Annotated in this window: 62 protein-coding genes (1 of these 62 cut by a window edge); 18 read left to right on the plus strand and 44 right to left on the minus strand. The window is 71.0% G+C overall.

Annotated features, from left to right (window positions below; all coding sequences use genetic code 11):
* Positions 1–135: 135 nt before the first annotated feature.
* On the minus strand, positions 136–1,626 hold the full coding sequence (locus FHP06_RS15135) for an adenylate/guanylate cyclase domain-containing protein (RefSeq protein ID WP_147687649.1): 1,491 nt from the start codon (positions 1,624–1,626) through the stop codon (positions 136–138).
* Between the two features lie 81 nt (positions 1,627–1,707).
* Between FHP06_RS15135 and FHP06_RS15140 the strand changes: the two genes are divergently transcribed.
* Positions 1,708–3,270, plus strand: a complete 1,563-nt coding sequence (locus tag FHP06_RS15140; protein WP_147687650.1) for a long-chain-fatty-acid--CoA ligase — start codon at positions 1,708–1,710, stop codon at positions 3,268–3,270.
* A 73-nt stretch (positions 3,271–3,343) separates the two neighbouring features.
* Here the strand turns inward: FHP06_RS15140 and FHP06_RS15145 are convergent, their stop codons facing one another.
* Entirely contained in the window at positions 3,344–4,462 is a 1,119-nt protein-coding gene (locus FHP06_RS15145) for a hypothetical protein (RefSeq protein WP_147687651.1), read from the minus strand.
* Positions 4,463–4,557: 95 nt separating this feature from the next.
* Between FHP06_RS15145 and FHP06_RS15150 the strand changes: the two genes are divergently transcribed.
* Positions 4,558–5,880: a glycoside hydrolase domain-containing protein gene (locus tag FHP06_RS15150; protein WP_187271965.1), complete on the plus strand. Its 1,323-nt coding sequence runs from the start codon at positions 4,558–4,560 to the stop codon at positions 5,878–5,880.
* Positions 5,877–6,545 (plus strand): glycerophosphodiester phosphodiesterase, encoded by a 669-nt coding sequence (locus tag FHP06_RS16065; RefSeq protein WP_187271966.1) that lies wholly within the window; start codon positions 5,877–5,879, stop codon positions 6,543–6,545. The genes FHP06_RS15150 and FHP06_RS16065 overlap by 4 nt, the downstream gene beginning before the upstream one ends.
* Here FHP06_RS16065 and FHP06_RS15160 read toward each other — a convergent pair.
* The 8 genes from FHP06_RS15160 to FHP06_RS15190 form a co-directional block, all read right to left on the minus strand.
* Entirely contained in the window at positions 6,532–6,885 is a 354-nt protein-coding gene (locus tag FHP06_RS15160; protein WP_147687654.1) for a sterol carrier family protein, read from the minus strand. The two genes, FHP06_RS16065 and FHP06_RS15160, sit on opposite strands and share 14 nt — an antisense overlap.
* Positions 6,886–6,976: 91 nt before the next feature.
* Positions 6,977–9,259, minus strand: coding sequence for a phosphoribosylformylglycinamidine synthase subunit PurL (gene purL / locus FHP06_RS15165; protein WP_147687655.1), 2,283 nt, complete (start codon positions 9,257–9,259; stop codon positions 6,977–6,979).
* Between the two features lie 9 nt (positions 9,260–9,268).
* Entirely contained in the window at positions 9,269–9,895 is a 627-nt protein-coding gene (locus FHP06_RS15170) for a hypothetical protein (protein ID WP_147687656.1), read from the minus strand.
* Positions 9,896–9,914: 19 nt separating this feature from the next.
* The gene (locus FHP06_RS15175) at positions 9,915–11,003 is read right to left on the minus strand and encodes an NADH:flavin oxidoreductase/NADH oxidase (protein WP_147687657.1); all 1,089 of its coding nucleotides are present in this window, start codon (positions 11,001–11,003) and stop codon (positions 9,915–9,917) included.
* 37 nt (positions 11,004–11,040) lie between these two features.
* Positions 11,041–11,193, minus strand: coding sequence for a hypothetical protein (locus FHP06_RS16070; RefSeq protein ID WP_187271967.1), 153 nt, complete (start codon positions 11,191–11,193; stop codon positions 11,041–11,043).
* Positions 11,186–12,379, minus strand: a complete 1,194-nt coding sequence (locus FHP06_RS15180; RefSeq protein ID WP_147687658.1) for an NAD(P)/FAD-dependent oxidoreductase — start codon at positions 12,377–12,379, stop codon at positions 11,186–11,188. Before FHP06_RS15180 ends, FHP06_RS16070 begins: the two co-directional genes overlap by 8 nt.
* A gap of 13 nt (positions 12,380–12,392) precedes the next feature.
* Complete coding sequence (folE, locus tag FHP06_RS15185; RefSeq protein WP_147687659.1) at positions 12,393–12,977, minus strand: GTP cyclohydrolase I FolE; 585 nt, start codon at positions 12,975–12,977, stop codon at positions 12,393–12,395.
* The gene (locus FHP06_RS15190; RefSeq protein WP_147687660.1) at positions 12,977–13,384 is read right to left on the minus strand and encodes a hypothetical protein; all 408 of its coding nucleotides are present in this window, start codon (positions 13,382–13,384) and stop codon (positions 12,977–12,979) included. The genes folE and FHP06_RS15190 overlap by 1 nt, the downstream gene beginning before the upstream one ends.
* An 80-nt stretch (positions 13,385–13,464) precedes the next feature.
* Here FHP06_RS15190 and FHP06_RS15195 point away from each other — a divergent pair, with 80 nt between their 5' ends.
* The 3 genes from FHP06_RS15195 to FHP06_RS15205 are packed head-to-tail and all read left to right on the plus strand — an operon-like array spanning position 13,465 to position 16,382.
* Positions 13,465–14,154 (plus strand): helix-turn-helix transcriptional regulator, encoded by a 690-nt coding sequence (locus tag FHP06_RS15195; protein ID WP_147687661.1) that lies wholly within the window; start codon positions 13,465–13,467, stop codon positions 14,152–14,154.
* A gap of 31 nt (positions 14,155–14,185) precedes the next feature.
* Positions 14,186–15,469 (plus strand): hypothetical protein, encoded by a 1,284-nt coding sequence (locus FHP06_RS15200; protein WP_230973541.1) that lies wholly within the window; start codon positions 14,186–14,188, stop codon positions 15,467–15,469.
* Complete coding sequence (locus FHP06_RS15205; RefSeq protein ID WP_222706507.1) at positions 15,462–16,382, plus strand: Abi-alpha family protein; 921 nt, start codon at positions 15,462–15,464, stop codon at positions 16,380–16,382. The genes FHP06_RS15200 and FHP06_RS15205 overlap by 8 nt, the downstream gene beginning before the upstream one ends.
* Before the next feature lie 88 nt (positions 16,383–16,470).
* Here the strand turns inward: FHP06_RS15205 and FHP06_RS15210 are convergent, their stop codons facing one another.
* On the minus strand, positions 16,471–17,109 hold the full coding sequence (locus FHP06_RS15210; protein ID WP_147687664.1) for a class I SAM-dependent methyltransferase: 639 nt from the start codon (positions 17,107–17,109) through the stop codon (positions 16,471–16,473).
* A 49-nt stretch (positions 17,110–17,158) separates the two neighbouring features.
* Between FHP06_RS15210 and FHP06_RS15215 the strand changes: the two genes are divergently transcribed.
* From FHP06_RS15215 to FHP06_RS15225, 3 genes are read left to right on the plus strand one after another with little or no spacing between them, the layout of a single operon-like run.
* Complete coding sequence (locus tag FHP06_RS15215; protein WP_147687665.1) at positions 17,159–17,875, plus strand: ABC transporter ATP-binding protein; 717 nt, start codon at positions 17,159–17,161, stop codon at positions 17,873–17,875.
* Positions 17,872–18,600 carry an ABC transporter permease gene (locus FHP06_RS15220; protein WP_147687666.1) on the plus strand — a complete coding sequence of 243 codons (729 nt, stop codon included), beginning with the start codon at positions 17,872–17,874 and terminating at the stop codon, positions 18,598–18,600. Before FHP06_RS15215 ends, FHP06_RS15220 begins: the two co-directional genes overlap by 4 nt.
* Positions 18,597–19,181 carry a TetR/AcrR family transcriptional regulator gene (locus FHP06_RS15225; protein WP_147687667.1) on the plus strand — a complete coding sequence of 195 codons (585 nt, stop codon included), beginning with the start codon at positions 18,597–18,599 and terminating at the stop codon, positions 19,179–19,181. The genes FHP06_RS15220 and FHP06_RS15225 overlap by 4 nt, the downstream gene beginning before the upstream one ends.
* On the opposite strand, the gene FHP06_RS15230 is transcribed toward FHP06_RS15225, so the two are convergent.
* Positions 19,163–19,837 carry a DUF4386 family protein gene (locus tag FHP06_RS15230; RefSeq protein ID WP_147687668.1) on the minus strand — a complete coding sequence of 225 codons (675 nt, stop codon included), beginning with the start codon at positions 19,835–19,837 and terminating at the stop codon, positions 19,163–19,165. The genes FHP06_RS15225 and FHP06_RS15230 overlap by 19 nt on opposite strands.
* Before the next feature lie 168 nt (positions 19,838–20,005).
* Between FHP06_RS15230 and FHP06_RS15235 the strand changes: the two genes are divergently transcribed.
* Positions 20,006–21,154 carry a sensor histidine kinase gene (locus tag FHP06_RS15235; protein ID WP_147687669.1) on the plus strand — a complete coding sequence of 383 codons (1,149 nt, stop codon included), beginning with the start codon at positions 20,006–20,008 and terminating at the stop codon, positions 21,152–21,154.
* Positions 21,151–21,801 (plus strand): response regulator, encoded by a 651-nt coding sequence (locus FHP06_RS15240; RefSeq protein WP_147687670.1) that lies wholly within the window; start codon positions 21,151–21,153, stop codon positions 21,799–21,801. Before FHP06_RS15235 ends, FHP06_RS15240 begins: the two co-directional genes overlap by 4 nt.
* Here the strand turns inward: FHP06_RS15240 and FHP06_RS15245 are convergent.
* A complete protein-coding gene (locus FHP06_RS15245; RefSeq protein WP_147687671.1) occupies positions 21,768–22,628 on the minus strand; it encodes a DUF72 domain-containing protein in 861 nt (286 codons plus the stop codon). The two genes, FHP06_RS15240 and FHP06_RS15245, sit on opposite strands and share 34 nt — an antisense overlap.
* Position 22,629: 1 nt before the next feature.
* Complete coding sequence (locus FHP06_RS15250; RefSeq protein ID WP_147687672.1) at positions 22,630–23,253, minus strand: hypothetical protein; 624 nt, start codon at positions 23,251–23,253, stop codon at positions 22,630–22,632.
* Positions 23,254–23,372: 119 nt separating this feature from the next.
* Here FHP06_RS15250 and FHP06_RS15255 point away from each other — a divergent pair, with 119 nt between their 5' ends.
* Entirely contained in the window at positions 23,373–24,200 is an 828-nt protein-coding gene (locus FHP06_RS15255) for an EamA family transporter (RefSeq protein WP_147687673.1), read from the plus strand.
* A gap of 40 nt (positions 24,201–24,240) precedes the next feature.
* On the plus strand, positions 24,241–24,864 hold the full coding sequence (locus tag FHP06_RS15260; RefSeq protein ID WP_230973542.1) for a DUF4396 domain-containing protein: 624 nt from the start codon (positions 24,241–24,243) through the stop codon (positions 24,862–24,864).
* A 162-nt stretch (positions 24,865–25,026) separates the two neighbouring features.
* On the opposite strand, the gene FHP06_RS15265 is transcribed toward FHP06_RS15260, so the two are convergent.
* From FHP06_RS15265 to FHP06_RS15320, 12 genes are all read right to left on the minus strand, one after another.
* The gene (locus FHP06_RS15265; RefSeq protein WP_147687674.1) at positions 25,027–25,755 is read right to left on the minus strand and encodes a dienelactone hydrolase family protein; all 729 of its coding nucleotides are present in this window, start codon (positions 25,753–25,755) and stop codon (positions 25,027–25,029) included.
* 152 nt (positions 25,756–25,907) lie between these two features.
* Positions 25,908–26,762, minus strand: coding sequence for an Fpg/Nei family DNA glycosylase (locus FHP06_RS15270; RefSeq protein ID WP_456236640.1), 855 nt, complete (start codon positions 26,760–26,762; stop codon positions 25,908–25,910).
* An 18-nt stretch (positions 26,763–26,780) separates the two neighbouring features.
* Entirely contained in the window at positions 26,781–27,881 is a 1,101-nt protein-coding gene (locus FHP06_RS15275) for an alpha/beta hydrolase (RefSeq protein WP_147687676.1), read from the minus strand.
* A gap of 18 nt (positions 27,882–27,899) precedes the next feature.
* Positions 27,900–29,120 carry an Nramp family divalent metal transporter gene (locus FHP06_RS15280; RefSeq protein WP_147687677.1) on the minus strand — a complete coding sequence of 407 codons (1,221 nt, stop codon included), beginning with the start codon at positions 29,118–29,120 and terminating at the stop codon, positions 27,900–27,902.
* 25 nt (positions 29,121–29,145) lie between these two features.
* Positions 29,146–30,384, minus strand: coding sequence for a DEAD/DEAH box helicase (locus tag FHP06_RS15285; protein WP_187271968.1), 1,239 nt, complete (start codon positions 30,382–30,384; stop codon positions 29,146–29,148).
* 176 nt (positions 30,385–30,560) lie between these two features.
* Positions 30,561–30,872 carry a GNAT family N-acetyltransferase gene (locus FHP06_RS15290; protein ID WP_147687679.1) on the minus strand — a complete coding sequence of 104 codons (312 nt, stop codon included), beginning with the start codon at positions 30,870–30,872 and terminating at the stop codon, positions 30,561–30,563.
* A 15-nt stretch (positions 30,873–30,887) separates the two neighbouring features.
* Positions 30,888–31,562: a phosphoribosylformylglycinamidine synthase subunit PurQ gene (purQ, locus tag FHP06_RS15295; RefSeq protein ID WP_147687680.1), complete on the minus strand. Its 675-nt coding sequence runs from the start codon at positions 31,560–31,562 to the stop codon at positions 30,888–30,890.
* Positions 31,559–31,801, minus strand: coding sequence for a phosphoribosylformylglycinamidine synthase subunit PurS (gene purS, locus FHP06_RS15300; RefSeq protein WP_147687681.1), 243 nt, complete (start codon positions 31,799–31,801; stop codon positions 31,559–31,561). The genes purQ and purS overlap by 4 nt, the downstream gene beginning before the upstream one ends.
* Before the next feature lie 9 nt (positions 31,802–31,810).
* Positions 31,811–32,203 carry a hypothetical protein gene (locus FHP06_RS15305; RefSeq protein ID WP_147687682.1) on the minus strand — a complete coding sequence of 131 codons (393 nt, stop codon included), beginning with the start codon at positions 32,201–32,203 and terminating at the stop codon, positions 31,811–31,813.
* The gene (locus FHP06_RS15310) at positions 32,196–32,387 is read right to left on the minus strand and encodes a helix-turn-helix transcriptional regulator (RefSeq protein ID WP_147687683.1); all 192 of its coding nucleotides are present in this window, start codon (positions 32,385–32,387) and stop codon (positions 32,196–32,198) included. Before FHP06_RS15310 ends, FHP06_RS15305 begins: the two co-directional genes overlap by 8 nt.
* A 49-nt stretch (positions 32,388–32,436) precedes the next feature.
* Positions 32,437–33,255, minus strand: coding sequence for a DUF1206 domain-containing protein (locus FHP06_RS15315; protein WP_147687685.1), 819 nt, complete (start codon positions 33,253–33,255; stop codon positions 32,437–32,439).
* A 26-nt stretch (positions 33,256–33,281) separates the two neighbouring features.
* Positions 33,282–34,070 (minus strand): metalloregulator ArsR/SmtB family transcription factor, encoded by a 789-nt coding sequence (locus FHP06_RS15320; protein ID WP_147687687.1) that lies wholly within the window; start codon positions 34,068–34,070, stop codon positions 33,282–33,284.
* Positions 34,071–34,151: 81 nt separating this feature from the next.
* Between FHP06_RS15320 and FHP06_RS15325 the strand changes: the two genes are divergently transcribed.
* A complete protein-coding gene (locus FHP06_RS15325; protein ID WP_147687689.1) occupies positions 34,152–34,622 on the plus strand; it encodes an SRPBCC family protein in 471 nt (156 codons plus the stop codon).
* A gap of 3 nt (positions 34,623–34,625) precedes the next feature.
* On the opposite strand, the gene FHP06_RS15330 is transcribed toward FHP06_RS15325, so the two are convergent.
* The 3 genes from FHP06_RS15330 to purB form a co-directional block, all read right to left on the minus strand.
* Entirely contained in the window at positions 34,626–36,182 is a 1,557-nt protein-coding gene (locus tag FHP06_RS15330) for a long-chain-fatty-acid--CoA ligase (protein ID WP_147687691.1), read from the minus strand.
* A gap of 34 nt (positions 36,183–36,216) precedes the next feature.
* Positions 36,217–37,080, minus strand: a complete 864-nt coding sequence (locus FHP06_RS15335) for a phosphoribosylaminoimidazolesuccinocarboxamide synthase (RefSeq protein WP_147687693.1) — start codon at positions 37,078–37,080, stop codon at positions 36,217–36,219.
* Positions 37,081–37,251: 171 nt separating this feature from the next.
* Positions 37,252–38,670, minus strand: coding sequence for an adenylosuccinate lyase (gene purB, locus FHP06_RS15340; RefSeq protein WP_147687695.1), 1,419 nt, complete (start codon positions 38,668–38,670; stop codon positions 37,252–37,254).
* Between the two features lie 40 nt (positions 38,671–38,710).
* On the opposite strand from purB, the gene FHP06_RS15345 reads away from it, so the two are divergent.
* Positions 38,711–39,538, plus strand: coding sequence for a class I SAM-dependent methyltransferase (locus FHP06_RS15345; protein WP_147687697.1), 828 nt, complete (start codon positions 38,711–38,713; stop codon positions 39,536–39,538).
* Here the strand turns inward: FHP06_RS15345 and purD are convergent.
* On the minus strand, positions 39,535–40,788 hold the full coding sequence (purD, locus tag FHP06_RS15350) for a phosphoribosylamine--glycine ligase (protein WP_147687699.1): 1,254 nt from the start codon (positions 40,786–40,788) through the stop codon (positions 39,535–39,537). The two genes, FHP06_RS15345 and purD, sit on opposite strands and share 4 nt — an antisense overlap.
* 20 nt (positions 40,789–40,808) lie before the next feature.
* Entirely contained in the window at positions 40,809–41,072 is a 264-nt protein-coding gene (locus tag FHP06_RS15355; RefSeq protein ID WP_147687701.1) for a hypothetical protein, read from the minus strand.
* A gap of 97 nt (positions 41,073–41,169) precedes the next feature.
* Between FHP06_RS15355 and FHP06_RS16280 the strand changes: the two genes are divergently transcribed.
* A complete protein-coding gene (locus FHP06_RS16280; RefSeq protein WP_269140146.1) occupies positions 41,170–41,295 on the plus strand; it encodes a hypothetical protein in 126 nt (41 codons plus the stop codon).
* A 55-nt stretch (positions 41,296–41,350) separates the two neighbouring features.
* Here FHP06_RS16280 and FHP06_RS15360 read toward each other — a convergent pair whose 3' ends face one another.
* Both FHP06_RS15360 and FHP06_RS15365 read right to left on the minus strand, forming a co-directional pair.
* A complete protein-coding gene (locus FHP06_RS15360) occupies positions 41,351–42,538 on the minus strand; it encodes an Ig-like domain-containing protein (protein WP_147687703.1) in 1,188 nt (395 codons plus the stop codon).
* Positions 42,539–42,661: 123 nt separating this feature from the next.
* Complete coding sequence (locus FHP06_RS15365) at positions 42,662–43,945, minus strand: adenylosuccinate synthase (protein WP_147687705.1); 1,284 nt, start codon at positions 43,943–43,945, stop codon at positions 42,662–42,664.
* 91 nt (positions 43,946–44,036) lie between these two features.
* On the opposite strand from FHP06_RS15365, the gene FHP06_RS15370 reads away from it, so the two are divergent.
* Positions 44,037–44,918 carry a diacylglycerol/lipid kinase family protein gene (locus tag FHP06_RS15370; protein WP_147687707.1) on the plus strand — a complete coding sequence of 294 codons (882 nt, stop codon included), beginning with the start codon at positions 44,037–44,039 and terminating at the stop codon, positions 44,916–44,918.
* Here the strand turns inward: FHP06_RS15370 and FHP06_RS15375 are convergent.
* From FHP06_RS15375 to FHP06_RS15425, 11 genes are all read right to left on the minus strand, one after another.
* Positions 44,915–45,673, minus strand: a complete 759-nt coding sequence (locus tag FHP06_RS15375) for an ABC transporter permease (RefSeq protein ID WP_147687709.1) — start codon at positions 45,671–45,673, stop codon at positions 44,915–44,917. The genes FHP06_RS15370 and FHP06_RS15375 overlap by 4 nt on opposite strands.
* Positions 45,670–46,677, minus strand: a complete 1,008-nt coding sequence (locus tag FHP06_RS15380; protein WP_147687711.1) for an ATP-binding cassette domain-containing protein — start codon at positions 46,675–46,677, stop codon at positions 45,670–45,672. Before FHP06_RS15380 ends, FHP06_RS15375 begins: the two co-directional genes overlap by 4 nt.
* Positions 46,678–46,714: 37 nt before the next feature.
* On the minus strand, positions 46,715–47,119 hold the full coding sequence (locus tag FHP06_RS15385) for a DUF3151 domain-containing protein (RefSeq protein WP_147687713.1): 405 nt from the start codon (positions 47,117–47,119) through the stop codon (positions 46,715–46,717).
* Positions 47,120–47,225: 106 nt separating this feature from the next.
* The gene (locus tag FHP06_RS15390; protein ID WP_147687715.1) at positions 47,226–48,221 is read right to left on the minus strand and encodes a type IV toxin-antitoxin system AbiEi family antitoxin domain-containing protein; all 996 of its coding nucleotides are present in this window, start codon (positions 48,219–48,221) and stop codon (positions 47,226–47,228) included.
* 185 nt (positions 48,222–48,406) lie between these two features.
* Positions 48,407–49,426: a class II fructose-bisphosphate aldolase gene (gene fbaA, locus FHP06_RS15395; RefSeq protein WP_147687717.1), complete on the minus strand. Its 1,020-nt coding sequence runs from the start codon at positions 49,424–49,426 to the stop codon at positions 48,407–48,409.
* Positions 49,427–49,458: 32 nt separating this feature from the next.
* A complete protein-coding gene (locus tag FHP06_RS15400) occupies positions 49,459–50,826 on the minus strand; it encodes an FAD-dependent oxidoreductase (protein WP_147687719.1) in 1,368 nt (455 codons plus the stop codon).
* A gap of 9 nt (positions 50,827–50,835) precedes the next feature.
* Positions 50,836–51,273 carry an SRPBCC family protein gene (locus FHP06_RS15405; RefSeq protein WP_147687721.1) on the minus strand — a complete coding sequence of 146 codons (438 nt, stop codon included), beginning with the start codon at positions 51,271–51,273 and terminating at the stop codon, positions 50,836–50,838.
* Entirely contained in the window at positions 51,270–52,112 is an 843-nt protein-coding gene (locus tag FHP06_RS15410) for a lysophospholipid acyltransferase family protein (RefSeq protein ID WP_222706508.1), read from the minus strand. The genes FHP06_RS15405 and FHP06_RS15410 overlap by 4 nt, the downstream gene beginning before the upstream one ends.
* Positions 52,113–52,126: 14 nt before the next feature.
* Complete coding sequence (locus FHP06_RS15415; protein WP_147687723.1) at positions 52,127–52,723, minus strand: TrmH family RNA methyltransferase; 597 nt, start codon at positions 52,721–52,723, stop codon at positions 52,127–52,129.
* Positions 52,720–53,361 (minus strand): orotate phosphoribosyltransferase, encoded by a 642-nt coding sequence (gene pyrE / locus FHP06_RS15420; protein ID WP_147687725.1) that lies wholly within the window; start codon positions 53,359–53,361, stop codon positions 52,720–52,722. The genes FHP06_RS15415 and pyrE overlap by 4 nt, the downstream gene beginning before the upstream one ends.
* Positions 53,362–53,363: 2 nt before the next feature.
* Positions 53,364–54,077: a sortase domain-containing protein gene (locus FHP06_RS15425; RefSeq protein WP_147687727.1), complete on the minus strand. Its 714-nt coding sequence runs from the start codon at positions 54,075–54,077 to the stop codon at positions 53,364–53,366.
* 235 nt (positions 54,078–54,312) lie between these two features.
* On the opposite strand from FHP06_RS15425, the gene FHP06_RS15430 reads away from it, so the two are divergent.
* Positions 54,313–54,481 carry the beginning of a pyridoxal phosphate-dependent aminotransferase gene (locus FHP06_RS15430; protein ID WP_222706509.1) on the plus strand. It continues 986 nt past the right edge of the window, so the window shows 169 of its 1,155 coding nt (coding positions 1–169); it begins with the start codon at positions 54,313–54,315; the stop codon falls past the right edge of the window.

Below are 54,481 nucleotides of genomic sequence, written 5' to 3' on the forward strand. Positions count from 1 at the left end.
CGAGCGGAGTCAAAGGGGCATTAGCGTGAGTCACGAGGACCTCCGGATCGAAGTTGGTGTCGTAACCCCTTCGATATCGGAGGTCCTCGCCTCACGTCACGCGATCACAACGTCCGGAGGAACTACAGCTAGCTGTTAGCCGTTGATGCGGGCGCGGCGGCGCTCGGCGGCGTGGACGACGCGCAGGGCGGTGCGGGCCAGGCCAGGGGCACGACGCGCCGTCGTCAGCGCGACCTTGTCGATCGGGGTCTTCATCGACTCCTCCGACGGGAGGGAGCCGGACTGGTCCCGGACATGCTTGACCGCGAAGAGCTCCCACCGGCCGGGGACGCCCTTCAGCTCGTGCAGCCCGCGGCTCTCGAACGTCATGCCCGAGCCGACGACGAGGTCGTGGACGGTCTGCGACACCATCACCCCGCCCGGGTCGGCCGCCGCGCCGACGCGGGCACCGATGTGCACCGCCATGCCGGCGACGTTCAGGCCGTCGCGCTCCAGCTCGCCGGTGTGCACCCCGCACCGGACCTCGATGCCGATCTCCCGGGCGTCCGCGAGGACGATCTCCGCGCACCGCAGGGCCTTGCTGGGTCCGTCGAACACGCTCATCGTGCCGTCGCCGGCGACGGTGGCGAGCCGTCCGCCGGTGTTCTCGACCGCGAGCCGCACGAGTCGCTCGTGGTCGGCCCGCATCTCGCGGTACTTCGTGTCGCCGACCCTGGCGAGCAGCTCCGTCGAGGAGGCGACGTCGGTGAACAGCACGGTGCCGAGGAACCGGTCGAGGTCCGCGCGGTGGTGCGAGCCGGTGGCGACCTCCTCGATGTGCTGGGCCACGCGCATCCAGGCCTGACCGATCGACGCGCCCGGCGGCGTGGGGTCGAGCTCGTAGAAGACGCCGTCGGGCATCAGCTCGGCGGCGTGCTTGCAGGCGGCCTCGGGCATGACGCCGGACGGCAGGTGGAGCACCCGGGCGGGGACCTGGACCGACTTGAGCACGTCGCGCACGTCGATCTCGAGGAGCCAGTCGAAGTACGCCTGCGCCGCGGCGGGCGTCGCCGAGCAGCGCTCGAGCAGACCCATGAGCCGGCGGTTGAACGAGGTGGCCAGCTCGGAGTCCCAGACGCCGATGATGTCGCCCGAGCCCCAGTTCGCGAACGCCTGCCGGTACCCGTTCACGAGCGTCGCGGCCTCGGCCTCGGTCCAGCCCTCCAGCTCGCTGCTGGACCGGGGACCTTGGAACATCGGGTTGTAGAAGACGAGGCCGTTCACGCGCTCGGGAGCCTTCGCGGCGAGCAGGGCCAGCGGGGCGGCGGTGCCGAGGAGGCCGACCAGGGTGGCGCGACGCATGCCGATGGCGTCCATGATCGCGAGCACGTCGTCGGCCTGCTGCTCGACGGTGGGCGCGTACGTCACCCGGTCGGACAGGCCGAAGCCGCGCCGCTGCAGGTGGACCGTGCGCGAGTACGCCGCGCTGCGCTCGAAGATGCGGTGGATGTCCGGATCCGTCCAGCAGAGATCGAGGTGCATCCCGATCTCGAGAAACACCACCACGTCGACCGGCCCATTGCCCAAGACCTGATAGGCCAGCGCCGCACCATCCCGATCGAGATAGTGCGTAGGCACCGGATCCATGGTCGGGATTCTAGGGGCGTAGAGCCCATCAGCAGAGTGATTTTCGCTACTGTGACACCTCAACTGTCATCGAGGAGCGACATGACCGAGACGCCGGACGCGACCTTCCTGACCGACTACCACGCCTATCGCGCGGAGCACGAGCCCGACGGCACCTGCTGGATCTTCGGAGACCGCACCTGGACCTGGCTCGAGGCGTGGGAGGACATCCAGCGCTTCGCCGGGGGCCTGAAGGGCGAGGGCATCGGCCGCGGCGACCACGTCGCGTTCCTCGACAAGAACAACCCGGCCATCCTGGTCGCCAACCAGGCGGTGAGCCTGCTCGGCGCGGCGAACGCCGTCGTCAACTGGCGGCTGGCCGGCGACGAGCTCGACTACGTCATCAACGACTCCGGCGCCCGCGTGCTGTTCGTCGGGCACGAGCTGATGCCGTCGATCGAGCTGGTCCGCGAGAAGCTCACCACGGTCGAGAAGATCGTCGTGGTCGGTGGCGAGGGCGACGAGCTCGAGCCCTGGCTCGCGGCGGCCGAGCCCGTCGACCGTCAGCCCGACGTCGACCCGCACGACCCGTGCCTCGTCATGTACAGCTCCGGCACCACGGGCCGCCCCAAGGGCGTGGTGCTGACGCAGCACAACATGGTCACCCACACCAAGAACGCGATGGGCGACATCGAGTACAGCGACGGCGACATGATGCTGATCGCCATGCCGATGTTCCACGTCGGCGGCTCGTCGTACGCGCTCTTCGGTCCCGCCACCGGCACGGCCGGCTACGTCATCAGCGAGGTCACGCCCGAGCTGCTCGCCGGCGCGATGATCGCGGGTGTCACGCACGCCTTCCTGGTGCCCGCCGTCGTCGCTGCCCTGCTGCAGGCCGGCCCGGACGCGATGGGGCTGTTCAGCCGGCTCAAGGCGTTCTCCTACGGCGCCGCCCCGATGCCGCTGCCGGTCCTGCGCGGCGCGCTCGAGGGCTGGCCCACCACCAAGTTCATGCAGGTCTACGGCATGACCGAGTTCGGCGGCGTCGTGACGATCCTCGACGACGACGCGCATCGCGACACCAGCCATCCCGAGCGGCTCGTCTCCGCCGGCCGCACCATCGCCGGCGTCGAGATGCGCGTCGTGGACCCGGCCACCCTGGAGGACGTCCCGACCGGCACGTCGGGCGAGCTGTGGTTCCGCACCGAGCAGTCCACCCCCGGCTACCTGGGCCGGCCCGAGGACACCGCCGAGCTGCTCACCGACGACGGGTGGGTGCGCACCGGCGACATCGGCCGCGTCGACGACGAGGGCTTCGTCTTCGTCGAGGACCGCGTGAAGGACATGATCATCACCGGCGGCGAGAACGTGTACTCCCCCGAGGTCGAGCGCGTCCTGGCCGAGCACCCCGCCGTCATGGAGCTCGCCGTCATCGGCGTGCCGGACGACCAGTGGGGCGAGTCCGTGAAGGCCGTCGTCGCGTTCCACCCCGGCCAGTCCGTCGAGCCCGACGAGCTCATCGCGTTCGCCCGGGAGCGGCTGGCCGGCTACAAGGCGCCGAAGTCGGTCGACGTCGTGGAAGCCCTGCCGCGGAACCCGTCCGGCAAGATCCTCAAGCGCGACCTGCGCAAGCCGTACTGGTCAGACCGCGACCGCCAGGTGTAGACGCGACCCCGATCCTCCAGGGGTGTGAACCGGGGTCGCGCGATGCCATCATGCCCGGAATTCCCGGGAATGCCTAGGGAGAGCAGCGCTGGTAGTAGACCGGTTCGGGTGCACCGCAGACCGTGGCCCCCTGCACGACCCACGTCGCGACGGCGTCTGCCAGGACGCTCGTGGCAGTTGCAAGGACCGGGGCGTTCCCGACGATGCACCCGAAGCCGCCGGTGAGCTCGACGTCGGCGGACTCCAGCCCACTCACCGTCGGCGGGGAGCTGACGACGGTCGGACCGTTCGGCCGGTCCGGCGCGACGGTGTCCGCGTAGGTGAGCCGCACGTCCGGATCGTTCCCCCGCGTGCTGTCTACGACGAGTCCGCACGTCCCGACCACGGGCATCGTCACCGGAATCGGGTCGTTCGTGGAGACACGGACGCGCTGCGTCACGGCGAAGGTCTTGTCGGCGGCGTTCGGGATCGCCTCCGCCCGCGGTCGATCGCCTGCATGCTCCGTCGAGTCGACGCGAAGGGTCACGTGGTCCTCGTCCGGCACGCCGGTCGTGCACTCGACGGGCGGCGAAGCGTCACAGTCCGGCAGGACAGCGACATCGGACACGGGGCGATCCGGGACCAGCAGAGTGAGGTATTGGGCCGCGACGTTGGTCAGGGGTACCGCCGTCGGCGGGTCGACGGTGGCCTCGCACCCGTCAGCATGGTCGTCGTTGGCGTCACGCCAGCCGTCGTCGCAGATGTACGTGAGGGTCCGGGTCGCCTCGTCGCAGATCACCTCCTCGTGCAGGTAGACGTCGTCGGGCGGGGTGTGCGTGGCGCACCACGTCGAGTGCGTCCCGCACGTCATCGAGATGGCGTCGTCAGCACCGACCACGACGGCCACCGTGCCGGTGCTGCCGTCGGCCCGCGTGCAGGTCGACCCGTCGAGTGCGTCGATCGACGCCGGGCCGGGCGCGCCGGTCGCACCGTCGTCGCCCTTCGGCCCCGTCGGGCCGGTCTGGTTCCAGCTGACCGGGTTCTCGGACCGACGACACGCCTTGTCCGGAGCGACGACGCGCAGAGCGCCGGAGTACTTGTTGACGCATCCGTGGAAGGTCCCGCCGGAGTCGGGACCGGTGGTGGCCGTGGCGTAGCCGACGGTTCCGAAGACCACCGCCGACAGCGCGGCAGCAACGAGACTGTTGCGCATCGCAACCTCCTGGGTCGCGCCGATCGTAGGACCACGCAACCAACGACGTCAGCGGAATGCGGAACATCGGCCCCTCTCGGCTTTACGCTTCTGGGATGCGCCTGGTGCCTTCCCCCACCGCGCGGATGACGGTCGCCGGCATGCTGGCCGCCCTCGCCGCCTCCGTCCTGCCTGCCTCCACCGCCCACGCGGCGGAGCCTCAAGCCCCCGGGAGCTTCACCGGGTACGGCTTCGACACGTGCGTCGCGCCGAGCCAGACGGTCATGGACCGCTGGAACCTGAGCTCCCAGTACTCGGCCATCGGCATCTACATCTCCGGCAACTCGCGGTATTGCGGCGACGCCTACCAGCCGAACCTCAGCCCCGCGTGGGTCGCCGACAACGCGGCCATCGGCTGGCGGTTCGTCCCGATCCACGTCGGCTACCAGGCGCCCTGCTTCAAGAACAACCCGGACAGCCGCGTGCAGAAGAAGCGCATGTCGCGCACCACGTCGACGGCACGCAGCCAGGCCACGAGCGACGCGAACGAGGCCGTCGCCGCCCTGAAGAAGTACGGGTTCCCGGCGGGGAGCTTCACGTATCTGGACATCGAGTACTACTCGCGATCCGACACCTCGTGCGACGCCGCCGTCCGCCAGTTCGTGGACGCGTTCGACGAGCGCGTCCACGCGCTCGGGTTCAGGACCGGCCTGTACTCCAGCGGCTCGGCCGCCATCGCGAGCATCAACGCGATCCGCACGGCGTCCTGGCTCGACAAGCCCGACCACATGTGGATCGCCTGGACCAACCGGATCGCCGACACCGACGGTGGGCCGTACCTGGCCGACTCGGCGTGGAACCACCACGAGCGGATCCACCAGTACCACAACGGCGTCAACGAGACGTACGGCGGAAAGACGCTCAACATCGACAAGGACTTCCTCGACGTCGGCAAGGGCTCGGTGCGTCCGGCCGAGCAACAGCCGTGCGGTCACCCGATGACCTACCAGACCTGGCCCGGCCTGACGCTCGGCTCCCGGGCGGACCAGGTGTGGGTCCTCGAGTGCCGGCTCAAGGCGGTCGGCCAGCTGCAGACCGTCGACGGCTACCTCAGCACCGGCACCATCGCCGCGATCAACCGCTTCCGCGCCTCGCTCGGCTGGTCGCAGAACAGCCGCACCAGCCGCGAGTTCTGGACCGCGCTGCTCTCGGCCGGGAGCCAGCCGCGCGTCCTGAAGTACGGGGACGTCGGCGAGGACGTCTACCGCCTGCAGCGCGCCCTGCGCGCCGCCGGCGAGGACATCACCTCGTACGGCAAGTTCAACGCCCAGACCGCCGCGGCCGTCCGCCGCTACCGCCTGGCGCGAGACCTCGCCGGGTACCGCACGGCCACCGCCGGCACCTGGGTCAACCTCCAGAAGGGCAAGCTGACCAAGTGACCGTCCTCGTCTCTGCGCACCGCGGCGGTGCCGGGGACGACGGCGTCCAGAACTCGCTGGAGGCGGTCGAGGCGGCGATCGACCTCGGCTGCGACTTCGTGGAGGTCGACCTGCGCCGGGACCGGCACGGCCGGCTGGTCGTCTCGCACGACGCCCCGGGCGACGACTCCGCCCCGTTCGACGCGGTGCTCGACCTCGTCGCCGGGCGGGCCGGCCTGCACCTCGACCTGAAGATCACCGAGGGTGCGCTCGAAGTCGTCGACGACGTGGTGGACCGGATCGGCACGGGCCACCTGGTGGTGACGTCGGCCGACGACGGGCTCGTCCGCGCGCTGAGGACGCGTGCCGAGGAGCGCGGGTCCGGGCTGCTCGTCGGGCTCTCGACCAGCCGGCGCTCGGCCCGCGGCCGGATCGATCGCTGGTGGACGCACGTGGTGTCGTGGTTCCCGCGCACGCGGATGCGGCTGAGCCACGCCAACGTCGTGGCCTCGCACCACGTGCTGGCGCGGCACTGGCTGCGCAGCTGGGCGCGGCACCGCCAGCTGCCGCTGCTGGTCTGGACCGTGGACGACCCGGTCGCCCTCGACTTCTGGATGAACGACCCGGACACCTGGGTGGTGACCACCAACCACCCTGCCCGGGCGCTGGCGGCTAGACGGTCGTGAGCGGCAGGAGCGCGGAGAGGTCGGACCGCTCTCCTGACGCCTGGACCCGGGCGTCGGCCCAGGCGAGGCGACCTCGCGCAAGGGCGATCCAGGTCTCGGCGTCCATCTCGACGACGGCCGGCGGCGTGCCACGCGTGTGGCGCTGACCCTCGATCACCTGCACCGCGGCGAACGGCGGGACGCGCACCTCGACGCTCGCGCCCGGCGCCTTCTGCTGCAGCAGCGCGAGCAGGTGCTTCGTCGCGGCCTTGAGGTCGTCGCGCGTGGCGTCGCCGGCGTCGATGCGAGAGCAGACGTCGGCGAACTCGGCGTCGTCGAGGGCTGTCAGCCGCCGTGCCATGACCGCCCCCCTTCCCGCTGAGAGTGACGTTTTCGCCCTGTTTTCGTCGAAACATGGGCGAAAACGTCACGCTCAGCGGGGACTGGGGGCATCAGCTGAGCATGGGGCCGAGGACGGCGGGGAGGGTGGCCGACCACGCGGCCCGCACCTCGCTGATCGGGACGCTGAAGGAGCCGACGACCTCGACGGCGTCGCCGCCCGTGCGTCCGATGGAGGAGAGCGCCAGGCCGTGGTCTGCCGCGAGCGTGACGAGCTCCTCGTGGTGCTCCTCCGCGACCGCGACGATCGCCCGGGCCGACGACTCGCTGAACAGGTCGACGAACGGGTCGTCGAGCTCGACGCGGACACCGACGTCGTGGCGGAGCGACGCCTCGACGAGCGCCATGGCGAGTCCACCGTCGGAGAGGTCGTGGGCGGCGGTCAGCAGCCCGCGGCGACCGGCCTCCTGCAGCACGGCGGCCAGCGCTTGCTCGGCCTCGAGGTCGACGGCCGGTGGGAGCCCGCCGAGGTGGTCGTGGACGACGTCGGCCCACGTGGAGCCGCTGAGCTCCTCGCGCGTCTCCCCGAGGAGGAGGACGTGGTCGCCCTCGCGAGCGAAGCCCTGTGTGACGCGGCGGCGGACGTCTTCGATCACGCCGAGCACGCCGACGACCGGCGTCGGGAGGATCGCGGTCTCGCCGGTCTGGTTGTAGAACGACACGTTGCCGCCGGTGACCGGGATGCCGAGCACCGCGCACGCGTCCTTGAGCCCGTGGGTGGCCTGCTCGAACTGCCACATCACGGCCGGGTCCTCCGGCGAGCCGAAGTTCAGGCAGTCGGTGACCGCGAGCGGCAGCGCTCCGGTGACGGCGACGTTGCGGAACGCCTCCGCGAGCGCGAGCTGCGCGCCGGCGTACGGGTCGAGCTGGGCGAACCGGCCGTTGCAGTCGGTGGAGACGGCGACGCCGAGGTGGCTCTCCTCGTCGACGCGCACGACGCCGGCGTCCTCGGGCTGCGCGAGCACGGTGTTGCCCTGGACGTAGCGGTCGTACTGGTCGGTGACCCAGGACTTGTCGGCGAGGTTCGGCGACCCGACCAGCCGGAGCAGGGTCTCGCGGAGCTCGTCGCCGGTGGTGGGCCGCGGGAGCCTCTCGGCACCGTCCGCCTGCAGCGCGTCCTGCGACGCGGGCCGGGCGAAGGGACGCTCGTAGACCGGGCCGTCGTGCGCGACCGACCGCGGCGGCACGTCGACGACGGTGCGGCCGTGCCAGTCGATGACCAGGCGGTCGCCGTCGGTGACCTCACCGATGGTGACGGCCTCGACGTCCCACTTCTCGCAGATCGCCATGAACGCGTCGAGGTGCTGCGGCTCGACGACCGCCATCATGCGCTCCTGGCTCTCGCTCATGAGGATCTCCTCCGGCGAGAGCGACGAGTCGCGCAGGGGAACCGTGTCGAGCTCGACGCGCATGCCGCCGTCGCCGGCGGAGGCGAGCTCGCTGGTGGCGCAGGAGAGGCCGGCACCGCCGAGGTCCTGGATGCCGTTGACGACGCCCGCCGCGAACAGCTCGAGGGTGCACTCGATCAGCAGCTTCTCCATGAACGGGTCGCCGACCTGGACGCTCGGGCGCTTGGTGGGCCCGCCCTCGGAGAACGTCTCCGACGCGAGCACGCTGACGCCGCCGATGCCGTCGCCGCCGGTGCGCGCACCGTAGAGGACGACCTTGTTGCCGACGCCGGACGCGAACGCGAGGTGGAGGTCCTCGTGGCGCAGCACGCCGACGCACAGCGCGTTGACCAGCGGGTTGCCGAGGTACGTGGGGTCGAAGACCACCTCGCCACCGATGTTGGGCAGGCCGAGGCAGTTCCCGTAGCCGCCGACGCCCGCGACGATGCCGGGCAGGACGCGGCGGGTGTCGTCGGCGGTGAGCGGTCCGAACCGGAGCGGGTCCATCACGGCGACCGGGCGGGCGCCCATGGCGAGGATGTCGCGGACGATGCCGCCGACGCCCGTGGCCGCGCCCTGGTACGGCTCGACGTAGCTGGGGTGGTTGTGCGACTCCACCTTGAACGTGACCGCATAGCCCTGGCCGATGTCGATGACGCCGGCGTTCTCGCCGATGCCGGCGAGCGTCTTGCCGAGCGGCGTCTCCTGGGGCAGCTCGCCGAACTTCTTGAGGTGCACCTTGCTCGACTTGTAGGAGCAGTGCTCGCTCCACATGACGGAGTACATGGCCAGCTCGGCGCTCGTGGGGCGGCGGCCGAGGATCTCGCGGATGCGCTCGTACTCGTCGGACTTCAGCCCGAGCTCGGCCCAGGGCTGCTCACGATCGGGCGTCTCGCTGGCGTGCTCGACGGTGTCGAGAACAGCTGAATCGGCGGGGGCGTCCGTCACGCGCACAGCCTATCCGGCGTCGGCGATGTCCTCGGCCGGGCGTCCCGGGGCCATGCCGGCCCAGGCGACGTCGATGGACACGCCCACGTCGATCACGCGGGTGGCGACGACGTGCGGCTTCTCCAGCTCGCGGGCGACGTACTTGGCGACGAAGCGGCGCAGCTCGCCGTCGATGTTGGCGACGCGCTTCAGCAACGTGGCGCGCAGGCCCTCGGCCTCGAGGTGGAGGTCCAGCTCGTCGGGGTTGGGCGGCGTGACGTCGACGATGATCCGGAGGTCGTGCGTGGCGTGCGCCGTGACCGTGAGCGGCACCTCGACGGCGGCGTGGAACCGCTCCTTCTCCACCTGCAGGTTGACGGTGAAGTCGAGGTCGACCGGGACCACCAGCTTGTACGAGATCGGGATGCCAGGGATCTCCGTGGCCCTGGCCGCGCCGATCTGGCCCTTGGCCGTGACGCTCGCGATGCGGCCTGGGCCGACGCCCATCGGACCGAAGTCGATCGGCTGGCCGGCGATGCCGTCGACGGCGCCGATGATCCGCTCCGGCGTCACGGCCGCCCGGAAGAACAGGGCGCCGAACTCCTCGTAGGAGCAGCGGATGTCCTCGGACGCGATGTCATCGACCTTCTCGACCATCCCCGAAAGATAGCGTCGGTCAGCGCCAGGCGCCCCGCCGGTACTGGGGCGGGTAGGGCGCCTGACGGGCCGGAACGCCCAGCTCGTGAGCGGCCCGGAGCGGCCACGCCGGCTCGCGCAGCCCGGCGCGGGCGACCATCACCGCGTCCGCGTCGCCGTCCGCGACGACCTCCTCGGCCTGCGCCGGGTCGGTGATCAGGCCGACGGCGGCCGTGGGCAGGTCGCTCTTCAGGCGCACCTCGCGGGCGAACGGCACCTGGTAGCCGGGACCGACGGCGATCTCCTGCTCGGCGATCAGCCCGCCGGAGGAGACGTCGATCAGGTCGACGCCGTGCCCGGCCAGGATCGCGGCGAGCTCGGCGGTCTGCGCGACGTCCCAGCCCTCGGGCCCGTCGGCGGGCGCCCAGTCGGTGGCCGAGAACCTGACGAAGACCGGCTTGCCCTCCGGCCAGACCGCGCGGACCGCGTCGACGACATCGATCACCAGCCGGGTGCGGTTCTCGAACGACCCGCCGTACCGGTCGTCGCGGTCGTTGGTCAGGGGCGAGAGGAACTGGTGGAGCAGGTAGCCGTGGGCCGCGTGGATCTCGACGATGTCGAACCCGGCCTCGTCGGCGCGCACGGCCGCGGCCGCGAAGTGGCCGGGGATCGCGGCCACCTCGTCGGTCTCGAGCCGCCGCGGCGCGGCGAAGCCGGTGTACGGCTGGTCCGTGGCGGAGACGGTGGGCCAGCCACCCTGGTCGAGCGGCACCGAGCCGTCGCCGTCCTTGAACGGCGACCACGTGGACGCCTTCCGGCCGGCGTGCGCGAGCTGGATGGCCGGGACGGCGCCCTGCTCACGGATGAAGCCGACGAACCGGGCCCAGGCAGCGGCCTGCTCGTCGTTCCAGATGCCCGCGTCCTCCGGGCTGATCCGGCCCTCGGGCGTCACGGCGGAGGCCTCGGCCATGACGACGCCGTAGCCGCCCGAGGCGTGCGAGCCGAGGTGCACGAGGTGCCAGTCGTTCGGCATCCCGTCGACGCTGGAGTACTGGCACATCGGCGACAGCCAGACGCGGTTGCGCGCGGTCACGCCGCGCAGGGTCAGGGGTTCGAAGAGAGCAGACATCGCCTGGTGCAACGTTGCACCACGCGCCGATGTTCCGTCAGAGGCCACCCAGCCCGTAGCGGATCAGGAAGTCCCGGTCGGTGTTCCGCCCGCCCTCGGGATCGGGCACCGGACGCACGTCGACCTCGGCCACCGTGTCCTCGAGCCGGACCGGCGCGGGGAGACGGGTGAACCGCTGCTCCTCAGCCATCCGCGACCTCCGTCAAGGCCACGCTCGGGTCCGCGAGCCTCGTGGCGTCCACGGTACGCCCGACCAGCGCGCGGAGGTCGTCGTTGACGTCCCACACGTTGACGTTCATGCCGGCGGTCACGCGGATCCCGTCAAGCCAGAACGCGATGAACTCGCCGGAGTCGAGGTCGCCGCGGATCACGACGTCGTCCGATGCCTTCCCGCGGCCGACGTACTCCATGCCGAGGTCGTACTGGTCGGTGAAGAAGTACGGCTGCCAGTCGTAGGCGACGTCCTGGCCCAGGAGCACCGCCGCCACGGCCTTGCCCTGACGGATCGCGTTGTCCCAGTGCTCCACCCGCAGGGGTCCGAGGTCGGTGTGTCGCGCGGCGGCGACGTCACCGATGGCAAGGATGTCCGGGAGGCTGGCGGTGAAGTGCTGGTCGACGACGACGCCGCCGTCGACCTCCAGGCCCGCGGCCTCGGCGAGCTCGGTGTTGGGGACCGCGCCGACCCCCATGACCACGAGGTCGGCGCGGATCTCCTCACCACCCGCGGTCACGCCGGTCTCGCTGATCGACTCGACGCCGGTCGAGGTCCGCAGGTCGACGCCGTGCTTGCGGTGCAGGTCCGCGAAGTACGAGCCGAGCTTCTCCCCCAGCACGGTCGCGAGGGGCACCGGTGCGACCTCGAGGACCGTGACGTCGAGCGCGGCCTCCCGGGCGGCGGCGGCGACCTCGAGGCCGATCCAGCCGGCGCCGATCACCACCAGCGACGACGCGGACGCGAACGCTCCGAGCAGGGCCTCGCTGTCCTCGACCCGGCGCAGCGTGAGGGCACGCGCCGCGCCGGGCACGTCGAGGACGCGGGGGCGGGCGCCCGTGGCGAGCACGAGCTTCCCGTAGTCGAGGACTGTGCCGTCGTCGAGCACCACCTGGTGCGCCGCGGGGTCGAGCTTCTCCGCGCGGCGGCCGGTCAGCAGGGTGACGTCGTGCTCGTCGTACCACTCGCGCGGATGCACCAGAGCGTCGTCGCGGCTGCCCTTGCCGAGCAGGATGTCCTTCGACAGCGGCGGTCGCTCGTACGGGGGATGCGGCTCCTCGCCGACGATCGTGACAGCTCCGTCGTAGCCGCCGTCGCGCAGGGCGGTGGCGGCCTTCGCGGCGGCCAGTCCGGCTCCGACGATGACGACATCAGGCTGACTCATGGTGCCTCCACTCTCACTGAAGGGCGTCGAGGAACTCGGCGCGAGTGTGCGGACGGTCGCGCACGAGGCCGCGCACCGCGGAGGTCCGCGTCGTGGTGCCGGCGGCCTGGACGCCGCGCAGCGTCATGCACAGGTGCTCGGCCTCGATCACGACGCCGACGCCGCGCGGTGCGAGACCGGCCACCAGCCAGTCCGCGACCTGCACGGTCAGCCGCTCCTGCACCTGCGGCCGTCGCGCGAACATCTCGACGACGCGGGCGAACTTGGACAGTCCCAGGATCCGGTCGCCCGGCAGGTAGCCGACGTGCGCGACGCCGGTGAAAGGCAGGAAGTGGTGCTCGCACACGGACTGCACGGGGATGTCCTTGACCACGACGAGCTCGTCGTAGCCCTCGTCGTTCGGGAACGACGTCATGTCGAACTCGCGGGCCGACAGCAGCGCCGCGTAGGCCTTCGCCATGCGGCGCGGTGTGTCGATGGTGCCGGGCAGGTCGCTCGGGACGCCCAGCGCCTCCAGGAGTCCGCGTGCGTGAAGGGTCGCGGCATCGAGGTCGACCTCCGGCATCTCGTCAGGGACAGCGACCAGCCCGGCGGTCATCAGGCGGTCACCCGGCGAGCGTGCTGGGCCTGCGCCAGGAGCCCGAGGACGACGGCGGCGACGAACAGGCCGAAGTCGCGCAGCGCGACGTCGTAGTAGTCCTGCAGGGTGAGCAGGTCGATGATGATCCCGGCCAGCCAGGCGGCGACGACGAACGCGCCGATGCGCGGCGCCACGGCGACCAGGAGGCCGGCGACGATCTCGATGACGCCGACGACGTACATCGCCTGGTCGGCGTTGCCGGGGACGATGTCGTTGATCCACGGGGCGAGGTAGTCCGACCAGTCGGTCATGACGTCGGCGAACTTGTCGAGCCCGAACGCGATGGGCGCGATGACGAACACGGTGTGCAGCAGCTGGAACGCCCGGGTCTCGAGGTCCGTGCTGGATGATGTGGTGACGGCCATGATGGCCCTCCTGTCTAAAGTACGATATTTTGGACTCTAGAACTTCCGGTACTGTTACGTCAAGATGATTGGTTTTTAGAGTGAGCAGCTTTCCCGAGCGCGTCGCGGGCATCGGTGCGCTCGCGGACCCGCTGCGGCGCGACCTCTACCTCTTCATCTGCGCCCAGGACCACGCCGTGTCCCGCGACGAGGCCGCCGACGCGGTCGATGTCCCGTTGCACAAGGCGAAGTTCCACCTCGACCGCCTGGCCGCCGACGGTCTGCTCGACGTGGAGTACGCCCGCCTCTCCGGCCGCTCCGGGCCGGGCGCCGGGCGACCGTCGAAGCTCTACCGCCGATCGGCCACGGAGATCTCCGTGTCGCTGCCCGAGCGCGAGTACGAGCTCGCCGGCCGGCTGATGGCCGAGGCGATCGCGGCCTCGTCGCGCGACGGCTCTCCCGTGCTCGACGCCCTGGTCACCGTGGCGTCGGAGCACGGCCGGGTCCTCGGCCGCGCGGCGCGCGAGGACGCCACCGCGGGCGACGCGCTCGGCATCGCCTGCGCCGCCCTCGCCGCGAACGGGTACGAGCCGCGTGCCGAGTCCGGGTCGGTGACCCTCGCGAACTGTCCGTTCCACTCCCTCGCCGAGTCGCACACCGACCTCGTCTGCCGGATGAACCTCGCGCTCGTCGAGGGCGTCGTCGACGGCGTCGGGGCCGACGACGTGGACGCCCAGCTCGACCCGGCGGACGGCCGATGCTGCGTGGTTCTCGCGGAAAGAACCCGCTGATCACGCTGTAACACTGGGATACGCTGCGGCGGTGGACGACATCGACTGGGTGGCCTTCGCGTCGATCCCTGTGTTCACGGGCGTGGTCGGCTGGCTGATCAACTGGACCGGCCTGATCATGCTGTTCAACCCGATCCGCTTCTACGGGTTCCGCATCCCTGGCCTGCGCGAGCTCGCGACGCTGCTGCCGCGCAAGCTCCAGGAGATCCCCGGGATCATGGAGGGCCGCGTCGGCTGGCAGGGCATCGTCCCCGCCCGTGCGGCGAAGATGGGCTCCATCGCGTCGGACAAGGCGATCTCCAAGCTGGGCACGCCCGCGGAGTTCTACCAGCAGCTCGAGCCCGACCAGATCGCCGGCCACATCGTCGCGATGTTCGAGCCGCAGATCCCCGAGGTCGTCGACGGCGTCATGCAGCGCGAGCAGCCCGAGCTGTGGAACAACCTGCCGCCCCGCGTGAAGGTCGCGGTCTACGAGCGGGTCACGCAGCAGCTGCCCAGCATCGTCAAGGGCATCACCGACCAGATCGGCGTCCACATCGACCAGCTGCTCGACCCGAAGCTCATGGTCATCGACCACTTCGAGCGCAACCCGGACCTCGTGGTCCGCATCTTCCGCGACATCGGGAAGAAGGAGCTGCGCCTGATGGTGAACGTGGGGTTCATCTTCGGGTTCCTGCTCGGCATCCCGGTCGCGTTCATCGACCACACGCTGCACCAGTGGTACCTGCTGCCGGTCCTCGGCGTGTTCGTCGGCTGGGTCACCAACCTGCTCGGCATGCAGCTGATCTTCGAACCGGTGGAGCCGCGCAAGATCGGCCCGTTCACGCTGCACGGCCTGTTCCTGCGTCGCCAGCCGGAGGTGGCCGAGGTGTACGCCGGCATCATCGCCGACGACGTCGTCACCCTGGAGAACATCGGCAACACCCTGATGGACGGCCCGCGCGGCGACCGCACCCGGGCGATGCTGGCTACCGCGATGCGTCCGGCGATCGACCGCGCCGCCGGGCCCGCTCGCTCCGCCGCCCGACTCGCCGTGGGCGGCCGCCAGTTCGACTCCATCCGCGACTCGTTCGCCGACGAGGCCGTCGACCGCACGATCACGCCGTTCCGGGACCCGGCGTTCTCCAAGCGCCAGAGCGACAAGATCCGTCGCCTGTTCGCGTCGCGCACGGCCGAGCTGCCGTACCAGGACTTCGTCGAGATGCTCCGCTCGGCCATCAAGGAGGATGAGTGGATGCTCTACGCGCACGGGGCGGTCATGGGACTCGCCGGCGGCTTCCTCCACCTCGCGATCTTCGGGGTGTCAGGTGGTTGAGCCGCAGGAGACGCCGCCCCTGAACGGCACCGAGCCGAACGGGGTGCCGCGCAGCGACGCCGAGGAGCTGCTCGGACTCGTCCGCGTCGCGGCCACCGCGTCGCTGCACACGGCCGAGTTCGCGGTGCAGGCGTACGCGCGCACCGGCTGGCGGCTCGTCGCGGCCGTGACGCCGGCACCCGCTCGCGAGCTGGCGGCGACGGTCGAGCGGACGGCTCGCGAGGTCGGCCAGATCACCGGCGTCACCGGCCGGCTCGAGGAGCTGGCCGCCTCGAACGAGGTGTTCCGGCTCGCGTCGAGCGGCTTGCGCAGCCTGCTCGGCGGTGCGCTGCCCAGCGCGTCACGACCCGCGCTCCCCTCGCTCAAGGAGAGCGGCGCCGACCTGATGCGCCGGTCGCGCGACGTGTGGAACGACGAGGTCTCCCACCCCGCCTACGCGCGCATCCTCAGCGAGCTTGCCCCCGACGAGGGCCGCGTCCTGATGCTGCTGCTGCGCGAGGGCCCGCAGCCGAGCGTCGACGTCCGCACCGGCGGGCCGCTCGGCATGGTCAACTCCCGGTTGATCGCCCCGGGCCTGACGATGATCGGCCCGCGCGCCGGCCTGCGGCACGTCGACCAGGTGCCGGCCTACCTGAACAACCTGTTCCGCCTCGGTCTCGTGTGGTTCTCCCGCGAGACCCTGCGCGACGTCAGCCAGTACCAGGTGGTGGAGGCGCAGCCCGACGTCCTCGACGCCATGCACTCCGTGCGGTACGCCAAGATCGTCCGCCGCTCGATCCACCTCACGCCGTTCGGCGAGGACTTCTGCCGCGCCTGCCTCGTGCTCGACGACATCGAGGACGTCGAGGCGCTCCCCAAGCACGCCCAGCCGAGCGTCGAGGACCACTCGACGCCGCCCACCGTCCTGGAGTGACGTCGCGTCGGCCCTGACGTCGCTTCGGTCGCTGGCGCTCCCTCCCGCGGCTCCGCCGCTGGCGACCGTGAAGTGGGCACGCGGTCGACTACGGCTTCACGGCGACGAGGCGCTCGACCATGCCGGCGAAGCCGTGGCGCTCCTGCTCGACGACGTCGAAGTCCTGGCGGTGGACCTCACGCGACGGGCGGCGGGTCATCCGGTCGCCGTCGAACCGCACCGTGAGCTGCTCGATGACCTTCTGCATCCCGTAGACCAGCCGGGAGGTGCTCGCGACGTGGTCGACGAGCACGAGCCGACCGCCGGGGCGCAGCACGCGGCGCATCTCGGCGATCGCGAGCGCCGGGTCCGGGATGTTGCAGAGCGAGTAGGTGCACACGACGACGTCGAAGCTGGCGTCGTCGAACGGCAGGTCCTGCGCGTCGCCGGTCCGGAGGTCGACGTCGTGGCCGGACAGCGAGATCCGGCGGCGAGCCAGCTCGAGCATCTCCGGGCTCAGGTCGATGCCCGTCACCCGGGAGTCGAGCGGGTACTCGGGCAGGTTCAGCCCGGTGCCGACGGCCACCTCGAGCACGTCGCCGTAGGCCTGGCCGCACGCCCAGGCGCGGTGCTGCTGGCCGCCGAACATCTTCCGCTCGAACCAGCCGATCTGCCGGTCGTAGGCCGCCGCCTGCTTGGCCCAGGCACGGCGGCGCTTGTCGTTCTGCGCCTCGAGATCACCTGTCATCCGCTCACGGTACTTGACCGTGCCGGGCGGCCGTGCCTATATTCAACACATGATGAATTTAGCCATCGAGGTACAGGGCCTCCGGGTCGTGCGAGGCGGCAATCCCGTCATCCCCGGCCTGGACGTCCAGATCCCCCGCGGCTCGGTGACCGGCCTGCTCGGTCCCAGCGGCTGCGGCAAGACCACCCTCATCCGCAGCATCGCGGGCGTGCAGGTGGTCAAGGCCGGCACGGTGACCGTGCTCGGCGAGCCCGCCGGGTCCCCGACGAACCGGGGCCGGGTCGGCTACGTGACGCAGGCCAGCTCGGTCTACTCCGACCTCACGGTCCGCCAGAACCTCGACTACTTCGCCGCCATCTACGGCGCCGCCCAGTCGTCGGTCGAGCGCGTGCTCGAGGAGGTCGGGCTCGCCGACCGGGGCGACTCGCTCACCGGCCAGCTGTCCGGCGGCCAGCGCACCCGCGTCTCCCTCGCCGCGGCGCTGCTGACCGACCCGGAGGTCTACCTGCTCGACGAGCCCACCGTCGGCCTCGACCCCGTGCTCCGTCGGGACCTCTGGCAGCTGTTCAACCGGCTCGCCGACGAGGGCCGCACGTTGCTCGTCTCGAGCCACGTCATGGACGAGGCCGAGCGGTGCCACCAGGTGCTGCTCATGCGCGACGGCGGGCTGATCGCCCACGGCAGCCCCGACGAGCTCCGCGCCCAGACGGGGGCGGACGACTTCGAGCAGGCGTTCCTGACGCTCGCGGAGAGGAGCGCAGCATGACGCGCACCCTGGCCACCGCCCGCCGCGTGCTGCAGCAGCTGTCGCACGACCGCCGCAGCGTCGCCCTCATCGTGCTGATGCCGTCGGTCCTGCTGCTGGTGTTCCGGTACGTCTACGACTCAGCCCCCGTGGTCTTCGACCGCGTCGGCCCGCAGATGCTCGGCCTCTTCCCGCTGATCATCATGTTCCTGATCACCTCGGTGACGATGGTCCGCGAGCGGACGTCGGGAACGCTGGAGCGACTGCTGACCACGCCGCTGCAGCGCGGCGAGTTCATCGGCGGGTACGCGCTCGCGTTCGGCGTCGCCGCCCTGGTGCAGTCCCTGGTCAGCTCGGCCGTCGCCATCTGGTGGCTGGGCCTCGACGTGGAGATCCCGTGGGCGATCGTGCTCTTCGCGATCCTCGACGCCGTGCTGGGCACCGCGCTCGGCCTGCTGATGTCGGCGTTCGCCGCCACGGAGTTCCAGGCCGTGCAGTTCATGCCGCTGGTGGTCGTGCCGCAGATCCTGCTGTGCGGGCTGCTCCAGCCGCGCGACATGATGCCTCGTGTGCTCGAGGTGATCTCCGACGTCCTCCCGCTGAGCTATGCGACCGACGCCTTCTCCGAGCTCGCCACCGCGGACGGGTTCAACGCGACGATGACCCGCGATCTCGGGCTGCTGCTCGGATTCGTCGTGGCGTCCATCGCGCTGGCGTCGCTGACCCTGCGGCGGCGCACGGCATGACAACCCGCAGAAGAGGGCGTCCGGCGGCGGGATCGTCGCCGGACACCCGCGCGGCGATCCTGGCTGCTGCCCGCAGCCAGTTCGCCGCGCGCGGGTTCAACGGAGCGTCCATGCGCTCGATCGCGAAGGAGGCCGGCGTCGACGCCAGCCTGATCAGTCACTACTTCGGCGACAAGGCCCAGCTGCTCGTCGCCACGATGCAGCTGCCGATCAACCCGCTGGAGAAGGTCCAGGGCGTGCTGGCCGGCGAGCTCGACGGCATGGGCGAACGGCTGATCGCGACGTTCCTCGGCGCCTGGGACCCGCACCGCGAGGTGTTCAGCACGATGGTCCGCTCCACCCTCGGCGGTCCCGACCCGCACGCCACGCCGGTCTTCCAGCTCGCCCAGAACGTCGTCGTCGCTGGGGTCCGCGACCGGATCCCCGGCACGGACGCCCACGTCCGCGCCACGATGGTCGCGTCGCAGATCGTGGGACTGGCCGTGATGCGCTACGTCCTCGAGCTCGAGCCGATCGCGTCGGCCGAGCCCGAGGACGTCGCGCGCCTCTACGGGGCAGCGGTTCAGACGCTGCTCGGCTGACGCAGCCGCGGCGCCGACCAGGCGTCCCGAGGCGTGCGGTGGATCTCCCGCGCGATCGCGCCGAAGGCGAGCACCACGAGGACGGCCGACAGGTACGACGCGCTGTCGCTGAGGCCCGTGCCGACGAACTCGACCACGATGAACAGCCAGACGACGACCGGCATCCAGCGCGGGACCACGCGCGTGCGGAACAGCGCGATCGACAGCAGCAGCATGCCGAGCACCGTGCCGACGAGACCGAGCATCGCGAAGAGCATGATCGGCGTCGACTCGATCCGGTCGACGAGCGTGGCGTACTGCGCCCGGTCGTCTGGATGCGAGGCCATCACGACGTAGGTGAGCGAGATGCCTCCGAAGACGGCGTGCCCGAACGTCCCCACGATGCCGAGCGACCCGCCGAGGTTGGACAGCGCGGGAGACCGCTCGCGCAGGAGGTGGGCGATTCCGAGCACGCCGGCCACCAGCGGCAGCTGGGCGGCGACGAACAAGGCCGCCGACGTGGCTGCCGCAGCGCCGCCGTCGTCGATGGCCGTGAGCCGTGCCGCGGCCCCGGACGGGAAGGCCGGCGCGAGCATCACCGAGACGGCCGAGAGCACGGCGTTGAGCAGAAGTCCGAGCGCGGCCACGTCGCGGCGGAACAGGGCGGTGTCCTTCATGGGGTTCTCCATCGTCGGGTCCCGGCTCGTCCGGGACTCGCCATCAGCCAACGCAGCGCCGGAGTAGCCCGTCATCGGCGCCGCGTGCCGACCCGATGACCCGAAGTTGACTCGACGATCAACTCCAGGACGACCCGCGGAGGGGGTCGCCGAACCTACATTGGGTTGGTGCTGCAACGACTGGATCGCGCCCGCGTCGCCGACTGGACGCTCGCGGCCGTCGTGACGGTGATCGGCGTGGCGGAGATCTGGATCCCGTTCGACTCGCGCGCCGGCGACGGATCCGCGACCGCGTCGACGGTCGTCGTGCTGGTGCTCGGCCTGCTGCTCACCCAACGGCGGACGCACCCGCTGGCGGTGCAGGTCCTCCTGGTCGTCACCTTGGTGCTCGGCTTCGCCCTGGGCGACCAGTACATCCTGTTCTTCGGAGGACTCGTCCCCATCGGGATCGCCGTGTTCTCCACCGCCCGTCACGGCACGGGGCGGGACCCGTTCTACGGCGCGCTCGCCACGGCTGTTCTCCTGCTGGGCGTCGACCTGTTCGTCGAGGAGCTGCAGGAGCCGGGCGAGATCGTCTTCCACTGGGGCGTCATGACGATCGTGTGGTCGTTCGGCTTCGCCCTGAGCCTGTACGAGCGCCGGACGCAGGCCTCGACGCAGCGCGCCATCGCGGCCGAGGTGGCCGCGGCCGAGCAGGCCCTGGCCGCCGTCGTCGAGGAACGGACGCGGATCGCCCGCGAGCTGCACGACGTCATCGCGCACGCGGTGAGCACGATGGTGGTGCAGGCGGGAGCGGCCCAGCAGGTGGTGGCCGACGACCCGGCGTTCGTGGCGCGCGCACTCGAGCACATCCGGACGACCGGCACCGGCGCGCTCGACGAGATGCGCCGGGTGGTCACCATGCTGCGCGACCCGACGTCCGACGGACCGTTGTCTCCGCAGCCGGGCCTCGCGCGCGTCCCCGCCCTGCTGGACGACGTCGCGGCCGCCGGGATCGAGACCACGTTGCGGCTGGAGGCGGCTCAGCCACTCCCTGCCGGACTCGACCTTGCGGCATACCGCATCGTGCAGGAGGCGCTGACCAACGTCCGACGTCACGCCCGGGCGACCCGCGTCCAGGTCTGCGTCGACCGGGTCGACGGCGAGGTGCGGATCGAGGTGACCGACGACGGTCGGGGCGCGACGGCTCCGTCGACCGGCGGCCACGGGCTCGTCGGCATGCGCGAGCGTGCCGCGCTCTACGGCGGGACGGTCGAGACGTCCTCCGCGCCGACCGGGTTCACCGTCCGGGCGACCCTCCCCGTGGAGGTCTCATGACGTCGGTCCTCGTCGTCGACGACCAGGAGCTCGTCCGCACCGGGTTCGTGCTGATCCTCGAGCGAGCAGGCATGACGGTCGTCGGCGAGGCGGCGGACGGCGTCGAGGCCGTCGAGCTCGCGGAGCAGACCCGGCCCGACGTCGTCCTGATGGACGTGCGGATGCCCCGACGCGACGGGATCGAGGCCACCCGCCTGGTCCTCGACGTCAGCCCGGAGTCTCGCGTGCTGGCGCTGACGACGTTCGACCTCGACGAGTACGTCTTCGCCGCGGTCCGCGCCGGTGCCAGCGGCTTCCTGCTCAAGGACGTCTCCCCCGCCGACCTCGTGCATGCGGTGGAGGTGGTGGCCCGCGGCGACGCGATGCTCGCGCCCTCCGTGACCGGCCGCCTGCTCGAGCGGTTCTCCGCAGCCCCGCTGCCCGGCGAGCGACCTGACGACCTCCACGACCTCTCCGACCGTGAGGTGGAGGTGCTGCGCGCCGTGGCCCGCGGCCGGTCGAACGACGAGATCGCCGCCGAGCTCTACCTCAGCGAGTCCACGGTCAAGACGTACGTGTCGCGGCTGCTCACCAAGGTCGGCTGCCGCGACCGGGTGCAGCTGGCCGTGCTGGCCTACGAATCCGGGCTCGTCCAGCCCGGCGGCTGAACGAGGTCGGACAGCCGCTCGGCGAGCGCCATCGCGTCGAACGGCGCCCGCACCTTCATGTCGTTGTCGAAGTAGACGAAGACGTCGGCGCCGTCCTCCGCCCAGGTGCGGACCTGGCCGGCCCAGGTGTCGAGCGCCTCGTCGTCGTAGCCGCTGGCGTAGAGCTCGGTGTCGCCGTGCAGGCGGACGTAGACGAAGTCGGACGTGACGTCGCGCAGGAGCGGCCACTTCCCCGCCGTGTCCGCGACGACGAGCCCGACGTCGTGCTCGCGCAGCAGCTCCGGCAACCCGGCGTCGACGAACGTGGGGTGCCGCACCTCCAGGCAGTGGCGCATCGGGCGGCCGTCCTCGGCCTCGGTGAGCGCACGGCCGTCGAGGCGCTCGTCGTGCTGCTTCGCGAGCTCGGCCGCCTCGGTGGTCGTGCGCGGGAGGAGGTCGAAGAACGACGCCAGCCGGCCGGCGTCGAAGCCGAGGGTCGGCGGCAGCTGCCACAGCAGCGGGCCGAGCGCGGGCCCGAGACCGAGGACCCCGGACGCGAAGAAGTTGGCGAGCGGGGTCTCCACGTCCGCGAGCTTCTTCATGTGCGTGATGAACCGGCCGCCCTTCACGGCGAAGCAGAACCCGTCGGGCACCTCCGCCCGCCATGAGCGGTAGCTCTCCGGCCGCTGCAGCGCGTAGAACGAGCCGTTGATCTCGATGCTCGACATCCGCTCGGCGGCGTACCTGAGCTCGTCCTTCTGGCGCAGGCCCTTCGGGTAGAACACCCCGCGCCACGGCGCGTACCGCCAGCCGGAGATCCCGATCCGCACCCGCCCCGACGTGCCCATGTCAGAACGTGCTGGCGACGGTCCCGATCAGCGTGAAGACGAGGACCACCACCGAGATCGGCACCAGCCACAGCGCGGCGACGGTCATCGTCACCGTGGTGCCGATGCGCGGGGGCACGAAGTAGCGCGCCCGGGGCAGGTCGCCGACGCCGTCGATCCAGCGCCCGGTCATGCCGACGCCGTTCCAGAGGCCGCGCAGCCGGGAGAAGATCCGCGCACCGCCGCCACCGCCGATCTGCTCGAGCACGCCGCGGGTCTCGTCGACCTTGCCGCTCAGGCTCACCGCGATGCCCAGCTCGGTGGCCAGCGCCGTGGGCACGGAGGCGGCCTCGAGGGTACGGGCACGCCGCAGACCGAAGGCGCCGGTCACCGCGGCCATCGCCGCGACGACGACCAGGCCGAGGACGCGCGCCGGTCCGTCGGCCGCGAGGACCAGCAGAAGCGTGGCGACCTCGAACGGGATCGGCGCCACCAGGAGCACGAGGGTCGGCAAGCGGAGGACCCGGACCGCGAGCGCGATGACCTGGGCGGCGCGGTCGGCGACCTCCACCGTCCGGCCGTCGACGCGCGACGTCATGCCGTCGACCGTGCGGTTCGCACGGGCACCCCAGGACGGTCGGCTCATCGCGGCGCCGCCGTAGAGAAGAGCAGAGAATACGGCAGCGCCTCGATGAGGTGCCGCCTGTTCGCTCGCTGGCGCTCGCTCATGCGTCAACTGTAGGCAGCCCGCACTAGGGTTTCCTGGTGGCGATCGTCCTGGCTCTGCTCTCCGCGGTCGCGTACGGCGTGTCCGACTTCCTCGGCGGCATCTTCTCCAAGACCGCCAGCTCGTGGCAGGTCGCCGTCGTCGGGCAGAGCTCGTCCACGATCACCAACGCGACGGCCGGGCTGGTCGTCGGCGGGTCGCCCACCGGATCGGACTGGGCGTGGGGTGCACTCGCCGGGATCGGCGGCGGGTGCGGCGTGGTGTTCCTCTACCGCGGTCTCGCCGGCGCCCGCATGGGCGTGGTGGCTCCGCTGTCGGCCGTCGGGTGCGCCCTCGTGCCGGTGGCCGTCGGCCTGGTCACCGGCGACCGCCCCTCGATGCTGGCCGTCATCGGCATCGTCTGCGCGTTCCCGGCGATGTACCTGATCTCGATGGTGGTCGACGAGGACCCGACCCACCGCGGTGGCGTGGTCGACGGCATCCTGGCCGGCCTCGGCTTCGGCGCGCTGTTCGCCTGCCTCGGCCAGATGCACGACGACGCCGGGCTGATGCCGCTGGCGCTCGCCCAGGGAACGTCGGTGTTTGCGGTGATCGGCACGGCCATGGTCTTCCGCCAGGCCTGGGTCCCGCGCACCCGCGCGCCGTACCGCGCCGTGGTGATGGGGCCGCTCGGTGCCACGGCGCTGGGCGCGTTCACCTACGCGACGCACCACGGCCTGCTGTCCGTCGTCTCGGTGATCGCGGCGCTGTACCCGGCCGGCACCGTCGTGCTCGCCACCGTCGTGCTGCGGGAGAAGATCCAGCCCTGGCAGGGCGTCGGGCTGGGGCTCGCGGCCGCCGCGGTGAGCCTGGTCGCCATCGGCTGACCCTTGCGCTCGCATACCCCCCGGGGGTATGGTCCATCGCATGACCGAGCACCACGAGCACCACTCCCACGACCAGGGACACGACCACGACCACGCCATGGGTGGCCTCAACGCGATGGCGGCCTCCGCCACCCTGCACTGCCTCACCGGCTGTGCGATCGGCGAGATCCTCGGCCTCGTCATCGGCACTGCGGCCGGCTTCAGCAACGCCTGGACCATCGTCATCTCGGTCGCCCTGGCGTTCTTCTTCGGCTACACGCTGTCGACGTTCCCGCTGCTGCGGGCCGGCCTGGCGCTCGGCACCGCGCTCACCGTCGTGCTCGCCGCCGACACCCTGTCGATCGCGACGATGGAGGTCGTCGACAACCTCGTCGTGGCCGTCATCCCGGGCGCGATGGACGCGGGCCTGGTGAACGACACGTTCTGGCTCAGCATGATGCTCGCCCTCGCCACCGCGTTCGTCGCCGCGTTCCCGGTGAACCGCTACCTGCTCCAGCGCGGCAAGGGCCACGCCCTCACGCACGAGTACCACCACGGCGCCGCCGAGGTCACCGGTGCGCGACGGTTCATCCCGTCCTTCTCGACCGGCACCCTCGTCTCGACGCTGGTGGCGTTCATGGCCGGCGGGCTGCTCGTCTCGATCGCCGAGCAGGCGAACCTCTAGGCAGTGTCTGGTGAACCGGCGCAGTCGATCCGGGCGTCATCCGCGCCCGGCTGACGAGGCCGAGGTCCGAAGCCATACCGGGTGTTGTCTCGCGAGGGCCGAGAACGATGTCAGCCGGGATGCGGGGGCGTCCGGGCGGCGCGAGGGTTTGCCAGACGCTGCCTAGCGAAGCTTGTCGCCGAAGAACTCCAGGACGCGGTCGACGCCCTCCTGCTGCCGGTGCTCGGTCAACGTCGAGTGCCCGCGACCGGGGAAGTCGACCCGGATGAAGGCGTCGCCGATCTCCCGGGTGAGCGTCTCGAAGCGCGTCCCGGTGGCCACGTCCTTCTCGTAGCGGAGACCGAGGACGGCACAGCCGCCGGCGGCGCGCTCCTTGACGACCGCGAGGTCCTCGGGCGAGAGGTTGAGGTCCGCCGCTCGCTTCCTCCCGACCGGGAACGGCAGCGACGGCTGGGCCAGCACGGGTGCCGCCACCGACGTGTCGACCATCATCGCGAGCGCGAACCCGCCGGTGAAGCACATGCCCAGTGCTCCGACGCCCGGCCCGCCGAGCTCCTCGTGCAGCGACCGCGCCAGGCTGCGCAGCCAGCCCGCGATCGGCGACGTCCTCCCGGTGGCCATGGTCGTGAACTCCCGGCTGACGCACACCTTCGGGAACGTCGACAGCATCGACTTCGGCCCCACCGGCGCCTCCGGCGTGCCGAACAGGTGCGGCAGCACCACGGTGAAGCCGGCCGCCACGACCTCCTCGGCGAACCCGATCACGCTCGGGGTGAGACCGGGGATCTCGTGGATGATGACCACGCCGGGGCCCGAGCCCTTGCGGTACGTCGGGTACGTGGTCCCGTCGGCGGTGTGCTCCCCGCGCGTCCAGCTGTCCAGCAACGTCATGCGCCGAGCATGGCAGACCCCGCCCCCTCGCTGGTCGAGTAGCCGCGAGGGACGAGCGGCGTATCGAGACCACGTCCCGCCCAGGTGGTGGTCTCGATACACGCCCAGCTCGCTGGCGCTCGCGGGCGCACTCGACCACCGGGAGAAGCGAGCTACTTCAGGAACTTGCTGGTGCTGCGGTCCTTGAGCGGCTTGCCGCCGGTCTGGCAGGTGGCGCAGTACTGGAGCGACGAGTCGGCGAACACCACCTCGCGCACCGTGTCGCCGCAGACCGGGCACGCCTCGCCGGTGCGGCCGTGGACTCGCATCCGCCCGCGCTTGCTGTCCTTGAGCTCCGACGCAGGCTTGCCGTGCGCCTCCGCGAGCGCCTCACGGAGCACGGTGTCGATCGCCGCGGACAGCCGCTCGACCTCCTCGGCGTCGAGATCGGCGGCGATGGCGAACGGCGACATCTTGGCGGCGTGCAGGATCTCGTCGCTGTACGCGTTGCCGATGCCCGCGACGACCTTCTGGTCGCGCAGCAGCCGCTTGACCTGCATCCGCCGGCCCTCCAGCAGCGGGGCGAGCTCGAAGCCCTCCGCGAGCGGGTCGGGACCGAGCGCCGCGACGCCCGGGACGTCCTGCGGGTCACGGACGGCATAGACGGCGAGGCCCTTGCGGGTGCCGGCCTCGGTGAGGTCGAACCCGACGTGCGGGCCGTCGCCCGCGTCGAGGCGGACGCGCATGGCGAGCGGGCCGTTGCCCAGCTTCAGCCGCTTGTCGCTGAGGTGGTCGGCCCAGCGCAGCCAGCCGGCCTTGGCCAGGTGGATGACGAGGTGGAGGCCGTCGACCTCGAGGTCGACGAACTTGCCGTGCCGCTGGACGTCGGTGACCTGCAGTCCCGAGTACGCCGTGACCGGCGGGTCGAACGTCTTCAGCACCGAGATGGAGGCCAGCTCGATCTCTGCGACGACGGCGCCGACCGCGCGCTCGCGCAGGAACGCGACGAGCGCGTCGACCTCCGGCATCTCGGGCACCCTCGAAATCTACCCGTCGTGTCGGACGTAGAACGCCTCCATGCCGGGCCAGGTGGTGCCCGCGGCGGCGCGGCCGGTGAGCACTCCGAGGTGGCCGCCCGGCGCCTCGAGCAGGTGCGCGTCGGCCGAGCCCGGGACGAGGTCGAGCAGGTGGGTGACCGCCGGGAGCGGCGCCAGGGTGTCGTTCAGCCCGGCGACGACCAGCACCGGCTGCTCGATGTCGGACAGCGCGACGGCGCGACCGCCGAGCTGCATGGTGCCGGTCGCGAACTCGTTGGTGCGCATCACCACGTGGTACAGCTGCCCGAACGTCCGGCCTGGGTAGGCGTACATGTTGTCCATGAACCGGTCGACGGCCTCGAGCTGGGCCAGGAAGTCGCGGTCGTCGGCGCGCATCAGCATCGAGATCGGCTTGGTCAGGTACTTGTCGATCGCGGAGAGCTGGAAGCCCAGCCGGGTCAGCGGCGCAGGAATGCCGCCGGCCAGCTTGTAGGTGGTGCTGACGACGCGGACGCCGGCGCGGTTGATCGGCCGGGCGATCGCGAGGATCGGCACGGCGTGCAGGTCGAACGGGCTGGCGATCGCGGTGGCCGTGGCGATCGGCAGGTCCTCGTGCGCCGCGGTGGTGAGCATCGTGAAGATGCCGCCGAGGCTCCACCCGGCCGCATGAACAGGCTCTGCTCCATCAGCCGCCCGCGGCCCGGCACCCCCGCCGGCCGCTTCGTCGGCCGTGCGCTGCACCGCCCACGGCAGGACCTCGTCGACCCAGTGCTCGATGCCCAGCCCGCGGTGGCCGAAGCTCACCGGCCCGTAGTCCACGAGGTAGACCGGCCGGCCCTGGTTGACGAAGTACTCGACGACGCTGCACCCGCGGCGCAGGTCGAACGCCAGCGCCGGTGCCGCCAGCGGCGGGATCAGCAGCAGCGGCTTGCCGTGCTGCTCGACGCCCGGGACGGGGTCGTAGCGGTACAGGTCCGCGTGGCCGGACTGGTCCACCCGCGTCCGCGGCGTCTGCCGCAGGTCCGCGATCGGCCGGCCGCGCACCTTGTCGCGCAGGTTCTCGACCGACGCCCCGAGGTCACGAGGGACGCGGAGCTGGGGAAGGGCCACGGGGCCGAGTCTCGCAGATCAGCCGGTGAGCGTGAGACCGAGGAGGGCGAGGTTCAGGCTGATCACGACCGCGGCGACGCCCCAGGCCGCGACCGTCAGGCCGCGCGGGTTCACGTGCTCGCCCATCACCTCGCGGTCGGCGGTCAGCAGCACCAGGGGCACCAGCGCGAACGGGATGCCGATCGACAGCACGACCTGCGAGATGACCAGTGCGTTGCTCGGCTCGGCGCCGAGGGCGAGCACGATGATCGCCGGGATCACCGTGACGAGCCGGCGCACGATCATCGCCAGCCGGATGCCGAGCAGGCCCTGCATGACCTCGGCGCCGGCCGCGCTGCCCACCGACGTCGAGGCCAGGCCCGATCCGAGCAGGGCCACCGCGAACAGCAGGGCGACGCCGGCGCCGAGCTCGGAGGTGATGACGTCGTGCACGCCGGTGAGCGTGTCGGTGCCGGGCAGCCCCTGCAGTCCCGCAGCCGCGACGACGAGCAGCGAGAGGTTCATCAGGCCGGCGAGGAGCAGGGCCGACGCGACGTCGACCCGCGTGACCCGCAGCAGCTCGGCGACCGAGAGGCCGTCGCCACGGTTCCCGAGCCGGTCGACGGTCAGGCTGGAGTGCAGGTAGATGACGTGCGGCATGACCGTCGCGCCGATGATGCCGGAGGCGAGCAGGACGCTGTCGCTGCCCGCGAACGTCGGGAGCAGTCCCTCGGCGAGCGGGGCGGCCTCCGGTGGGTTCACGAACAGGCCGGCGAGGAACCCGACCGCGATCAGCACGAGGAAGCCCATGATGACCCGCTCGAGCGTGCTCTGGCCGCGGACGTCGCCGATGCGCAGGATCACGATCGACGTGGCCGCCGTGATGAGCGCACCGACGATCAGCGGCAGGTCGAACAGCAGGTTCAGGGCGATCGCGCCGCCGACGACCTCGGCCATGTCGGTCGCGACCGCCACCACCTCCGCCTGCGCCCAGAACGCCAGCCGGGGCGCTCGGGACAGGCGGTCACCTACGTGGGTCGAGAGCGACCGTCCGGTGACCATGCCGAGCTTCGCCGACAGGTACTGCACGAGCACGGCCATGACGTTGGCCAGCACCACGACCCAGACGAGGGTGTAGCCGAACTTCGCCCCGGCCGTCACGTTCGTGGCGACGTTGCCGGGGTCGACGTAGGCGACGGCGGCCACGAAGGCCGGTCCGAGCAGCGCGAGGCTGCGGACCACCGGCGCCTTGCTGAGCATGGTCAGGAAGGCTACCGATCAGTGGTCAGCGAGCGTGCTGCGGTCGGCGCCTGCGGTTCCGGTTCCGGTTGCGGTTCCGGTTCTGCGACTGCCCCTGACCCTGGACCTGCTTCTGGGGGCGCGCGGTGCGCTGCGGAGCCACCGGTGCGGTCTCGCCGCTGGTGGCGAGCGCCTCGACGGTCAGCGGCCGCGGCGCACGACGGGCGTCGTGGCGGCGAGCCGAGACGCCGGCCTTGCGCTGCATCGTCACGACGTCGTGGAGGCCGGCCGGCGTCGTCATCGTGATGACGGCTCCGGACTCCCCCGCGCGGGCCGTGCGGCCGGAACGGTGCACGAACGCCTTGTGCTCGGCCGGGGCGTCGTAGTGCACGACCAGCCCGATGCCGTCGATGTGGATGCCGCGCGCAGCGACGTCGGTGGCCACGATGACCGAGGCGGCACCGCTGCGGAAGCGCTTGAGGTTCCGCTCGCGCTGGCCCTGCGAGAGGTCGCCGTGCAGGTCCACGGCGACGACGTCGCCCTGGGTGAGCTGACGGGCGAGGCGCTGCGCGCCGCGGCGCGTCCGGGTGAAGACGATCGAGCGCGGGTTCGCGGTGACGAGCTCACGGGCGATCGAGACGCGCTCGGTGTGCTCCGCGATCAGCAGGTGGTGCTCCATCGCGTCGGGCCGCTCGTCGGCCGAGTCGACCTCGTGCAACCGGTGGCGCGGAAGGTGACGGCGCACCAGCTTGTCGACCTGGCCGTCGAGCGTGGCCGACAGCAGCAGGCGCTGGCCGTCCTGCGGGGTGGACGCCAGCAGGGCGTCGACCGGCTTGAAGAAGCCGAGGTCGCACAGGTGGTCGGCCTCGTCGAGGACGGTGATCTCGACGGCATCGAGGCGGCAGGCCCGTCGCTCGATCAGGTCGTTGAGGCGACCCGGGGTGGCGATGACGACGTCGACACCGGACCGCAGTCGGTTGATCTGCTTGTTGATGGGGGCGCCGCCGTAGACGGTCGCCAGCTTCAGGCCGAGCGACGCGGCGATCGGGTCGAGCGCGTCGGCCACCTGGAGGGCGAGCTCGCGGGTCGGCAGCAGGATCAGGGCCCGGGGCGCGGTCGGACGACTCGTGCCGCCGGCGAGACGCGCGAGCACGGGCAGGCCGAACGCGAGCGTCTTGCCCGAGCCGGTGCGGGCCCGGCCCAGCACGTGGTAGCCGGCGAGCGCGTCGGGGACGACGGCCAGCTGCACCGGGGTGGGGGTGGTGATGCCGCGGCGACGCAGCACGTCGACGAGCGGGCGGGGAAGGGACAGGTCGGTAAAGGAGCGTGACGAGGCGTCACGGACAGGATTAGGCACAAGCTCACTGACTGGGAGAGGCCCGGTCAGTCCTGGTGGCGCCGAATGCGCACCCTCGCCGGGCAAGGAAGAACGCCCACTGCGACAGTGAGCGTTTCACGAGTTCACATGCTAACAGGGCCGTCCACGGGACCAGCCACCAGGTCCACGTACTCGGGGTGCTTGCCGAGGAAGTGCTTGATGTACTCGCAGGTCACGTGGATCATCAGCCCGTTCTTCCGGACGTCGTCGAGGGCGCCCGTGACGAGCTTCGACGCCAGACCCTGCCCCTCGTACGCGTCGTCGATGACGGTGTGCGGGAACAGCACGATCCCGTCGTCGCGGGGGTGGGCCTCGGTGAATCCGGCAGTCTTGGCGTCGACGCGGATCTCGTACCGCTCGGCCTCGGGGACGTGGACGACCTCGATGTCACTCATGGGTTCGACGTTAGGTCAGGAGGCCTGAGCGAGCGCGGCGAGGGCCGAGGTGAAGAACCCCAGCCCGTCGGTGCCGGGACCGCAGAGGTCCTCGATCGCGTGCTCGGGGTGCGGCATCAGGCCGACGACGTTGCCCCGCTCGTTGGTGATGCCGGCGATGTCGCGGGCCGACCCGTTCGGGTTGACGTCGACGTACCGGAAGACGATGCGACCCTCCCCCTCGAGCCGGTCGAGCGTCTCGGCGTCGGCGACGAAACCGCCCTCGCCGTTCTTCAGCGGGATGGTGATCTGCTGGCCGGTCTCGTAGTCCGACGTCCACGCGGTGCCGGCGTTCTCGACCCGGAGGACCTGGTCGCGGCAGATGAACGTGCGGTGGTCGTTGCGGATCAGCGCGCCCGGCAGCAGGTGCGACTCGCACAGGATCTGGAAGCCGTTGCAGATGCCGAGCACCGGCATCCCGCCGCGGGCGGCCTCGACGACCTCGGTCATCACCGGCGCGAACCGGGCGATGGCGCCGCAGCGCAGGTAGTCGCCGTAGGAGAAGCCGCCGGGCAGGATCACGGCGTCGACGCCCTGGAGGTCGTGGTCGCCGTGCCAGAGCGCGACCGGCTCTCCGCCGGCGAGGCGGACGGCACGGCGCGCGTCGACGTCGTCGAGCGAGCCGGGGAACGTGACGACCCCGATCCTCACGCGTCGACCCTGACCGTGAAGTCCTCGATGACCGGGTTGGAGAGCAGCGTCTCGGCGATCTGCCGGATCTCGGCGAGCGTGGCGTCGTCGGCCTCGTCGACCTCGAGCTCGAACCGCTTGCCCTGCCGGACGTCGGTGATGCCGTCGAAGCCGAGCCGCGGGAGGGCGCCGTGGACGGCCTTGCCCTGCGGGTCGAGGATCTCGGGCTTGGGCATCACGTCGACGATCACACGGGCCATGCCCGCATCCTATCGGCGCAGCCGCAGCACGATCACGGCCCCGATGTACGCCACGCCGCCGATCGCGCCGAGCTCGGCGTAGGGCGACGTGTCGGCTCCGCGCGCGACCTGGACGACGAACGCGCCGATCACCGCGACGATGAGGATCCAGCCGGCGAACAGCGACGCGTCCTTGTCGATCCCGCGGATCCGCTCGTCCTTGCGGTCCATCAGGCCCTTGACGGTCTCGCTGTAGCGGGCGAGCACCACCCAGGCGCCGGCGACGGCCGTCATCAGGGCCAGGCCGATCACCCCGAACCGCGTGTCGTCACCCACCAGTCCGGCGACGAAGTAGGCGATCCCGATCAGGATCGCGACCCCTGGGACGTACAGCGTGTGCAGCGTGGCCTTGACGTCATGCATCGAAAAACGTCTCCTCGACGGTCGTCTCGAAGTACCGGGCCAGCGCGATCGCCAGGGGGAGCGACGGCAGGTACCGCCCGGTCTCGATGGAGTTGATGGTCTGCCGTGAGACGCCCATCGCCTCGGCCAGCGCGGCCTGCGAGATGTCTGCCTGCGTGCGCAGCGCCCTCACGACGTTCTTCATGATGTCAAGGGTGCTTGACACTCCTCCCGATGTCAAGTCTGCTTGACACTCAGCGGTCGAGGTGCCGCGCGCGAGCGAGGCAGAACCCGCCGTAGCAGGCGAAGCCCGCCGCGATCGCGACGATCAGCACCGGCCCGTAGGGCTGGTCGAGCACCGTGCGCAGGGCGTCGTCGAGCCCGCCGGACTTGTCCGGGTCGTGCGTCCAGGCGGCCCAGACGAACAGGGCACCCACGAGGCCGATGGCACTGCCCTTGGCGACGTAGCCGACCTTCCCGAGGAGCACGTAGGTCCGCCCGGAGTCGCCGGTCTGCCCCTCGGCCTCCAGGTGCTCCCGGAACCTCTCGCTGAGCCCGCGCCACACCAGCCCGACGCCGTAGCCGACGACCGCCACGCCGGCGAGGCCGACGAGCCACACGCCCCAGCCGTGCCCCATCAGCCGGGCCGAGATCGTCTCGGACTTGTCTCCACCCGAGCCTCCCCCGCGCGCCGCGACCGAGACGGCCGCGTAGCCGAGGGCGCCGTAGACGCCGGCCTTGAACACGTCGACCCAGCGGCTCTGCCACGGGTCCGCGCCGTCCTCGTCGTGATGTCCCCAGACCAGCTCGACCAGGCGCCATAGCACCAGCAGCACCATGCCCACGGCGACGAGCCACACGACGACGCGCCCGAACGGCTGGCGGGCGAGCTCGGCCAGCGCGCCCTTGCCGCTGACGGACTCGCCGCGGTCCCCCAGCGCGAGCTGCACCGCGAGCCAGGCGATCAGGAAGTGCACCAGGGCGTACGCCAGCATGCCGACGCGCACGGCGTGGTCGACCCACTCGCTGTCGCGCGCCTGGCGCCCGGCGTCCGACTCCGCGATGTCGTCCATCGCCACAGGCTAGGGACGCCCGCGGGTCACCGCGAGGCGAGCAGAGCCTCGAGGCGGTCGAGGGTCTGGGACCAGCCGACCTCGATGCCGGCGAGCACCGCGTCGGCATCGTCAGCGTGGTCGTCGACGACGAGGACCAGCTCGAGCGCCGTGCCGGATGCCCTCGGCGCCAGGCGCAGGTCGTGCGTCAGCGACACCACGGGGCTGCCGTCCGGGCCGAGCGGGTCAAGCCTGAACGTCAGGCGCCGGCCGGGCTCGACGGCTCGGACCTGGCCAGCGGCGCGGTGCTCGGCGCCGTCGGGCTCGGACAGGACGACGGCGACTGGCCCTCCGACCACGGCGTCCATCGTGCAGTCGGCGACGCGCAGCGGTTCCGGGGCCCACCACGCCTGCATGACCGCCGGGTCGGTCCATGCCCTCCAGACTCGGCCCACGTCGGCGGGGACGGTGCGGCGGAGCCGGACACGACGGCCGCGGGGCTCCCCGCGGGCGGCGCGCTCCTCCACGACGCGGACGGCCCGCTCGTACTGCTCGAGCACGGAGTCCAGCGGGCTGGCCACGGCCAGCGCGGCGAGACGTCCGGCGAGGTCGCGGACCGTCTCACGGCGCAGCGCCACGACCCGGCGCCGGCCCAGCCGGTGCACCGTCACGACGCCGGCCGCCTCGAGGGCCTGGACGTGCTTGGTGGTCTGCGGCTGGCGAGCCTCGAGCAGCTGGGCCAGCTCGCCGACGGTCCGAGGAGCGGCGGCCAGCAGCTCGACGATGCGCATCCTCGTCGGCTCGGCGATCGCCGCGAGGGCGTCCTTCTGCTCCATGGCGGTCAGTATGTCGTGTCTTGACATATTCGTCGAGACGAATATATTGAGATCACCAACGAACCCGCGAGGAGACGAACCATGAACGAGACCACCACGATCGAGCGCACCGTCGCCGCCACCCCGCAGCAGGTCTGGAACCTGTGGACCACCGCCGACGGCATCAGCAGCTGGTGGGCGCCGGAGGGCTTCCGCACCGACGTGCAGGAGATCGACCTCACCGAGGGCGGCGCCCTCGTCTACACGATGACCGCCACGGCTCCCGAGCAGGTCGCCTTCATGGAGCAGCACGGGATGCCTCTCGCCACCGAGTCCCGGAAGACGTTCACCACGATCGACGAGCCCCGGCGCATCGCCTACCGCTCCCTCATCGACTTCGTGCCCGACCACTCGCCGTACGAGCACCTGACCACGGTCGATCTCGAGGAGGTGGACGGCGGGACGCTCGTCCGGATGGAGATGGAGCCGCTCCACGACGAGGTCTGGACGGAGCGCCTCGTCGGAGGCCGGACCATGGAGCTGGAGAACCTCGCGGCTCTCGTCAGCACCTGAGGTTCAGCTGAGCTCGCGCTTGAGGATCTTCCCGGTCGAGGTCATCGGCAGCTCGTCGCGGAACTCCACGACGCGCGGGTACTTGTACGACGCGAACTGCTCCTTGCCCCAGGCGACCAGGTCGTCCTCGGAGACGTCGTCGTGGTCCTTGTTCTTCACCACGACGGCCTTGATCTCCTCGCCGTGCGACTCGTGCGGGACGCCGATGACGGCCACCAGCGAGACCGCGGGGTGCTCCATCAGCACCTCCTCGAGCTCGCGCGGGTACACGTTGTAGCCGCCGCGGATGATCATGTCCTTCGAGCGGTCGACGATGTAGTAGTAGCCGTCCTCGTCCTTGCGCCCGAGGTCGCCGGAGCGGAACCAGCCGTCGCGGATCGCCTCGTCCGTGGCCTCCGGGCGGTCGTGGTAGCCCTTCATGATGTTGTGGCCCTTGATCGCGATCTCGCCGATCGCGTCCGGGTCGTCGGGCACGTCGGACCAGTCGTCGTTGATCAGCTTCATCTCCACGCCCGGGATCGGGACGCCGATGGAGCCGACGCGCGGCTCCTGCCCGTACGGCGAGAAGCTCGCGACCGGCGACGTCTCCGACAGGCCGTACCCCTCGAGGATCGTGACGCCGAACCGCTCCTTGAACTGGCGGTGGATGTCGACCGGGAGCGCCGAGCCACCGGCTGCGGCGACGCGCAGGTTCTTCGCCAGCGTCGCGACGTCGAAGCTCTCGTCGAGCGCGCCGAGCAGGCCCCAGTACATGGTGGGGACGCCGGCGAAGAACGTGACGCTCTCGCGCAGCATGAGGTTCAGCGCCGGCTCGGCCTCGAACCGCGGCAGCATGACGACGGTGCCACCGAACGCGAACGCGCCGTTCTGGATGACCGTCTGGCCGAACGAGTGGAACAGCGGCAGCACGCACAGGTAGGTGTCCGGCCGGTCCTCGTCGGCGCCGAACAGGTCCTTCCCAGCGAGCGCGTTGTCGCGCATGTTGCGGTGCCGCAGCTCGGCACCCTTGGGCTGGCCCGTGGTGCCGGACGTGTAGAGGATGACGGCGACGTCGTCGTCATCGGTGTCGACCGTGTCGAACGTCGGCGGCTGCTCGGCGACCAGCGGCGCGTAGTACTCCGGGGGCTCCAGCGGGGCGGGCGCCTCGGAGTCGAGCTTGATCAGGAAGAACTCCTGACAGGAGTCGGTGGCCTGGAAGCCCTCCCAGGCGGCGTCGCCGATCGGCAGCTCCGCCGAGCCCTCGAACGCGAAGTAGGCCTTCGCGCCGGAGTCGGCCAGGTGGTACGCCACCTCCCGCGGCTTGAGCAGCACGTTCAGCGGCACGACCGTGGCGCCGGCCTTGAGGATGCCGTAGTAGATGATCGTGAAGTAGGGCAGGTTCGGGCAGGAGAGCGCCACCGTGTCGCCCGGCTGCACGCCACGCGACGCCAGCAGGTTGGCCACCTGGTTCGCCGCGCCGTTCACCTGGGCGTACGTGAACCGGCTGTCGCCGAACACGATCGCGGTGCGGTCCGGGTACTTCTCGGCGGAGGTCTCCAGCAGCGAGGCAAGGTTGCCCATGACGTCTCCTCGGGGATGCGACGGGGATCTCACACTAGAACAGCTCGCCGGTGAGCCGCTCGTACGCCTGCACGTAGCGCTCCCGGGTCTTCTCGACGATCTCGGCCGGCAGCTGCGGCGGCTGCTGGTTGGAGGCACGGTCCCAGCCGCTCTCCGGCGAGACCAGCCAGTCGCGGACGAACTGCTTGTCGTACGAGGGCTGCGCGCGGCCGGGCTGCCACGAGTCGGCCGGCCAGAAGCGCGACGAGTCCGGCGTCAGGACCTCGTCGGCGAGGACGATCGTGCCGTCCGGCCGCACGCCGAACTCGAGCTTCGTGTCGGCCAGGATGATGCCGCGCTCCCGGGCGATGCCCTCGGCCCGCTCGTAGACCGCGAGGGTGAGGTCGCGGAGGCGCTCGGCGACGTCGGCGCCGACGGTCTCGACCACCGCCTCGAAGCTGACGTTTTCGTCGTGCTCGCCGATGGCCGCCTTCGTCGCCGGGGTGAAGATCGCCTCGGGCAGGCGCGACCCGTCGACCAGGCCGGGCGGCAGCGGCACGCCGCACACCTCGCCGGTGGCCTCGTAGTCGATGAGTCCGGAGCCGGTGAGGTAGCCACGCGCCACGCACTCGACGGGGTACATCTCCAGCCGTTCGCAGACGAGGGCCCGGCCGCGCACGCGCTCCGGCACCTGGGTGGAGATCACGTGATTGGGCACCAGGTCGGCGAGCCGGTCGAACCACCACAGCGACATCCGGGTGAGGATCTCCCCCTTGTCCGGGATGCCGGGCGTCAGGACGAAGTCGTAGGCCGAGATCCGGTCCGACGCCACCATGAGGAGATCTCCTGACGGCAGCGAGTACAGGTCACGCACCTTGCCCGAGTGGAGGTGCTCGGCGCCGGGGATGTCGAGGGGCACGCGGTCAGCGTAGTGGGCGGTCTCAGCGGGCGAAGTCCGTCCACCACTCGACGTGGTAGAGGTACGTCCCGATGATGACCGCGAGCGCGACGACGAGCCCGATCCACCGGTACGGCGGATCCGGCCGCTTCCCTCGCATGCGCCGATCCTACCCAGGGGTAGGAACGGGACTCAGAGGATCGCGCCCGGCGTATAGGCGGCGGCCCGGGGCTCCGCGGCGACGAGGGCGTCGATGCGCGCCACGACGTCGCGGACCTGCGCGGTGGCGGCACCGGTGAACTCGAGCGGGGCGGCGACCAGCGACTGCAGGTCGGCCTCGGTGAGCCCGAGACGCTCGTCGGCGGCGAGGCGGGCGAACAGGTCGTTCTCGGTGACGCCCTTCTCCCGCATCTCCAGGGCGACGGCCACGGCGTGCTGCTTGATGACCTCGTGCGCGGTCTCGCGCCCCACGCCGGCACGCACGGCGCCCATGAGCACCTTGGTGGTGGCGAGGAACGGCAGGTAGCGGTCGAGCTCGCGCTGGACGACGGCCGGGAAGACCCCGAACTCGTCGAGCACGGTCAGGAAGGTCTCGAAGAGTCCGTCGGCGGCGTAGAACGCGTCGGGCAGCGCGACGCGTCGAACGACGGAGCAGGAGACGTCGCCCTCGTTCCACTGGTCGCCGGCCAGCTCGCCGACCATCGACGCGTAGCCGCGCAGCACCACCGCGAGCCCGTTGACCCGCTCGCACGACCGCGTGTTCATCTTGTGCGGCATCGCCGACGAGCCCACCTGGCCGGGCCGGAAGCCCTCGGTGACCAGCTCGTTGCCGGCCATCAGGCGGATGGTGGTGGCGAGGTTCGAGGGGGCGGCGACGAGCTGGACCAGCGCGGTGACCACGTCGTAGTCGAGCGAGCGGGGGTACACCTGGCCGACGCTCGTCATGGTGGTGGAGAAGCCGAGGTGCGACGCCACGCGGCGCTCGAGCTCGGCGAGACGGTCGGGGTCTCCGCCCAGCAGGTCGAGCTGGTCCTGGGCCGTGCCCACCGGGCCCTTGATGCCGCGCAGCGGGTAGCGGTCGGTGAGGTCGTCGAGCCGGGCGACGGCGACGAACAGCTCGTCGGCGATGGTGGCGAAGCGCTTGCCGAGCGTGGTGGCCTGGGCGGCGACGTTGTGGCTGCGGCCGGCCATCACGAGCTCGGCGTGCTCGGTGGCGAGCCGGCCGAGGCGGGCGAGCGTGGCGACGGCCCGCTCGCGCAGGACCTCCAGCGACGCCCGCACCTGGAGCTGCTCGACGTTCTCGGTGAGGTCGCGCGACGTCATGCCCTTGTGGATGTGCTCGGTGCCCGCGAGCGCGCAGAACTCCTCGATGCGCGCCTTCACGTCGTGGCGGGTGACCGCCTCGCGCGCGGCGATGGACTCGAGGTCGACCTGGTCGACGACGGCCTCGTACGCCTCGATGACGCCGTCGGGGGTCTCGACGCCGAGGTCGCGCTGCGCCTTGAGCACGGCGATCCAGAGATGCCGCTCGAGCACGATCTTGTGCTCGGGCGACCAGACGCGGGCGATCTCCGGCGACGCGTACCGCGAGGCCAGGACGTTGGGAGTCACGGCACCAGTGTCCCACTCCCCTGGGCACTACCGTTCGGGCATGGAGGACTACCGCGACATCAACCGGGTGCACTGGGACGAGCGCGCGCCCGCACACGCCGGGTCGCCCGACTACGCGATCGAGCGGCTGGTGGCCGAGCCGGACCGGATCAGCGACGTCGTCGCGTTCGACCGGCCTGCTCTCGGCGACGTCGGCGGGCTCCGCGCCGTGCACCTGCAGTGCCACATCGGCACGGACACCGTGTCGCTCGCCCGGCTCGGCGCACAGGTCTCGGGCCTGGACTTCTCCCCCGCCTCGCTCGCCGAGGCTCGCGCGCTCGCCGGGCGGCTCGGCCTGGACGTCGACTTCCACGAGGCCGACGTCTACGACGCCGTGGAGATCCTCGGCGCCCACGCGTTCGACCTCGTCTACACCGGCATCGGCGCGATCGGGTGGCTGCCGAGCATCGACCGCTGGGCACAGACCGTCGCGGGCCTGCTGCGGCTCGGTGGCCGGCTGTTCATGCGCGAAGGTCATCCGTCGCTGTTCACCATCGACGACGTCCGCGACGACGGCCTGCTCGTGGTCCGCCACCCGTACTTCGAGTCCGAGGAGCCGCAGGTCTGGGACGAGCCCGGCACCTACGTCCAGACGGACGTCGAGCTGCGCCACACCCTCACCCACGAGTGGAACCACGGTATCGGCGAGATCCTGACGGCCCTGCTCGACCACGGCCTGCGGATCACGTCGTTCGTCGAGCACGACAGCGTGCCGTGGGAGGCGCTGCCCGGCGCCATGACGGTCGACGACCGCGGCGAGTGGTCGCTCACCGAGGGCCGCGACCGCCTGCCGCTCAGCTACACCGTGCAGGCGGTGCGGACCGGCTAGACCTCGCCCCGCGAGGCCGCCAGCGCGATGTCGGTGCGGTGGTGCGCCCCGTCGATGTGGATGTAGTCGAGCGCCGCGTACGCGCGCTCGCGGGCCTCGGCCAGGTCGTCGCCCACCGCGGTGACGGACAGGACGCGGCCACCGGCGGTGACCAGACGACCCTCGGCGTCGAAGGCCGTCCCGGCGTGGATGACGTCGACGCCGTCGACCGCGTCGGCCACCTCGGTGCCGTCGATGACGTCGCCGGTCCGAGGCGGGCCGGGGTAGTTCTCGGCGGCCACGACGACGGTGACGGCGGAGCCGGACTTCCACGCCGGCAGGCCGACCTCCGCGAGGGTCCCGGTGGAGGCCGCGTGCAGCAGCGTCGACAGCGGGGTGTCGAGGAGCGCGAGCAGGGCCTGCGTCTCGGGGTCGCCGAACCGCGCGTTGAACTCGACCACCCGCACGCCGCGGGAGGTCAGGGCCAACCCGGCGTAGAGGAGGCCGCGGAAGGGCGTGCCGCGGCGGGTCATCTCGTCGACCGTCGGCACGAGGACGCGCCGGGTGACGTCGGTGACCAGGTCCTTCGGCGCCCAGGGCAGCGGCGTGTACGCGCCCATGCCGCCGGTGTTCGGTCCCTCGTCGCCGTCGCGCGCCCGCTTGAAGTCCTGCGCGGGCTGCAGCGGGAGCACGGTGACGCCGTCGGTGATGGCGAACAGCGACACCTCCGGACCGTCGAGGTACTCCTCGATCACGACGCGGCCGCAGCTCGCCGCGTGATCGACGGCCTCCTGGCGGTCGTCGGTCACCACGACGCCCTTGCCGGCCGCGAGCGCGTCGTCCTTCACGACGTACGGCGGGCCGAACGCGTCGAGGGCGTCGGCCACCTCCTCGGGCGTCTCGCACACGCGAGCCAGGGCGGTGGGCACCTCCGCGGAGGCCATGACCTCCTTCGCGAACGCCTTGGACCCCTCCAGCCGCGCGGCCTCGCGGCTCGGCCCGAAGCAGGCGATGCCGACCGCGCGCACGGCGTCGGCGACTCCCTCGACGAGGGGCGCCTCCGGCCCGACGACCACGAGGTCGACGCCCAGCGAGTCGGCCAGCGCGGCGACGGCGTGACCGTCGAGCGGGTCGACGTCGTGGCGGGTGGCGATCGCTGCCATCCCCGGGTTTCCGGGCGCGACGTGCACCTCGGTGACGTGCGGGTCGCGGGACAGCGAGAGGGCCAGCGCGTGCTCTCGGCCGCCGGTGCCGATGACGAGGGTCTTCACGGCCGCGAGCCTATCCAGGCTCAAGCCTCGAGGTCGCGCAGCACCGACTCGGGGAACTCGTACCGGCCGCGCGTCGTCTCCAGCGCGAGCATCGTGAAGAAGACCGCGCCGCACGCGCCTAGGACGACGGCCAGCGCCAGGATCGAGGTCGTCACGAGCCAGCCCGGTGCGCCGAGCAGCAGGAGAAGCGGAACACCGACGATCAGCAGGGTCGGCGCCGCGAAGGACAGCCAGCCGTCGAGCCGCATCACGGCCGAGAGTCGTCGCTCACGCGTCGTCGCCATGCCCCAGCATGTCCGTTCCTGGGCGGCCGGCGCATCGTGCCACGGTCGGATCTTCGCGACTCTTCCTTCTGTCGGTGCGCTGCGGTGTGATCGGCTCATGACCACACGACTCAACCCGTACCTCAGCTTCCGCGGCCAGGCGCCGTGGGGCGACAGCTTCGGGATGTGCGTCGACCGCTTCGGCGTGCCGTGGATGGTGAACATCGCCGGCAGCCCGGCCTAGGGCATAGGTCGGCCCCGCGAGCCCGAGCTCACGGGGCCGACCAGTCTTGATGCGACTACCGGACGACGATGGTCGTCGACCCGGAGGCCGGGCCGGCCGTCGCCGAGCCGGCGAACGACACGTCGTACGTGTGGTCGCCGGCCGCGATGCCGCTGCCGATCCGGATGCGGAACGAGTGGCCGCGCAGCGTGTACGTCGCGACGGTCTCACCGCCCTCGCTGATGGTCAGCACGCCGCCGCGGGGGTTGCCCTTGGAGTCGACGCGACCGGACACGTAGGCCACACCACGGGCGTAGGTGTTGCGCCCGCTCAGCGTCATGCTCGAGGCCGCCTTCTCCACCGTCACCGTCACGGTGCTGGTGGTCGACTCGCCCTGGTCGTCCCTCGCCGTGTAGGTGAAGGTGGCATCACCGGCGAAGCCGTAGCTCGGCCGGAACGAGACGACGTTGGAGCCGCGAGCGAGTCGTGCGTACCCGTGGTCGGCCCGGGTGATCGAGTACGTCACCGCGCCGCCGTCAGGGTCGATGGCGTCGAGGTTGATCAGCACCGGGGTGCGGTACGCCGTGCTCACCGAGATCGGCGGGGCGATCGGCGCGCCGGTGCCCACGAAGGTGTAGGTGTCGGCGCCGAGCGTCATCGACGTGATCGTCGTGTCGGCGAGCACGCCCGAGCCGACGGACCAGCCGTAGGCCATGACGTGGGCGTTCGGGAACGCGTCGCGCCACTGGTCGAGGGTGCCGTTGTTGTCCGAGCCGAAGCCGCCGCCGTGCGACGGTGCCCCGTCCTTCACGAACTGCTTCGAGCCGTTGGACAGCCACCAGTTGTCGCCGTAGAGGATCGCGCCGCTGGCGTACGTGGGCTCGCCGACGAGTATGCCGTCGGCCGTGCCGTTGCCGTCGAAGTCGGTGACGAGCTGCTTGCCGGGCAGCAGCGTGGTGCCGGGACCGTTGCGTACCGACGTCATGCCGGGCTCGCCGACGTCGGCGAGGTCCTGGTCGACGGCGAAGTAGCCGGCCGCCTTGTCGGTGGTCGTGGCGCCCTCGGTCCAGACGTGGACGCCGTCGGGGACGAAGTCGTTGTGACCCGTGGCGCGGGTCTCGGACGTGTCGAGCTGGCCGGGGGTGATGACGTGGTCAGCCGCGCTCGCCGGCGTGGCGGCGAGGACGGCACCGGCGAACGCGATCGCGCCGGCGGTGCCGATGGAGAGGAGCCGGCGGCTCCTCAGGGGGGAGGGATGGGACATGCGCTGAGACCTTTCGTTGACGCGCGGGACTATTTCATACGACAACGAAGTTGTGACCTGTGTCACCGAATGCGCGAATTGGTTGAGAAATGGTTCTTTCGGGCTAGGGATTCCCTACGGCGATCAGAGCAGGTCGTGCACGACGACGGTCTGCTCCCGGCCCGGCCCGACACCGATGGCGGAGATGCGAGCGCCCGACATCTTCTCCAGCGCGGAGACGTAGGCCTGGGCCTGGACCGGCAGGTCGTCGAACGACCGGCAGTCGGAGATGTCCTCCTGCCAGCCGTCGAAGTACTCGTACACCGGCTTGGCGTGGTGGAAGTCGGTCTGCGTCATCGGCATCTCGTCGACCCGCTCGCCGTCGACCTCGTACGCGACGCACACCGGGATGCGGTCCCAGCCGGTGAGGACGTCGAGCTTGGTGAGGACGAAGTCGGTGACGCCGTTGACCCGCGCGGCGTAGCGGGCGATGGGGGCGTCGTACCAGCCGCAGCGACGCGGGCGGCCGGTGGTGGTGCCGAACTCGCCGCCGTTCTTGCGCAGCCGCTCGCCGTCGTCGTCGAAGAGCTCGGTCGGGAACGGGCCCTCGCCGACGCGGGTGGCGTAGGCCTTGACGATGCCGATCACGCGGGTGATCTCGGTGGGAGCGATGCCCGACCCGGTGCACGCGCCGCCGGTGGTGGCCGAGGAGGACGTGACGAACGGGTAGGTGCCGTGGTCGACGTCGAGCAGCGTGGCCTGACCGGCCTCGAGCAGCACCGTCTCGCCGCGGCCGAGCGCCTCGTGCAGCAGCAGGCCGGTGTCGGCGACCATCGGTCGGAGCCGGTCGGCGTAGCCGAGCAGGTCCTCGACGACCTCCTCGACCGTGACCGCGCGCCGGTTGTAGATCTTGCTGAGGATCTGGTTCTTCAGCTCGAGGGCGCCCTCGACCTTCTGGGTGAGGATCTTCTCGTCGAACAGGTCCTGCACGCGGATGCCGCGGCGGTTCATCTTGTCCGCGTAGGTGGGACCGATGCCGCGGCCCGTGGTGCCGATCTTGCGGCTGCCGAGGAACCGCTCGGTGACCTTGTCCATGGTGCGGTTGTAGTCGGGGATCACGTGTGCGTTGGCGCTGACGACGAGCTTGCTGGTGTCGATGCCGCGCGCGTCGAGGCCCTCGATCTCCTCGAACAGGACGGACAGGTCGATGACGACGCCGTTGCCGATGACGGGGGTGCAGCCGGGGCTGAGGATGCCGCTGGGCAGCAGGTGGAGCGCGTAGGTCTCACCGTCGATGACGACGGTGTGGCCGGCGTTGTTGCCGCCGTTGAACTTGACCACGTAGTCGACCCGGCTGCCGAGGAGGTCCGTGGCCTTCCCCTTGCCCTCGTCGCCCCACTGGGCTCCGACGATGACGACTGCTGGCATGGGATCCACCCACCTCGAACAGAAGACAAGCCCCGGTGCACGGGGCTCTTACGACAGCAGTCTAGTCGGGTTGCGCCTACGCTGGCCAACCATGAGAGCCGCCCTCGCCATCGCCAACTCCGACGCGGGCAGCTCCACCGACGAGGCCCGGGACGCCGCGCTCGAGGTGCTGCGCACCCGGCTCGACGTCGAGCTCGCCACCACGTCGTCCCCCGACGAGCTGGAGAGCGTCCTCGCCGACCACCCGGACGTCGATCTCGTCGTGGCGCTCGGCGGCGACGGCAGCTTGCACGCGGTGGTGGCCGCGCTCCACGACGCCGGCCGGCTCCCTGACGTGACGCTCGGGCTGGTCCCGCTCGGCACCGGCAACGACTTCGCGCGGAGCCTCGACCTGCCGCTCGAGCCGGAGGAGGCCGCACGGGTGATCCTCGACGGGCGCCTTGTCGAGATCGACCTGATGGTCGACGGCTCGGACTCCGTGGTCGTCAACGCCGCCCACGTCGGCATCGGCGCGGAGGCGGCCGCCAAGGCGGAGCCGTGGAAGAAGCGACTCGGGCCGGTCGGCTACGCCATCGGCGCGCTCATCACCGGGTTCACCAAGAAGGGTGCGGCCGTCGAGATCTTCCTCGACGGCGAGCCGATGCCGGCGAAGGACCGCGTCCTCCAGGTCGCCGTGGGCAACGGACGCTTCGTCGGCGGCGGCGCCGAGCTGCTGCCGAAGGCCGACCCCACGGACGGCCTCATCGACGTGGCGGTGTCTTACGCCGTCGGCTTCTGGCGCCGCCTGACCTACGGCTGGTACCTGCGGCGGGGCAAGCACCCGGAGCACGATGACGTCATCTACCGCCGCGCCAAGACCGTCGAGGTGCACGGCGAGCGCATGCGCTGCACCAGCGACGGCGAGGTCACGCCGCCCGAGCGTGAGCACTCCTGGCGCATCGAGCCGGGTGCGCTCCGCTTCGTCGTTCCTTAGGCGTTCTCGCGGCGGAAGGTCGCGGTGCCCCACCAGATGGCCAGGGCGAACAGCCCGACCGACCAGGCGGAGCCCCAGAACAGCGTCGAGCCGTCCCAGTTGCCGCCGAAGGCGTTGCGGACCGCGTCGACGACCCAGCGGATCGGCATGAAGTCGCTCGCCTTCTCCAGCCAGCCCGGGCCGATGGTCATCGGCAGGAGGATGCCGGAGAGCAGCAGCACCGGCATCATCACCATGTTGATGACCGGCGCCATCACGTCCTCGCTCTTGACGGTCAGCGCGAACGCCAGCGACGACGCGGCGCAGGCGCCGCCGATCAGCAGCGTCAGAGCGATGCCCAGCAGGATGCCGTCGAACGGTGCGTCCATGCCCATCGCGTAGCCGAGCGCCACGAGGATCAGCGCCTGGACCAGCAGCTGGAGCTCGTCGCGCATCAGCCGGCCGACGAGGAGCGCGGACCGGTTGGCCGGCGTGACCCGCTCGGCCTCGATGACGCCTTCGCGCCACTCGCCGATCAGGCCGAAGCCGGCGAAGAACGCGCCGAAGATGCCGAGCTGCACGAGCATGCCCGGGATGAAGAACGTGTACGCGTTCGTGGCGCCGAGCTGGCCGATCAGCGGCTTCAGCAGCGGGCCGAACAGCACGACGTAGAGCACCGGCTGGAACGCGCCGATGAACACCCACGCCGGGTTGCGGAGGTTCATCCGCAGCTGGCGGCGGAAGACGATGAAGCACTCGCGGAGGAACGTGCTCACTGGGGTGCTCCTTCAGGAGTAGGGGTCTCGGTACTCGCCTCGGCGTCACGGAGCGAGCGGCCGGTGAGGGTGAGGAAGACGTCGTCGAGCGTCGGGCGGTGCACCTCGATGGCGTCGAGGGCGATGCCGTTGGCGTCGAGGTCACGCAACAGGCCGGGCACGGCGCGGCCGGCGCGCCGCACGCGACCGCTGACCCGGTTGCCGTTCACCTCGACCTCGCTCGAGCCGTCGCCCAGCGAGCCGAGCCGCTTGGCCGCCTCGGCGACGTGCTCGGCGCCTGCGACCTCCAGGTCGACCAGGTCGCCGGAGACCGCGGACTTCAGGTTGTCGGAGGTGTCCGAGGCGACGATCTGGCCCTTGTCGATGATGATGATCCGGTCGCTGAGCGAGTCGGCCTCGTCGAGGTAGTGCGTCGTGAGGAAGACGGTGGCGCCGCGCCGCTCACGCAGGTCGGAGATGTGCGTCCAGAGGTTGGCGCGGGCCTGCGGGTCGAGGCCGGTGGTGGGCTCGTCGAGGAACACCAGGGTGGGGTCGTGGATGAGGCCCATCGCGATGTCGAGGCGGCGCTTCTGGCCGCCGGACATCGTCTTGGACTGCCGGTCCCACAGACCGTCGAGCTGCAGCTCCTCGAACAGCTCCTTGCCGCGCTTCTCGACCTGGGCCTTGGTGCGGCCGTAGAGCATCCCGTGGTCCATGACCTCCTCGCCGGCCCGGGCGTAGGAGGAGATGCCGCCGGTCTGCGAGACGTAGCCGATGCTGCGCCGCACGTCGGCCGACTGGGTGACCACGTCGTAGCCCGCGACGGTGGCCGTGCCCTCGGTGGGACGCAGCAGCGTGGTGAGCATGCGCAGCGTCGTGGTCTTGCCGGCTCCGTTCGGGCCGAGGAACCCGACGACCTCGCCCTCCTCGATGTCGAGGTCGACGCCGTCGACCGCCCTGACCTGCGTCGTCGTGCGGCCCTGCTTCGTCTCGAAGGTCTGGGCCAGGCCCCTGGCATGGATCATGCCGTCGACCCTATTCCAACTAGGAATACCCGGTCAATCAGCCGACGAGCTCGTCGTACGCCTCCGGGCTCGACTCACGCAGGAACTCGCGGCAGCGGTGCGCCTCGGTGGTGTCGTCGAACCGCTCCGACGCGGTGGCCAGCGCGGCCAGCGAGCGGAGGAAGCCCTGGTTCGGCTCGTGCGACCACGGCACCGGGCCGTGCCCCTTCCAGCCGTTGCGACGCAGCTGGTCCAGCGAGCGGTGGTAGGCGGTGCGCGCGAACGCGTAACCCTCCAGGTCGCGCCCCTCGTCCAACGCCGCCTCGGCGAGCAGGGCCCATGCGAGCGTGGAGTCCGGGTGCGCGGCGGCGACGTTCTGCACGTCGATGCCCTGGTTGAGGTCGGCCGCTCCCGTGTCGTCGGGCAGCAGCGTCTCCGGCGGCTCCCCCAGCAGGTTCGTCATGCGTCGACCCTAGCCAGCCGCGCATGACGGTTTACCAGGTTCAGTAGGCAAGTTGGCACTCCTCCAGGCAAATCTGCCTTGATGGGTGCGAGGTTGCCCCGAGGAGTCAGCTGCTGAGCGGAACATGCACGGCGTTCCGGGCGTAGAGACGGCGTGACCTTTCCAAGCCCGCCAGGATTCGCGCAGCCGTGTTCGTCCGACGACTCGGGTCGAGGTCCGTCCAGATCCAACGCGACATCCCGAAGTACTCGTCGCGCACCGCATCCTCCCGCCGCTTCTCGTCGACGAGCACCTGGCCGAGCTCGACGTCGCTGTATGGGTTAAGCCGCCCGTACTTGATGAGCCCGTCGAATTCTCCGACGTGCCGCCACTCCTCCCAGCCGAAGTCGTTGCGCGCCACCTCGATGCCATGGCTCATCAGCCGGAACTGGACCTCAGGGCGCGGAACCCCCGTCACGGAGAACATGTGGAGCGAACGGACCTCGCCGACCGACTCGCACGCGGGCTCGGCCTGCGCGAGAGCCAGACGCACGTTCAGCATCCCGGGCCACCGACGATGCTGGCCCATTCGCTCCGTCAGCTCGTCCCGAGTGCAGGAGTGCTCACGGAGGGCGAAGCTGGCCGCGACCATGCCCGACTCGACCGAGGCCAGGGAGCAGGACTCGATCACCGCCCGCGCAGGCACGACAGCCTGGCGGCCCTGCACCGTGCACAGGTCTTCGTCGGGCACGACGGCGCCGACGTGGAACGCCACGCCGGCCTCACTCCTGCCACCCCGACCATCGAGCCGCGTGACGTGAACGGTCGCCAGGTCGACTCCGTAGGACTGGCCGGTGTGCGCGACCGCCGCCGAGTGATGACTGAGCGCGACGCCTGGACCGAGCTTGTCGACGACCGAGAAGGCTCGCAGCAGGTGCTCTTCCTGCGGTGACATGCCGTCGATGAGGGACGCGAGTGCATACGTCCCGTGGCGCAGACGCCGAAGGATCCCGTTCCTGAGGGCCCAGCCGAGGTGGCGGTCCGTCAGTCCGAGGTCCAGGAGATCAGATCGGAAGGCGTACCCGCCGCGGTGCTCCATCGCGGCTCGCAGAAGGTCGTACATGGGACGAGCATCGAGCGAGTGCGTTCGACAAGACGTCCACGGAGGCGGGACGGTGGACGCAGCGCGGCGGGCCCCGAGCCTGTGGACGTCGCGACGAACCGAGCGAAACTGGCACTCCTCAAGGCAGATCTGCCATGAGATGTGCCGGATTGCCTACTGAACCTGGTAAACCGACACCGCGGCCGTCAGAGCTTCGTCCCGGCCGAGCGGAGGTTCTGGCAGGCCTCGGCGACGCGGGCGGCCATGCCGGCCTCGGCGGCCTTGCCCCAGGCGCGCGGGTCGTAGGCCTTCTTGTTGCCGACCTCGCCGTCGACCTTCAGCACGCCGTCGTAGTTCTGGAACATGTGCGCGGCGGCGGGGCGGGTGAAGGCGTACTGGGTGTCGGTGTCGACGTTCATCTTCACGACGCCGTAGTCGACGGCCGCGGAGATCTCCTCGGGCAGCGAGCCGGAGCCGCCGTGGAACACCAGGTCGAACGGGCGCTCCTTGCCGTACTTCTCGGCGACCGCCTTCTGCGCGGCGTCGAGGATCTCGGGGCGGAGCTTGACGTTGCCGGGCTTGTAGACGCCGTGCACGTTGCCGAAGGTCAGGGCCGTCATGTAGCGGCCCTTCTCGCCGACGCCGAGCGCCGCGGCCGTGGCCAGCGCGTCGTCGGGAGTCGTGTAGAGGTGCTCACCCATGCCGCCCTCGACGCCGTCCTCCTCGCCGCCGACGACGCCGATCTCGACCTCGAGGATGATGTTCGCCGCCGCGCACTGGGCCAACAGCTCCTCCGCGATCTGCAGGTTCTCCTCCAGCGGCACCGCCGAGCCGTCCCACATGTGCGACTGGAAGTACGGCAGCCCGCCGCCCTTCACCCGCTCGGCCGACGCGGCCAGGAGCGGACGGACGAAGCCGTCGAGCTTCTCCTTCGGGCAGTGGTCGGTGTGCAGCGCGACGTTGACCGGGTAGTTTTTGGCGACCTCCTCGGCGAACGCGGCGAAGGCCAGCGAGCCGGTCACCATGTCCTTCACCGTGGGGCCGGACAGGTACTCGGCGCCGCCGGTGGAGATCTGGATGATGCCGTCCGACTCGGCCTCCGCGAAGCCCTGCAGCGCGGCGTTCAGCGTCTGCGAGGACGAGACGTTGATGGCTGGGAACGCGAACGACTCGCGCTTGGCCTTGTCGAGCATCTCGGCATAGACATCGGGGGTGGCGACGGGCATGACCTTCTCCTCGGACGGCGGTGGAAACCACCCTAGGACAGGCGCTTGACCGCCTCTCGTGCAGCCACCTGGAGCGGGCTCCACACCGACGCGAACGGCGGCGCGTACGCGAGGTCGAGCATGACGACGTCGTCGACGGTCATCTCCGCCGTGATCGCGACGGCACCGGTGTCGATCCGCAGGCCGGCGTTCCGCTCCCCCACGACCTGGACGCCGAGCAGCCGGCGGGTGGCTCGGTCGGCGACCATCAGGACGGTCATCGTCCCGGCGTCCGGGAAGTAGCCGGCGGTGGTCGTGGTGTCGATCGTCGCCACCACGGGGTCGAACCCGGCGTCGCGCGCCTGTTGCTCGCCGAGCCCGGTGCGCGAGATCTCCAGCGAGCAGAACTTGGTGATGGCCGTCCGCACGATGCCCGGGAACCGGAGCCGCGGCGCCTCGCCGAGCAGGTCGGCCGCGATCGCGTCGGCCATCACGAGCCCCTGCTTGTTCGCGTGCGTGCCGAGCGGGACGTGCAGGAGGTCGCCGGTGATCCGGTCGCGCGTGACGACGCAGTCGCCGGCGGCCCAGACCCCGTCTGCGCCCTCGACGCGTTGGGTGTCGTCGACGACGATGCCGCCCTTGGCGCCCGTCGGGAGGCCGGCGTCCTGCGCGAGCCGGGTGCGGGCGACGACGCCGAGACCGAGCACCACCAGATCGGCCGGGTACGTCTCGCCGCCGGCCCGGACCCCGGCGACCCTCCCGTCCTCCTCGACGAAGCCGTCGACGGCCGTCCCCGTGCGGAGCGTGATGCCGAGGTCGCGCATCGCGTCGGCGACCTTCGTCCCGAGGCTGGGCTCGAGCAGGGACAGCGGCGTCTCGCCGCGCTCGATCACGGTGGTGTCGATGCCGCGCTGGGTCATCGCCTCGGCCATCTCCAGCCCGACGTAGCCGCTGCCCACCACGACGACGTGGCGCGGCCGCTCGCCGAGAGCCGCGATCACGGCCTCGCCGTCGGCGAGCGTCTGGATGCCGTAGATCCCTTCCGCGTCGATGCCGGGGAGATCCGGCCGGCGTGGCTCGGCGCCGGTGGCGATGACCAGCCGGTCGTAGTCCAGCGTCTGCTCGTCGTCAGCGTCGCGGTACGTCACGGACCTGGCCTCGACGTCGATCGCGGCGGCCTCGGCGCCGGTGCGCAGGTCGATGCCGTTGGCGCGGTGCTCCTCGGGCGACCGCGCCACGAGGTCGTCGACCGACTCGACCTCGCCGGACACCCAGTACGGGATGCCGCACGCGGAGTACGACGTGCGCTGCGTCCGCTCCAGCACGACGACCTCGTGCTCGGCCGGCAAGCGACGACGCAGCGCGGAGGCCGCGGTCATGCCGGCGGCGTCACCGCCGATGACGAGGACGCGAGATCCCATGCAGCGAGCCTAGGGCCGGGACTCGAGCCGCTCGACGATCTCGTCGAGCAGCTCCTGGATCGTCCCGCGGACCACCGGGAAGGACACGACGTCCACGAGGCTGCCCAGCACGCCCGGGGAGTCGTACGAGAACCGGATGATCAGCCAGGATCCGCCGTCCGGATGCTCGCGGAGGCGCAGGCGCAGGCGGTGGTCGACGCCGGTGAGCGTGGTCCAGGACATCTCCCGCGCCTTCTCGAACTCGATGATCTCGACGTTGCCGCCCACCGGCACCGGCCCGACGCGCAGCAGCACGCGGTACCGCGTGCCGACGCCCGGCGTTGAGCCCTCCTCGAGCTCGTGGACGATCACGGCGTCGCTGAGCGAGCCGATCGCGCACGGGTCGCTGACCACCTCCCACGCCTCGTCCGGGCTGACGGCGACGGCGCGCTTGACCTCGATCCTCATCCGATCACCGGCAGCCGTCGCTGGCGCTGCAGGTCGGTCAGGACCTCCTGCATCGACGTCGTGAGGTCGGCGTAGACCTCGTCGAGGTCGGGGTCCTCGCCGTACCGCTCGCGCAGGTCGATCGGCTCGAGCAGCCGCATCGAGACCTTCGCCGGCAGCGGGACGTGCGGCAGCGGACCCACCTGGAGGCCGAACGGGAGGCTGAGCATGATCGGCAGCGTCTTCAGTCGCATCGACTTGTCCACCCGGAGCAGCTTCGCCAGCCACTCCCCGCGCGAGAGGAAGAGCGCGGTCTCCTGGCCGCCGAGCGTCACCATCGGCACGATCGGCACGTCCTTGGTGAGCGCGAGCTTCAGGAAGCCCTTCCGGCCGCCCATGTCGACGCGGGCGGACTCCCAGCTCGGCCGGTAGACCTCGTAGTCCCCGCCGGGCCACACGGAGACGATGGCGCCGGCGTCAAGGGCGAGCTCGGCGTTGTTCGCGTCGGCCTCGACGGTGCCGAACCGGCGCAGCAGCGGGCCGACCGGAGAGTTCAGCACCATGCGGTGCGCGAGCTGGTAGTGCAGGCGCTCGACGCCGAAGTAGGTGCTGAAGGCGAGCTGCGAGATGTGCACCTCCGGCGACGACGCGCCGCCGGTGTGGTTCCCGACGACGAGCACCGGCCCCTCGCGCGGGATGTTCTCCAGCCCCTGGATGTCCGGCCGGAACCAGGCCGAGACGAACATCCAGGTGAGGGGCAGCACCTCCCGCATGAAGTCGGGGTCGCGGTCGTCGAGGTCGCCGGCCCTGAACCGTGGGGTGAGGGCCGAGACGGTCGAGCGCACGAGATCGGAGATCACGCCTGAATCGTGCCTCAGCGTGCGTGCTGCCGCATCCAGGCGTGCATCGCGATGGCCGCTGCAGCTCCGGCGTTGATGGAGCGCGTCGAGCCGTGCTGCGTGATCTCCAGGTGCAGCGCGCAGGCCTCGAGCGCCTCTCGCGTCAGGCCGGGTCCCTCCTGGCCGAAGACCATCACGCAGGCCGCCGGGATGTCGGCCGTCTCGATGGGCTTCGCCTCCGGGAGGTTGTCGATCCCGACGAGCGGCAGCTGCTCGGCGGCCGCCCAGGCGACGAGACCGGCCACGTCGGCGTGGTGCTCCACGCGCAGGTACCGGTCGGTGACCATCGCGCCGCGCCGGTTCCACCGCCGCTTGCCGATCACGTGCACGGCCGCGACGTTGAACGCGTTCGCGGTGCGCACGATCGAGCCGATGTTCAGGTCGTGCTGCCAGTTCTCGATCGCGACGTGCAGCGGGTGCCGCCGGGTGTCGAGGTCGGCGACGATGGCCTCGACCGTCCAGTACCGGTACCGGTCGAGGACGTTGCGCCGGTCGCCGTGCTCCAGCAGCTCGGGGTCGAGGCGGTCGTCGTCGGGCCAGGGGCCCTCCCAGGGGCCCACCCCGATGGTCATGCGCCGTACTGGTCCCGGTAGGTGCGGATCGCGTCGAGGTGCTCGGCGTGCTCGCCGGTGGTCTCGACGTACTCGACGACGTCGTCGAGCGTGACGATCGCATGGACCGGGACGCCGAGGTCACGCTCGGCCTCCTGGACCGCCGACAGCTCACCCTGACCGCGCTCCTGCCGGTCGATGGCCACGACGATGCCGGCGATCTCCGCTCCCTCGGCCCGCACGATCTCCACGACCTCGCGGATGGCAGTGCCGGCCGTGATGACGTCGTCGACGACAAGCACCCGGCCGGCGAGCGGCGCCCCGACGATCAGGCCGCCCTCGCCGTGGTCCTTCGGCTCCTTGCGGTTGAAGCACCACGGGACGTCGCGCCCGTGCTGCTCCGCGAGCTGCACCGCGGTGGCCGACGCGATCGGGATGCCCTTGTACGCCGGGCCGAGCAGCACGTCGAAGTCGACGCCGCTCTCCTGGATCGTGGCCGCGTACGCCCGGCCGAGCTCCGCGAGTCCCGCTCCGGTGTCGAGGGCGCCGGCGTTGAAGAAGTACGGCGACGTGCGGCCCGACTTGAGCGTGAAGCTGCCGAACCGCAGCACGTCGTGGGCGAGCGCGAGCTCGATGAACCGCCAGCGATGCTCCTGCATGCCTACGACTGGTCCGCCTCGGTGGCGTCGACGACGCGACCGGTGGCCTTGTCCTGCACCCGCTCCAGCTCGCCGATGACGACGTTGCGGTTGCGGGTGTGGAACAGCTCGGAGCAGGTGAGCATCGTCATGAGCCGCTCGGTGGGCCGGGCGCCGCGCTCGTCGGGGTCGGGCACCGCGAACAGCGGCCAGGACACCGTGAAGTCGACGGTGATCGAGTCGCCGTCGTTGCGCAGCTCGTAGGTGTAGATCTTCTTGCGCGTCTCGACGATGACCTCGTCGCCCTTCCGGAGCTTCAGGAAATCCTTGAACGGCTCGCCGTGGGTGACGCGGTGACCGGCCACGACGAAGTTGCCGATCTGGCCGGGCTTGCCGCCCTTGTCGTACCAGGCGACGCCGCGGGCCAGCGCGTCCGTGGACTTCTTGCCCTGGAAGTTGCCGCCGCTGTTGATCGGGACCTCGAAGTCCTTGCCGAAGCGGGGGACGCGCAGCAGGCCGATGGCCTTGCTGTCGATGCCCTTGTCCCAGTCGCGGTGGAGGGAGGTCTTGATGTCGGCCTGGCGCTGCTTGGCGACGATGTTCGTGCCCCAGTACTGCCAGGCGAAGTACCCGAGGAAGACCAGGCCGGCGAGCACCATCAGCACGCCGACGACCTGCGTGATCCGGCGTCCCACGGACCGGCGCGGAGCGGGCCGTGGCGGCGCTTCGATCGTCATGCGGGGAATTGTCGCACCCCAGTCCGCGAGCGACCTGAGAACACCCTCAGAAGCGCTCCGTCCACATGTCGGGCACTTGTCGAGATTTTTTCGCAAAACCGCTTGCGCCGTCTGCGGCGTCCGTAGACTTCTCGCAGCAGGGCCGATGAGGGCAACCCGTCAGCGCCTGTCTCGCCCCGCCGTTTCACCCCCCGAGAACGGCGGGGCGATCTATTTCCCCCGTAGCCTCGGACGCGTGAAGGCTCACAGCGCCCGCCTGGACGGCCTCGGCACGACGATCTTCGCCGAGATGAGCGCGCTCGCGCTGCGCACCGGGTCGGTGAACCTCGGGCAGGGCTTCCCGGACACCGACGGACCCGGCGCGGTGATCGAGGCCGCCGTCGAGGCGCTCCGCGGCGGCCGCA

This window comes from Aeromicrobium terrae (assembly GCF_008039565.1).
Taxonomy (GTDB): Bacteria; Actinomycetota; Actinomycetes; order Propionibacteriales; family Nocardioidaceae; genus Aeromicrobium; species Aeromicrobium terrae.

Bases quoted from the DNA above. Each gene is read 5' to 3' on its own strand.
- FHP06_RS15305 (WP_147687682.1), bottom strand. From the start codon at position 32,203: ATGCATGACGTCAAGGCCACGCTGCACACGCTGTACGTCCCAGGGGTC.
- FHP06_RS16070 (WP_187271967.1), bottom strand. From the start codon at position 11,193: ATGGCTGAGGAGCAGCGGTTCACCCGTCTCCCCGCGCCGGTCCGGCTC.
- FHP06_RS15265 (WP_147687674.1), bottom strand. From the start codon at position 25,755: ATGACGTTGCTGGACAGCTGGACGCGCGGGGAGCACACCGCCGACGGG.
- FHP06_RS15150 (WP_187271965.1), top strand. From the start codon at position 4,558: ATGCGCCTGGTGCCTTCCCCCACCGCGCGGATGACGGTCGCCGGCATG.
- FHP06_RS15240 (WP_147687670.1), top strand. From the start codon at position 21,151: ATGACGTCGGTCCTCGTCGTCGACGACCAGGAGCTCGTCCGCACCGGG.
- FHP06_RS15180 (WP_147687658.1), bottom strand. From the start codon at position 12,379: ATGAGTCAGCCTGATGTCGTCATCGTCGGAGCCGGACTGGCCGCCGCG.
- FHP06_RS15220 (WP_147687666.1), top strand. From the start codon at position 17,872: ATGACGCGCACCCTGGCCACCGCCCGCCGCGTGCTGCAGCAGCTGTCG.
- FHP06_RS15365 (WP_147687705.1), bottom strand. From the start codon at position 43,945: ATGCCAGCAGTCGTCATCGTCGGAGCCCAGTGGGGCGACGAGGGCAAG.
- FHP06_RS15280 (WP_147687677.1), bottom strand. From the start codon at position 29,120: ATGCTCAGCAAGGCGCCGGTGGTCCGCAGCCTCGCGCTGCTCGGACCG.
- FHP06_RS15315 (WP_147687685.1), bottom strand. From the start codon at position 33,255: ATGGACGACATCGCGGAGTCGGACGCCGGGCGCCAGGCGCGCGACAGC.
- FHP06_RS15245 (WP_147687671.1), bottom strand. From the start codon at position 22,628: ATGGGCACGTCGGGGCGGGTGCGGATCGGGATCTCCGGCTGGCGGTAC.
- FHP06_RS15140 (WP_147687650.1), top strand. From the start codon at position 1,708: ATGACCGAGACGCCGGACGCGACCTTCCTGACCGACTACCACGCCTAT.
- FHP06_RS15345 (WP_147687697.1), top strand. From the start codon at position 38,711: ATGGAGGACTACCGCGACATCAACCGGGTGCACTGGGACGAGCGCGCG.
- FHP06_RS15390 (WP_147687715.1), bottom strand. From the start codon at position 48,221: ATGTACGACCTTCTGCGAGCCGCGATGGAGCACCGCGGCGGGTACGCC.
- FHP06_RS15170 (WP_147687656.1), bottom strand. From the start codon at position 9,895: ATGGTCGAGAAGGTCGATGACATCGCGTCCGAGGACATCCGCTGCTCC.
- FHP06_RS15385 (WP_147687713.1), bottom strand. From the start codon at position 47,119: ATGACGAACCTGCTGGGGGAGCCGCCGGAGACGCTGCTGCCCGACGAC.
- folE (WP_147687659.1), bottom strand. From the start codon at position 12,977: ATGACCGCCGGGCTGGTCGCTGTCCCTGACGAGATGCCGGAGGTCGAC.
- FHP06_RS15160 (WP_147687654.1), bottom strand. From the start codon at position 6,885: ATGGCACGGCGGCTGACAGCCCTCGACGACGCCGAGTTCGCCGACGTC.
- FHP06_RS15310 (WP_147687683.1), bottom strand. From the start codon at position 32,387: ATGAAGAACGTCGTGAGGGCGCTGCGCACGCAGGCAGACATCTCGCAG.
- FHP06_RS15250 (WP_147687672.1), bottom strand. From the start codon at position 23,253: ATGAGCCGACCGTCCTGGGGTGCCCGTGCGAACCGCACGGTCGACGGC.
- FHP06_RS15370 (WP_147687707.1), top strand. From the start codon at position 44,037: ATGAGAGCCGCCCTCGCCATCGCCAACTCCGACGCGGGCAGCTCCACC.
- FHP06_RS15230 (WP_147687668.1), bottom strand. From the start codon at position 19,837: ATGAAGGACACCGCCCTGTTCCGCCGCGACGTGGCCGCGCTCGGACTT.
- FHP06_RS15330 (WP_147687691.1), bottom strand. From the start codon at position 36,182: ATGGGCAACCTTGCCTCGCTGCTGGAGACCTCCGCCGAGAAGTACCCG.
- purS (WP_147687681.1), bottom strand. From the start codon at position 31,801: ATGGCCCGTGTGATCGTCGACGTGATGCCCAAGCCCGAGATCCTCGAC.
- FHP06_RS15290 (WP_147687679.1), bottom strand. From the start codon at position 30,872: ATGAGTGACATCGAGGTCGTCCACGTCCCCGAGGCCGAGCGGTACGAG.
- FHP06_RS15400 (WP_147687719.1), bottom strand. From the start codon at position 50,826: ATGGGATCTCGCGTCCTCGTCATCGGCGGTGACGCCGCCGGCATGACC.
- FHP06_RS15225 (WP_147687667.1), top strand. From the start codon at position 18,597: ATGACAACCCGCAGAAGAGGGCGTCCGGCGGCGGGATCGTCGCCGGAC.
- FHP06_RS15355 (WP_147687701.1), bottom strand. From the start codon at position 41,072: ATGGCGACGACGCGTGAGCGACGACTCTCGGCCGTGATGCGGCTCGAC.
- FHP06_RS15415 (WP_147687723.1), bottom strand. From the start codon at position 52,723: ATGACCATCGGGGTGGGCCCCTGGGAGGGCCCCTGGCCCGACGACGAC.
- FHP06_RS15260 (WP_230973542.1), top strand. From the start codon at position 24,241: ATGACCGAGCACCACGAGCACCACTCCCACGACCAGGGACACGACCAC.
- FHP06_RS16280 (WP_269140146.1), top strand. From the start codon at position 41,170: ATGACCACACGACTCAACCCGTACCTCAGCTTCCGCGGCCAGGCGCCG.
- FHP06_RS15360 (WP_147687703.1), bottom strand. From the start codon at position 42,538: ATGTCCCATCCCTCCCCCCTGAGGAGCCGCCGGCTCCTCTCCATCGGC.
- FHP06_RS15210 (WP_147687664.1), bottom strand. From the start codon at position 17,109: ATGACAGGTGATCTCGAGGCGCAGAACGACAAGCGCCGCCGTGCCTGG.
- FHP06_RS15380 (WP_147687711.1), bottom strand. From the start codon at position 46,677: ATGATCCATGCCAGGGGCCTGGCCCAGACCTTCGAGACGAAGCAGGGC.
- FHP06_RS15215 (WP_147687665.1), top strand. From the start codon at position 17,159: ATGATGAATTTAGCCATCGAGGTACAGGGCCTCCGGGTCGTGCGAGGC.
- FHP06_RS15320 (WP_147687687.1), bottom strand. From the start codon at position 34,070: ATGGAGCAGAAGGACGCCCTCGCGGCGATCGCCGAGCCGACGAGGATG.
- FHP06_RS15325 (WP_147687689.1), top strand. From the start codon at position 34,152: ATGAACGAGACCACCACGATCGAGCGCACCGTCGCCGCCACCCCGCAG.
- FHP06_RS15135 (WP_147687649.1), bottom strand. From the start codon at position 1,626: ATGGATCCGGTGCCTACGCACTATCTCGATCGGGATGGTGCGGCGCTG.
- FHP06_RS15175 (WP_147687657.1), bottom strand. From the start codon at position 11,003: ATGTCTGCTCTCTTCGAACCCCTGACCCTGCGCGGCGTGACCGCGCGC.
- fbaA (WP_147687717.1), bottom strand. From the start codon at position 49,426: ATGCCCGTCGCCACCCCCGATGTCTATGCCGAGATGCTCGACAAGGCC.
- FHP06_RS15425 (WP_147687727.1), bottom strand. From the start codon at position 54,077: ATGACGATCGAAGCGCCGCCACGGCCCGCTCCGCGCCGGTCCGTGGGA.
- FHP06_RS15405 (WP_147687721.1), bottom strand. From the start codon at position 51,273: ATGAGGATCGAGGTCAAGCGCGCCGTCGCCGTCAGCCCGGACGAGGCG.
- FHP06_RS15190 (WP_147687660.1), bottom strand. From the start codon at position 13,384: ATGGCCGTCACCACATCATCCAGCACGGACCTCGAGACCCGGGCGTTC.
- FHP06_RS15270 (WP_456236640.1), bottom strand. From the start codon at position 26,762: ATGCCGGAGGTCGACGCGCTCGTCGCGTTCCTGCGCGAGCGCGCGGTC.
- pyrE (WP_147687725.1), bottom strand. From the start codon at position 53,361: ATGCAGGAGCATCGCTGGCGGTTCATCGAGCTCGCGCTCGCCCACGAC.
- FHP06_RS15145 (WP_147687651.1), bottom strand. From the start codon at position 4,462: ATGCGCAACAGTCTCGTTGCTGCCGCGCTGTCGGCGGTGGTCTTCGGA.